This window comes from Microbulbifer sp. THAF38, assembly GCF_009363535.1.
GTDB lineage: Bacteria > Pseudomonadota > Gammaproteobacteria > Pseudomonadales > Cellvibrionaceae > Microbulbifer.
The window spans coordinates 288,063-345,733 of the sequence record NZ_CP045369.1; the positions used below are offsets into that span (position 1 = coordinate 288,063).

Here is a 57,671-nt window from a genome sequence, read left to right on the forward strand (position 1 = left end):
AGTGGCAGAGATGGAGAGCTGAAAAGATGGCCACCTCGCGCAGGCGAAAAAGCTTTACTGTAATAGAGCGGCTGCGTCGAGAGCCCTATCACTTCGATTTCTATCAGGCCGTTCGAATCTTGGAGCGGGCTGTGTCTATGGCTGATGGCGAATTTTGTGAAGAGCCTATAGCCAGTGCAGCCCCGCCAGCTAAAGAAATGGTTCGCTTCAGTGCCCAGTCTGGGTTGTCCTTTATTGGGTCTGATGTTTTACGCCTGGAAAAAAAATTAAGTAATAATGCCGAGATACAAGATAAAAAGATTAGCCAGTGGCATATGGAGGTTGGATTCACAGGTTTAATCGGTAGCCAGGGCGTTATGCCTTACTATCTTACAGAGCTAGTTCAAAAAGAACTTAAAGAGAATAATACCGCTTTACGGGATTTTCTTGACATATTCAATCATCGTCATACCTCTCTACTTTATAAGGCCTGGCATAAATACCAACTGCCTGTAAATTATGAGCGTCAGCGCTTGCGCAATGAAAGAGCCCCTGACATTTTTACCCAGGCAATTGCTTCTCTAGCGGGACTAGGCACTAGTGAGATGCGCTATCGAATGCCAATTCCCGATGAAGCACTTCTGGGTATGGCGGGGCACTTGGGGCAGGGGCGCTGCTCGGCAGTGGCACTGACCAGTATGATTCAACACTTCTTTGGTTTGAATGTTTCTATTGAGCAGTTCCAGGGACAATGGGATGAATTACCGGAAGATATTCTCTGTCGTCTGCCTTGTGAGGAAGCTCCTAGTGGAGTTAATAACTGCCTCGGAACTAATACAATTTTGGGTACACATTGTTTTCAGGCTCAGAACAAATTTCGGATAGTTATCGAGCCAATGGCCTATGATCAATTCATGACTATTGCTCCGGGGACTCAGAAATTGGAATCCCTAAAGGCATTTATCAAGCTTAGTGCTGGAATTGAACTGGATTTTGAGCTGTCAGTCTCGCTACCTGCCCAACAGGTTTCACCGGTGCAATTAAACCGCAAGTCTGATCACGACCCTCTGTTAGGGTGGAATACCCACATGGCCAGTGAGCAGGAGCCTGCAGAACTTATACAAATTACATTAAGTGCTGACAATATGTCGCCAGATGAAGCATTACCTGCGGCATGATTATTCGTTAACAATAATTTTTAAAAGGATCTTTTCACTGTGATAAATATCGATTTGAAGCGGCTCGTGGATACCATGACACCGCATATGCGCGACTCCCTAGAGGGTGCGGCCGGCCTCTGTCTATCACAAAATCAATATAACGTTGAGCTTGAGCACTGGTTGCTGAAGTTATTGGACCAATCAGATACCGACCTCTATCATCTGCTTGAAAAGCATGACTGTAATCCTGCAAATTTTGCAAAACAGCTTGCATCTGCTATTGCTGGATTTCGTTCGGGTAGCAGTCGTCCACCTGCGTTATCTCCGACCATTGTAGAAGCAGCTAAGAATGCCTGGATGTTGGCTTCTATAGATTATGGTCACCGTGCTATCAGCTCTGGGCATTTTCTCGCAGCTTTGTTATTAGAAGAAACGTCACGCCGCCAAATTCTGGAGTCTTGCCCAGAGCTCAAGAATATAGCTCCGGAATCCATTCGTGAAACAGCTAGAGCTATGTTCGGTCAAAGTGCCGAGTCTAGCCATATTGGAGCCGCAAGTGCTACGGATAATGGGGCCGCTGCAGTTGCAGCTGCTGCTAGCAAGGCTCCAGCTCTTGATAAGTACACGGTCAACCTCACCGAAAGAGCTAAGAAAGGGGAAATTGATCCTGTTCTTGGGCGAGATGAAGAGATCCGGCAGTGTATTGATATTCTGACCCGACGTAGGCAAAACAACCCGATTCTTACTGGCGAGGCGGGAGTGGGTAAAACTGCAGTAGTTGAGGGCTTTGCTTTACGTATTGCCAGTGGCGATGTGCCTGAACCCTTGCGTGGTGTTGCCGTGAGGACACTTGACCTGGGCTTACTTCAGGCGGGTGCCAGTGTAAAAGGGGAGTTTGAAAATCGTCTCAAATCTGTAATTGAAGAGGTTAAATCCTCGCCAACACCTATCATTTTATTCATTGATGAGGCCCACACCATGATTGGTGCTGGGGGTAAAGAAGGCCAGGGTGATGCAGCTAACTTGCTCAAGCCAGCTTTAGCACGGGGTGAGTTAAGGACCCTGGCTGCGACAACCTGGGCTGAGTATAAAAAGTATTTTGAGCGTGATCCTGCCCTTACCCGACGTTTCCAGGTTGTAAAGGTTGAAGAGCCCTCTGAGACAGATGCAATAGATATGATGCGCGGTATTGCTGCTACTCTTGAGGAGCACCACAAAGTGCGTATCCTGGATGAAGCAGTTATTGCCTCAGTTAAGCTATCTCATCGCTATATCCCTGGTCGCCAGTTACCCGATAAGTCTGTAAGTCTGCTGGATACAGCATGCGCACGTGTAGCACTTAGCCAATCCGCTACCCCTGGTGCAATTGAAGATGCTCGAATCAATATTGATCGAACGAATACTACGCTGGCCAAGTTAGAGCGTGAAAACGCAGCTATGGGTGAGCATGAAGAGCAGCTAACTGAATTGAGGGCCTTCAAGTTAGCCGAAGAACAGCGTATAGCTACTTTGGAACAACAGCTTGTTAAAGAAAATGAGTTAATTGAGCAGGTTCAAAAAATTCGCGATCAAATTGACTCCGAATTCATGAAAGGAAAGGGCGATCAACAGGAGCCCGATCCCGCTTTATTAGCTGATTATCAACAGCAGTTAAAAAGCCTCTCTGCAGAGCTTGAGTCCATACAGGGTGACACTCCATTAATGCAACCGGCCGTTGATGAACAGGCTATTGCTGCAGTGGTCGCCAACTGGACGGGCATACCTGTTGGAAAAATGGTAAGTGATGAAATCATTGCGGTTAAAACACTGGCGGAGCGACTCAATAAGCGCGTGATTGGGCAACCTCATGCAATTGAGGCTGTTGCCCAGGCAATTCGCACCTCGCGTGCTGGTCTAACCGACCCGCGTAAGCCCGTAGGTGTATTTATGTTCTGCGGAACCAGTGGTGTAGGTAAAACTGAAACGGCTTTGGCATTGGCCGATGAATTATTCGGTGGCGAACAAAATATCACCACGATCAATATGGCCGAATTTAAAGAAGAGCACAAAGTATCTATGCTGTTGGGATCCCCTCCTGGATATGTCGGCTATGGAGAGGGAGGTGTTCTTACAGAGGCTGCAAGGCGTAAACCATATTCTGTGATTCTGTTGGACGAAATGGAAAAGGCCCATCCCGGTGTTCAGGATATTTTCTATAACCTATTTGATAAGGGCTCCATTAAAGATGGTGAAGGGCGTGATATCGACTTCAAGAATACCGTTATCATTATGACCTCCAATGCCGGTGAGGATGCTATCAGAGCTATATTCAGCCAGGTAGAAGAAAAGCCGGAACCAGATGTACTCCTCGATAATATTCGTCCACACCTACTACAGAAATTCAAGCCGGCATTCCTTGGTCGCGCCAATGTAGTTGCTTACTATCCGCTGGATGATGAGAATCTGGTGGAAATCTGTAAGATCAATATGCGTAAGATAGAAAAGCGTGTACGAGAGCACTATGGTGCTTCTTTCTCGTATGATGAGGATGTGCTCATCAATATTGTGGCACGTTGTCACGAAGCCGATACTGGAGCTCGTAATATTGAAGTGATCTTAAATAAAACTCTATTGCCAGAATTGGCTAGTGAATGCTTGGATAAGATGGCGAAGGGTGAAGAGGTTAAAGCAATTAACGTCTCTGCGACTGAAGAGGGTGATTTTGCCTATAACGTAGAATAATTTGAAACTAGCCCAGTAGTGAGATTAACTGGATTTCATTACTGGGCTGGGTACCACTTAAAATCATGTGTAATCGTTACTTCTGTTGACTTTATTAGTGAATCATTCTTCCTGCTCTCATAACTAAGTCAGAGATAGCTCGATGCATCCGTAGGAATACCATACGGATAAATGAAACTGTTATATCAACTCCTTCCACAACAACCATCCCAATTAATTGCGCAAATCTACGTATAAGACGCATTACCCAGAAAGAAATATCTTTGCTGATTTGGTAAGCGTTGTGCAAGAAAATTGCCAGCCTATCTAAGATCGTAAATGTTGTACTTCCTGCCACAACAAGAGAAATTCCAGCCAGATGACCTATCTTTTTTAAGACCCAGAGTAGAGCTTCTCCCGCCATCCAGATTGTGTTCATAGATAAGGAAATAATACCTTCTGATCTTAACCAAGCCTCGATACTCTTGTCCAAATTGTCTTTTGGTCTTTTTTGTCTAACTGTATCCCAGTCCAGACTCGTTTCATTTGGGGCGACTGAGTCAATGTATGTTTCACTACTATGATTTGTCACAGGATTGTAACTTGGCGTCATTAATTCAAAATCTCCTATGCCACTGTCAGGCACATGGATAAATGGCCAGGTAGGTACCATGGGAACTACATCGGCACGGTGATAAACGCGATAAATATTTTGGGGTGTCAAGCGGCGTTTGCAACTCGCGGAGAAATGTTCAAGCCCAACTCTTGGGCTACCATAAGTGTATAATTTTATTGTTTTCCCTGTATTTGAGGATAGCCAGTCGGCAGCGAGTGTTGCTAGTGCCCCTCCAAGACTATGTCCGACGCAATGTATCGTATGTACATAAGGAGGAAGGTGGCGTGAAAAGTCCTCTAGTTGGGGAAAGAAGCTCTCAAAGGTATAATAAAAACCTTGATGTACAGACCCCCCAGTATGAAATCGTTTGATTCCAGCATTTAGATCTGTTAATAGATCATAACCACTGGCTGTTCCTTTTAGAGCTACAAATGCTTGTCCTTTGAAATTATCCTTGCCGCAGGTTGCAATTCCCATCGCGTGAGCACTCTTAATTAGAGTAAATGCTCCTGTTTTGCCTTTAATTTTATTGGGGAGGTCTTCTTTTAGGTCAAAGTCATCTTTGTATAAGTCGAAAAATATCTTCTGATCATTTGGCTTTTTTATTAGATATATATCTGCAGCGAGTTGCGCGCTATATTGTGGGGTGAGCATTGGTTTGGCCTTCTTGTTCTATAGAAATTTGCATGATGTTTTTAGGGCAGACTTGAATTTCCTTTCTGTTTTAGGTTCGTCAGTTAGTTCACAAGCTAAATTGATAGGGTTTCCATTCATTTCGAAGTTCTCAGCTGGATTTCTTTTTGCGTAAATCCATATTAAATAACTTCTATTTTCGTACTCTACATTTATACTTTGCGAGGAAATAAACTCAACTGGCAAAACCTGTGTTATTGAGCTTTCAAATTCAGCGGGAAGTAAAACGTTGCCTTCTTTATCTGAAGTGAAAATGTCAGTTTTTTCCTCCTTCCAGTCAATACTGCGAGTTATTTTTGCTCCTGCTGCTGGACTGCCATCTAGTGTAATTTTAATTTTCATTTCAGAAAATGTGCATGCTTTTAATGGGTTGAGAAAAGCCATGCCGTAAGCTCCCCCTGGTATTAATAGGATAGATAAAAGTGCGGTTTTTATTGCGAAATATATTGTTTTATTGCTCATGAGGTAAGAGTTATTTATGTTAATTCATGAATATAACATCCATGTTGTCTTAGATTTTAGTGAGTCTTATAGCTTTCCCGGTTGTTTGGATTGGTAATCTAGTTAGATGTTAAAAAGCTGATTTATCTTCTATAGTGGGATTGGTAGAAATATTTTTGAAATTAAAGATGCGTACTCCTTAGTTTGTGTTTAAAAGGTTAGTGCACATAAGTAACTTATAGAATTGATACAATATTTGCTTTTGTATACAGGGCGAAAAAAACAAACAGCAAGATGTATTGTTGGTCAGGCTGTATATTAATTTTTCTCACATATGAAAAATCTAAAAGACCACTTGAGGTAATTATTGTTAATGGCCAAGATTTTTTAATGAGTCGGCGGATATCTTTCTGTAAAAATTTTGGTTTTTGGGAGATATGTTTGTTTAACGTCACCCAATTTACTTTTATAAAGATCTCTTTGGGTAGAATATGAATTAGCCACCAATCAATACGGTAGGGCATCCAATAACAATCTTACCCCCATGACCAGTAGTATCTCCCATTCGGGCTGCAGGCTTTTTTTGCAGCATCACGGTAGTACTGCCCATAGCAACTGTATCCGGCGGTCCTACGCAGGTGCAGGTGCTACCCACGGTGGCAGATGGCATACCACCGATAATTACCGTCGGAGCACCAGGGCTGAGAATCGGGCCGCCTACATGCGGGACCGTCCCAGTCACCATTGGACAGACATGCATATCGGTAATACGTGAAGCTGGCTTGCCCATGATTTATTCCTTAATTCTTCCATTGCCGCCACGGGCCAAATCCAGCCCCTGCTTCATATAGCGGTCGAAGCGTTTTGCAGGGTCAACCGGGTCAGATAAGACCGCAGCCAATGTGATACTGCCGGCCACCGCGTGTGCATACAGGTGCTCGGGTGGTTCAACAACAGGCTCGCCTTCGGCAGCTAAGCTGCCGTGACACCAACTGGCTGCGGTAGCGGCCCAGCTTGCCGGCGTCTTGTGTTTGGTTTTATCGCCCAGAGCTTTGCACTTTAAGCGTGACTCTTCGTTAGGTTTTTTGGCCCAAGTCTCTGCAGCGATCAACGCACTGACATTATCTTCGTCAGTTTCAGGACTCTGTATATCACGTGCTGCAAGGCAGGCCCACCATACTGCTTCACGTTTAGGCAAGCCATGGGCTAGTAGTTTTATGGCATCCGGATAGAGACCAGCTCCCACAAGCTGATTAATACTCACCTCAGGTGCTGTATCAGGCACCAGGTGCTCTTCTGCCTCCTCGCTGACTTCAAAATTCTTTAGAAGCTCAGCTGCAGTGAGCGCTTGGACTTTGATCAGATCGGTCATCTATTGTTAAACCCCATCAATTGATCATGGTAACGCCACCTTTCAAGGTGAGCATACCACCGCCTTTAACTTCCGCAGTTGCGTCCCCTTTACAGGAAAGCATGGTTCCTTTGATGGTGATACCTGCTGGTGTTAGCTTGATGCTACTACCGCCAACCTTCAACTCGATAGATGCTTTAGAGGTTATCTTAATTGCCCCCATGGCATCAGTGGTTTGGCTACCCTTGCTGACTTTAAGGGTATGATTACCTGAACCGATGGTGACAACTTGGTTACCCTTATTGACATTGAGTTTTTGGTCACCCTTGGCAATAGTGACAATTTCACTGCCGTCAGTGACAGTAATGCTTCGATCCTGTTTGATTTCTAGAGTCTGCTGGTTTTCTATTTTACCGGTTTGGTCATTGTGGATCACAAAGTTATGATCCTTCCCGGCCTCCATATATATTTCTTCGTTGCCACCCTTGTCATCAAATCTGAGCTCATTGAAGGTGCTGCCTTCATACTCAGTTTTCCAGCCGCTTTGTGTGGCTGTGTAGTTGGGCCCCGGGTTGTCTCCGTTATAAACGGCTCCGGTAATCAAGGGTCGATCTGGATCACCATTGATATAGGTGACAACCACCTCCTGATTAACTCTGGGGACAAAATTAGCCCCCCAATTTTTGCCGGCAAAAGACTGCATAACTCTTACCCAGCAGCTGTTCTGTTGTGAGTTCCAGGGAAACTTAACTTTGAGCTGTGTGTAGGGGTCTTGAGAGCTGTCTGAAGCCGTTGCTTTAACTTCTAAAACCCGTGCTACCTGCGGTGAATGGATCTTCTTCGCGCACACATTGGGCTGAGGGCGAGGCATCACACTAGAAGGTATACAGCTAAAGGTGTTGTGGAAGTGGGTATCTATACCGTTTCCATCCGCTGCAGAGATATGCACGGAGGTAATAAGATACTTTCCTTTTTCGGAGGACAGCGAGTGATCGAAATTAAAGCGCCCGCCTGCGGTAAAGGATGGGCAGTCACTACGACCATGGCTCACATCGAAAAGCGCTTCTTGCGCTTCCATCGCCCGCTCGGCAAGTGCTTTGTGATAGCTGTCAGTAAATTTATGCTTGTGCTCACCGTCGGCCTGGAAATGGTTTAAGCCATAGAGGCCGCGCATGTAGTTTGCAACATCATTCAGCTGGCTGGTGGTTTTTACCTGCTGCTTGTTATCCTTGGTAGCGGTGTACTCGCTATAGTCTTTTAGCTCAAACCCACCGCCATGATAATTGAAGTTTCTTCTCCAACTACTCACAGTATTTTTGGTGGGGTGACTGCCTCCGCCATCGTATTCGATGTTTTCGCTCTCACAGTCATAGAAATCCTGGGAATCATCACATAGCACAAGCTCATGTTGTCCAGCAGAGTGCTTAAAATAATAAGAGATGCCTTCTTCAGCCATCAGGCGATTGACAAACTCAAAGTCACTCTCATCAAACTGAACACAATATTCACGAGTAATATATTCGGCGTTTAGCTTTAGAGTTAGCCTTATAACACGGCTGTACTCTCCGAGAACCTCTTCCAAAATTTGCTTGGCTGATTTGTTTTCAAATACCCTGTTGCTGCCAGCCAAGCTAGTAAACCACAGGCCTGGCTGTAAAATAGCGCTATAACTGCGTACACCCTCAGCATTGACATCATGCAGGGAGAACTGTGTGACGTAGCCATTAATATAACGTGGTGTTTCTGCGTGATGAATGGATACCGTTACTGGTTTGCCGACAATATCCTTTTGCTCGATAGCATGGTCATCAGAAAGCAATTGTACTTCATAGCGAAAAAGCTTAGATATGTGCTCTTCGCCTTGCAGGGTCGTAGCAATTAGCGCATCTGTGCCAACCGGGCTATCGACCGTAATCATTCTTTTATCTTGATTGAGTGTAGCCATGGGCAGCCCCAACTATCCCTACGGTGCCTGAAAGAAATGAGAAACTAGCAGATTTGCAGATCTTTAGCTGAAAGCTCAATAAGCACTCAGCTAAAGACCTGTTTAGATAGCCCGCAGAATTCTGCAGGCCATCTTTCTTCCAAAAAAGGAAGTAGACCTATTACAGCGGAGTAGCAGTAGTGAGGTCGTATCCAACACGCATGTTTTTGGGGTTCTTGTTGGATTTGTCTGCGTGGTTGAGGTCAGCCTCAATTTTGGCAAAGCTCAGGGAGATGGACTCCTGAGGAGCGCCACCAGCAGAAGCACCAATGCTGTAGGAGGAGATCAGTACGTTTTCCAGCTTGTAAACTGCATACTTTTCTACAGAGTTAGCGCCAGTCTGTACAACGTGGATTTCGACAGGTACACCTTCGTCACCGGTTACAGAAGCCTTGAACAGGCCGCCGGATGCAGCGTCGATGCGCTTGGTGAAGGTAACTTCACTCAGGCTTGGGCGAGAAGCTTCACGGTTGGAGGTAGCGCCGGCTTCCATGGTGATGCCGCGACCAACACCAAAGTTGAAGCTGTCAACTTCGATCCAGTCTTCATAACCCTGGGCGGTAACATTACCCTTGGTGGCCAATTTGTTGAAGTTCATGTAGATAGCCATGGGAAATCCCTCTTTGTTGGCTTGAGATGTAGGTGATTAATTCCTCACTACCACATTAGTGCGGCAGCTCAGGTGGTGTCGCAATGACAACTAAGGTGATTTAAACAGAGGAAAATGCAAAAAAAAACTTAATTTTCACCTTATTAAATCGACTCTGGCACTAATTATTGAAGAGAGAATCTTGATTGTTGAGGGGATGCAGGCTGTGCTTATTCGACTCTGACACTAATTAATTTGCTATCGCCCAGTAAGGATCATTGACCTAAAACAAACGATTGCCTGCTAAAAAAATTAAGAATTGTTAACGGCATTATCTTAGTGAAATACTTTGAAATAAAGTTTTTGGCCTACCATCCGCAGTTGTAAGGTAGTGTAATCACTTGTGCTGGTGATTGAGTTCTCCGCAGGCCCTGTAATTATCGAGAGGTTTGTTCAAAGCGGTTTATAGCCGAACTTATTTGCTTATCCCTTCATTGTTGCCTATGGGGCTGTTCGATATACTTTGCCCCTATTTAGCTTGACAACCGGGCTGTAGCATTTTGCTGTTACAGTCTTTGGGTGTGTCGAAAAGCTTTCCCATGGAGGCGGAATTGAACGATAAGACACGTGTTGTTCGGCCGAACGGCAATCTGCCCGGTCCGGACAAATCTAACCAGGGACTGACAGAAGATGGCGATGTAACCGTCGTTGTCCATCAGGACTCCACCGGGAAAAATGATCATCCACCAGTACGTGGAGCCCAAGCAATACTGCCGTCCGCAGCAGCTGACTTCAATGCGGACGCTACAGTCTTTAGTCCCACTCCGCGAAAGAATACTGGGCAAAAGAGAGAGCCAGGCAAACTCTCTGGCGGATTCCCTGCGAATCCCATTGATACTTCAGATTCATTCGAGCCATTGCCCTCTGGAGCTGTTACCAAAACGGTTATCAAAGGGCGCTTTGAGCTGGATAAGCTCCTCGGGGTTGGCGGGATGGGAGCGGTTTATAAGGCTCTTGATCGCCGTAAGCTGGAAGCCAATGACAGTGAGCCCTACGTGGCCATTAAACTGTTAAATGACGACTTTCAAAAACATCCTGATGCTTTTATTTCCCTGCAGCGTGAAGCACGCAAGTCACAGACACTGGCCCATCCCAATATCGTAACCGTCTACGATTTCGACCGCGATGGCGACCGGGTCTTTATGACAATGGAGTTCCTAGAGGGTGCTCCGCTTGACAAGCTCTTGAGAGAGCACGCTGATGTCGGACTGGGGCCGGAAAAGGCGCGATCCGTCTTTTCTGATATTTCCCAGGCCCTGATCTACGCCCATTCGCATAAGATCGTTCATTCAGACTTTAAGCCCGGCAATATCTTTGTCACCAGTAAGAAAGGCGCAAAGGTTTTTGACTTTGGTATTGCCAGGGCAGTCTCTGAAGGGGGGATCGCCAACAAAACCGGTGAAACTACGGTCTTTGATGCTGGAAGCCTGGGAGCACTGACCCCGGCTTATGCCAGTTATGAGATGCTCAAAGGGGCAGAGCCAGCCCCATCTGATGATGTCTATGCCCTGGGCTGTGTAGCCTATGAGTTGTTTTGCGGTCGGCATCCCTATGACAAGGTTCCCGCCGATAAGGCTTTGGAGAAGAAGCTCCGGCCCAAACGTATTAAGGGTTTAAATCGGCGGGAATGGCGTGCCCTCGAAGCCGCTTTGCAGCTTACACGGGAAGAGCGCACCGATTCCGTAGAGAAGTTTGTCCAGGCATTTTTTGTCAGCAATACCTGGAAATGGGTGCTGGGCGGTGCCTTTGCCATGGTACTTGTAGGGGCCGGTGTGGGTTATAGCCACTTGGAGCAGCAAAATACGGCTGAACAGGCAAAGGTAAAAGTCGAACTGGAGAAAAAGCTCCAGAAGGAACTTCTGCAGCGGCGAATTAGCGACAAAAAAGAAGCGATAAATCGCCTGGTGTCTCTGAGTATCCTCACTCCAGCCTGGGAAAAGGATCTCCGTATCGAGCTGCACGAGTACTCGGAGCTTAATCCTAGTGATGAAGAGTTTCTCGATAATAAACGTCGTGAGATTTCAGAGCTCTTCCTCGCTGCAGCTACGGGTCAGTTAAATCTAGGCAACCTAGATCAAGCGGACTCCATGTTGGAAAGCGCCGCGAATTGGTATGGCGTATCCAGTCAGGCTGTGGCGATTAAATCCCAGTTAGCGACCGATAGAGAGAATCTCCGAGCCCGCCTGGAGGCCGAACGTTTGGAAGCTGAACGCGAGGCAGAACGCATTCGTCTTGCGGAGGAGCGGGCCGAACGCCGTCGCTTGGCTGCCATAAAAAACAAGCAGATTGATACTGTATTGTCCAATATGGAAGCCGCTCTCACCTGTGGATTCGATATGAATGTCGTTGCCGTGGGAGCCCAGTTATCACAGCTAGCAAAGCTGGATAGTGTTAAAGCTAGACAGATTCGCCCGGTTGTCGGTGAAGAACTGAATAACTGTGCCACTAAGCTGGGTGCAGAAGACCCCCTAAGAACAGAGGCACTGGTCGATGAATTTAGGGCGCTTCTCCCGGGTTACCAGCCACTCAAAGAATTTAAGCTGGATTTTTGTGGTCACCTGGTGCCAGGTAGTGGCGGCAGAGGGGCGCGCTACAGCTGCCGTGATCGCCTTGCAGATGGTACCAAGGGACCGGCAATGGTGGTTGTCAGAGGGGTGAGTGGTCGACCCCTGGCTGTTAGTAAGTATGAAGTCAGCAATCGCGACCTGGGTCACTACTGCAGTGCAACCAAGCAGTGTGGAGCTTTAGATATCGCTGCAGGCGATTTGCCAGTTAATAACCTAACTCTTCAAGACGCAGAAGCCTATCTCAGCTGGTTATCCGAGGAGACCGGATACCATTATCGTCTTCCCACTGAGCAGGAATGGTTTGCCGCAGCCAGTGCCAATGGCCAGGAAGAGGTAGCAGATCGCAATTGCCACTTAAAGTACGGCGGTATCGAGAAAGGTGTAGAGTTGGTGCCCGCGCAGGACGGCTCGATAAACAGGTTTGGCCTGGTAAATGCTGTGGGTAATGTCCAGGAGTGGGCCAGAGGAACCGATGGGGAGTTACTCGCACTCGGCGGTAATCGACAAGACCCTATGAGCCGCTGTCTCGCTACAACCAAAAGGCTTCATGCAGGCCTCGCGGATGAATTAACTGGCTTTCGCATCGTCAGGGATGTGAACTAATAAGAAATACGTTGTTCCCTTCCCTTTAAGGACTGGGGGCGACTTTATAAAAATGAGTATTTTGGGGGAGTTATGCTTGGGCTTGGAAAAAGTAAGCTGGCACTGTTTGTGGGGGCAGGTTTTCTGTTATCGAATTTGCCAGTTTATGCTCAAGATGAAGGTTCCAGCTTCCGCAGTCGCGTAAGGCAGGCCTTCGATCAGGATACACCCACCGTCAATGAGGCGGATGTTACCAAGGATTTCCTGCAGCGCACCTACGAAGCCGAAGATCCAAATCTCAATACCGAGATCCCCGAGATATCCCAGCGTAATCAAGGCCCTAGAATTACGGTTAAGAAATTTAGATTCCATCGGTTGGAGGAGTATCCGGACTTTGGTATCGAACGTGAAGTTATCGAGGATATGGCAGAGAAGCTTCGCGTTAAATATATGAAAGAGGATAAAATCCTTGCCAGCGGTTATACCGTAGATAACCTCGAGGAGTTGGCAATTTTATTGGGCAATATGAAAGCCCAATTTAGTCCAGGTGGCTTGGGTCCGGCAGAACTCAAAAAACTTGTCAGTGTCATCGAGAAGCAGAATAAAGAGCGCGGATTAAGTTATGCCGACCTTGAAGAGATTGCTGCGGAGCTGACTAATTTCTATCGCCGCCGGGGACTTTTTCTCGCTCAGGTACAAATACCTGCTCAAGATGTTGAAGATGGTGTAGTAACGTTTACCGTACAAGAGGGCCTATTGGGTCAAGTCGTCGCCGAAGATAATGATAAATACGCTCTGGAACAACTGGCTAAGCCTTTTGAAGAACAAAAAGGCAAGCTGGTTAACCACGATAATATTGAAGAGGGGCTTTACCTTCTCAATGATCTACCTGGTTTAAATGTCACCGGATATTTTAGTGCCGGTGAAAACCCTGGTGAAACCAAGCTGAACCTAAAAGTACGCGATGCTAGCGGTTGGAAAACATCCTTTAGAATGGATAACCACGGATCAGCGTATACCGGAGATCAGAGATTTTATACAACGGTAGACTGGTTAAATCCTTTGGGTATAGGGGATGCTCTGACCATAGGCTACTTGAAATCAACCAATGTTACAGATTTTGATTCCGATTTTGGTTCTGATCTTGGACAGCTAAGATATAGTCTTCCTCTATTTGGGCCACGCACTAGGCTTCAGCTTTCTGCAGATTACAACGATTTTGTTTTGCGCGATGTTGAAGACCCAGATAATCCTGTGAATGTGCTGGATATTCATGGTGACAATACCAGCTACGCGCTCACCGTGGATCATAAATTCAGGCGCTCCAGAGATTTCAACTTAACAGGCTCATTTGGCCTTACTGAGAAAAAGTCGAATCTGCGGGCAATTACTAAATTTGATGAGCCTGGTGACCATGTATACGGCGGCGAATTGGGCTTCTATATGGACCACCTATCCAGTGGTTCTATTTCAATGCTTAATATATTGAGCAGTAGTATCCAATACGGTGAGCATCAAAGAGAGCTGGAAGATAAGCTGGAGGCAAAGCGTGGTGATCATTTTGCCAAGGTTGCTTTAAATAGTAGTTCACTACTGTTTTTACCTATGCCGTTTACCGACGACCAATCCCGCTTAATCATTAAAAGCCGTGCACAACACAGTGATTATCCCCTCCCGGCCTTTGAGCAGATGTCCTTGGGTGGTGCCAATGGTGTTAGAGCGTTTGATGTGCGAGATTTTTCCGCCGATAGCGCTGGACTTTTATCCGCTGAGTGGTATCCCAGCTTCCCCGAAGTCGTTAATCCCATCCTATTTGGTCAACGCCTCAATGATATGGTGCAGGTCGCACTATTTGCCGATGTGGGTTACGGCATTGTTAATAACTACAAAGAAGGGAAAGAAGATGACTGGGCGAGGCTTGCCGGAGGTGGCCTCCTGTTTAAGTTCAGTTGGAATGAATTCTTCTCCAGTAAAGTATCAGTGGGTTGGCCTATTGAAAAAGCCTCCTCAATAGAAGGTACTGGTGAAGATATAGATCAACCAATGGTCTATGCAGACTTTTCTATTTTTTATAACTAATAATTCAGAATTCATCGATAGCTGAAGCTGACCTGACCGCTCTATGCAAGGTACCGGTATGAAAGCCAAAAAAAATACTCTTGAACTGAAAAAACTGACTTCTGCAATCAAGGTATCCCGCTTAGCGTATGCTGGCATGTTTGCCGGGCTGTTAAGTCCCCTGGCTCACGCGGGTCCGGAAGGCGGTGTGGTAACCGGTGGTAGTGGCACAATAGATGTAAATGGCACTACCACTACAATCGATCAAAATACCGATTTGCTTTCTATCGACTGGGATTCCTTCAATTTAAGCGCTGAAGAATTGGTTAAGTTCCTTCAGCCAAATACCTCCTCGGTCGTACTCAACCGAATATTGGATCAGAGTGCCAGTACAATTCATGGTTCTATTGAGGCCAATGGCCACGTTATTCTGGTAAACCCACGCGGAGTGCTCTTTACCGAGAGTGCCACCATCAACGTCGGCGCTATTACCGCTTCCGGACTCGATATGAGTCCGGAGGATTTTATGAATGGCAACTTCACCTTTAAAGGGGAAGACGGTTCTGCTGGTTTTGTAGTTAACAGAGGTGTAATCAACGCCGCCAGTGCCGTATTGGTGGGCAAACAGGTTACTAACGCTTCATCGGGCCTGATCAGTGCAGAGCTGGTCAGCCTGGCTGCCGCAGATGAAGCAATACTTACCTTCGATGCCGATGGCATGATTGGTGTACAAGTCACTAAAGAGGTAATGGAAAACGACCTTGGTGTCGATAGCGCCGTTTTAAATGAGGGTAATATCGATGGTGCCCAGGTTCTCCTGGAAGCGAGCGTATCCGGTGACTTATTTACTGCTGCAGTAAATAACGAGGGCACGATTAAAGCCCAGGGAATCGATACCAGCGGAGGCAAAATCCGTTTATTTGGTTCCGGCTCCAGTGTAATCAATAGCGGCGAATTACAAGCCACAGGTACCACTGGTGGACAGGTGGTACTCGAAGGGGATACCGCAGAACATAGCGGTAAAATTGATGTCCGCGGCACCGCTGGGCGTGGCGGCGAGGCTATGGTTCTCGGCGATGAAGTTCTTGTCAGTGGTGCTATTGATGCGCGCGGTACTGTCGCGGGTGGTGAGGTCCTAATCGGTGGGGATTATCAAGGGAAAAATTCTCAGGTTCGCAATGCCGAAAAAACCACGGTTACTAAAGACGCCCATATTAATGCGAGTGGTATAGGGGAAGGCGATGGCGGTGAGGTTATTGTTTGGGCGGATCACACCACCGATTTTGCAGGAACTATTTTAGCCGAGTCTGGTGAGCAAGGTGGAGACGGTGGTTTTGTAGAAACCTCTGGTAAGGTTAATTTAAATCTTGGTGAAGATAGCTTGTTTGTTTCCACTCTAGGCTCAGTAGATGGCCAAGATGGGGAATGGTTGCTAGATCCCGGTTGGTTTTATATCGCTGCTGATGATGACTGTTCCAGTAACTGCATGACAACTGGAACCTTAGAGGGTTTGCTGGGAAATAATCACATAACGATTAGAGTCACAGCAGATTCTGCCAGCCAGCAGATAGGTAATAATTCATCAACGGACATCAATACGACTGGTTCAGATGCGGATCCATATAGCGAAGGTATTTGGATAGGAGACAGTATTGATTGGGGTAGCAGCTCTAAGAAACTAACTCTAATATCTGATAATAATGTTTATATTGATGAAGGGGTGAATCTTTACTCCAGTGAAGGAGTGAACGGAGGTAAGTTTTTTGTAGAGGCTGGCGGAGACTTTATTAATAAAGGCTCTATAGAAATGAAGCGTGTCGGTTTTGATATTGATGGATCATTTCAAAATTTTGGTTCAATTGAAGTTAATGGGCAAAGTACTAACGCTGATTTATATTTGAAGGTAGGGCTAGGGGGGGGAGGCTCTGATAATCGTCTAGGTACAATTACATATACTAACGCTGACAAGAGCCAGGATTTTGTTGTTACGGGTGGGGCTGGTATTGATAAGTTTTACTTTTTAGATGATGGTAATGATTCAATAACTGTTACAGGTGATAAGGCTTTTACTTTATCTAAATATGCATCCGATAACTCAAATTTTATATTTTCTGATATTGAGTCAATTGATACTGCTGGCGGTGAAGATACTGTAACTAGCACAGTTAATTCTGCCGAATGGACTCTAACCTCTCTGGATAATCAGGTTAACCATAGTGGAATTAACTTTTTAAATGCTGAAGTATTTAGTGGTGGTGCCACAACCCTTAAGGGTTATGTAAACGAAAGCGGTTCCGATAGTGGCGATAGCTATAAACTCGGCAGTAGTGGTGATATTACGGTAGATAATATGACTTTTTCTGGCATAAAAAAGGTGGTTGCCGCAGCGAGTGTGGACACTATTTTAGGCCAGGCCGATGCTGTCGATACTTTTGACATCCATTTAAGCGATGATGGTCTAAATACACTCGAAGTAGAGGTCGATGGTATAATCTTTACCGGGATTGAAAATATTACTGATGCAGGAACAGATTCCGATCCTAAAGATATTCTGTCCAGTCAACTTACTACTGATAGTTGGCTTCTGACTGCCACCAATAACCAGGTAGTACATGGTGGTATCATCATTACCGGTATCGAAAATATCAGTGGTGGCAAGGGAGTACTACAGGGTGCGTCCAATAGCAATGATAGCTACCAAATTGTAAAAAATGCTGATACCACAACGGCGATTCAAGTTGATGAGATGATCTTCAATGGGCTTACCCGAGTGGAAGCCGGAGCACATGCTGGTGTTAATACAACCGATATTCTGCTCGGTACCGACGGGGCCGATACGTTTGGTTTCCTTAGTGGTGAATTACATACTTACGGTATCAGCTTCACCGGCATTGAAGAAGTTAATGCTGGAGGCACAAGTAATGATGGAATTTCTGATCTACTGAATACAGAAACTGATGTAGATCTTACCGGAAATCAAGAAGAGCTGCGTAATGCCAATATCCTGTTCAAAGATATTGAACAGGTCGACTTTATTAACAACTCGAACGGCAAGATTGTCGGATCTGCTGTAGAAGACAGCTTTATCATTGCCAGTACCGCCGACAAAATCACAGCGAATAATATTGAATTTACTGGCTTCAATAAAACGATTGATACCGGCGAAGGCACCGATACTGTTAGCACACTTGTAGCAGACAGTACATGGAGTCTCTCTAACACAGATAGAAAAGCCACAAGCAGCGGAATCACCTTCACCAATATAGAAAAAGTCACCGCTTCAGATAATCAGGGCACACTGGAAAGTAAGAACGACGACAATGAATTTGCCCTGACCAATGATGGACGTATTGATGCTGATCGTATTCGCTTTACTGGATTTACCACAATTGAGGGTAACGGTACTGCCTCATTAGATGCCAGTGCCATTAGTGGTAATCTTCTTTTGCAAGATAGCAAAAAGGTAAAAGCAGATTTTACCGATGGTAACATTATCGATATTACGATCTCCGGTATTAATGAAGCGGTAGCGAGTAAGCTGCTGGGTACGGATATCGCTTATACAGTAAAAGATGCCAACAAAGTTTTCGCCAAAGCAATCACCTTCTCCGGTGTTGATCGTATTGAGGATGATGGCCCTAACGGCGCAGCCACCTCTGAAGTCAGTGACCAACAATGGCAGTTAGTATCCGCTGATAATGAAGTTGAGCACTCAGGCATTACCTTTGCAGGAATGCATAGTCTGACGGGTGGTAATAACACCCTGGCTGGTGCTGCTGATAAAGGAGACAGCTATGAGCTTTCCCTGACAGGCGATATCACCGTTGACTCCATGATCTTTAAAGGTATTCGCACAGTAAATGCGAATACTAATTATATGGATACGGTAGATGCAACCGGTGCAGTTACTCTTCAAGGTAATAATGCCTTTGGTGTAACCATCGACCCTAATGGCAGCAGTTATGATATTAACTTCAGTGGTATTGATGCGGTTACTAATACAGGAACCCTAACCGGCACCACGGGTGCAGATACCTTCACCGTAGAGGGTGATAAAAAGCTGAGCAGCAAAGGTATCCAGTTCTCGAATGTGAGCTCTGTATTAGCCGGCAACGATACTAATATTGCCGACACTGTAAATGCAAAGATTGGAGAAACGGTTGCACTCACCGGACTTGCAAAAGAACTCATTACCAGCAACATCGTATTTAAAGAGATTGAGGTAGCGGGTAGGGGTGGTGAAAACCTTGTCGGGTCAGACTTAGCCGATACGATCGAGATTACCGGAGACAGGGCCTTTAAAGCCAATGAAATAGCCTTTACCGGTATTGCAAGCCTAAACACGGGTGCGGGTACAGACAGTATTATTGACAGTACTGGGCAAACCGGCAGCCGGTGGATCTTGGGGGCCGGGAATAAAGAAATCACAGGTTACAACATTGCTTTCAGTGATGTAGAAACTATCCAGGCAGATATTGGTGAGCTGGTTGGCAGAAATGACCAAGATGAAACCTTTACGCTTTCTGCTTACACAGACAATGGACAGCAAAAGACCAAGATCGATACTAAAGGCATGGCCTTTACCGGCATTGGCATTTTAAGCGCTGGGGACTCAAACTCTTTTACAGACAAGATTGAAAGCAGTGTTAACAATAGTAATTGGGCGCTCACAGCAATTGATAATCAGGTAGAGCATGCCGGTGTCACCATTAATGATGCCGATATATTGAGTGGCGGCAAAGGAATACTGCAGGGTGCTTCCAATAGCAATGATAGCTACCAAATTGTAAAAAATGCTGATACCACAACGGCGATTCAAGTTGATGAGATGATCTTCAATGGGCTTACCCGAGTGGAAGCCGGAGCACATGCTGGTGTTAATACAACCGATATTCTGCTCGGTACCGACGGGGCCGATACGTTTGGTTTCCTTAGTGGTGAATTACATACTTACGGTATCAGCTTCACCGGCATTGAAGAAGTTAATGCTGGAGGCACAAGTAATGATGGAATTTCTGATCTACTGAATACAGAAACTGATGTAGATCTTACCGGAAATCAAGAAGAGCTGCGTAATGCCAATATCCTGTTCAAAGATATTGAACAGGTCGACTTTATTAACAACTCGAACGGCAAGATTGTCGGATCTGCTGTAGAAGACAGCTTTATCATTGCCAGTACCGCCGACAAAATCACAGCGAATAATATTGAATTTACTGGCTTCAATAAAACGATTGATACCGGCGAAGGCACCGATACTGTTAGCACACTTGTAGCAGACAGTACATGGAGTCTCTCTAACACAGATAGAAAAGCCACAAGCAGCGGAATCACCTTCACCAATATAGAAAAAGTCACCGCTTCAGATAATCAGGGCACACTGGAAAGTAAGAACGACGACAATGAATTTGCCCTGACCAATGATGGACGTATTGATGCTGATCGTATTCGCTTTACTGGATTTACCACAATTGAGGGTAACGGTACTGCCTCATTAGATGCCAGTGCCATTAGTGGTAATCTTCTTTTGCAAGATAGCAAAAAGGTAAAAGCAGATTTTACCGATGGTAACATTATCGATATTACGATCTCCGGTATTAATGAAGCGGTAGCGAGTAAGCTGCTGGGTACGGATATCGCTTATACAGTAAAAGATGCCAACAAAGTTTTCGCCAAAGCAATCACCTTCTCCGGTGTTGATCGTATTGAGGATGATGGCCCTAACGGCGCAGCCACCTCTGAAGTCAGTGACCAACAATGGCAGTTAGTATCCGCTGATAATGAAGTTGAGCACTCAGGCATTACCTTTGCAGGAATGCATAGTCTGACGGGTGGTAATAACACCCTGGCTGGTGCTGCTGATAAAGGAGACAGCTATGAGCTTTCCCTGACAGGCGATATCACCGTTGACTCCATGATCTTTAAAGGTATTCGCACAGTAAATGCGAATACTAATTATATGGATACGGTAGATGCAACCGGTGCAGTTACTCTTCAAGGTAATAATGCCTTTGGTGTAACCATCGACCCTAATGGCAGCAGTTATGATATTAACTTCAGTGGTATTGATGCGGTTACTAATACAGGAACCCTAACCGGCACCACGGGTGCAGATACCTTCACCGTAGAGGGTGATAAAAAGCTGAGCAGCAAAGGTATCCAGTTCTCGAATGTGAGCTCTGTATTAGCCGGCAACGATACTAATATTGCCGACACTGTAAATGCAAAGATTGGAGAAACGGTTGCACTCACCGGACTTGCAAAAGAACTCATTACCAGCAACATCGTATTTAAAGAGATTGAGGTAGCGGGTAGGGGTGGTGAAAACCTTGTCGGGTCAGACTTAGCCGATACGATCGAGATTACCGGAGACAGGGCCTTTAAAGCCAATGAAATAGCCTTTACCGGTATTGCAAGCCTAAACACGGGTGCGGGTACAGACAGTATTATTGACAGTACTGGGCAAACCGGCAGCCGGTGGATCTTGGGGGCCGGGAATAAAGAAATCACAGGTTACAACATTGCTTTCAGTGATGTAGAAACTATCCAGGCAGATATTGGTGAGCTGGTTGGCAGAAATGACCAAGATGAAACCTTTACGCTTTCTGCTTACACAGACAATGGACAGCAAAAGACCAAGATCGATACTAAAGGCATGGCCTTTACCGGCATTGGCATTTTAAGCGCTGGGGACTCAAACTCTTTTACAGACAAGATTGAAAGCAGTGTTAACAATAGTAATTGGGCGCTCACAGCAATTGATAATCAGGTAGAGCATGCCGGTGTCACCATTAATGATGCCGATATATTGAGTGGCGGCAAAGGAATACTGCAGGGTGCTTCCAATAGCAATGATAGCTACCAAATTGTAAAAAATGCTGATACCACAACGGCGATTCAAGTTGATGAGATGATCTTCAATGGGCTTACCCGAGTGGAAGCCGGAGCACATGCTGGTGTTAATACAACCGATATTCTGCTCGGTACCGACGGGGCCGATACGTTTGGTTTCCTTAGTGGTGAATTACATACTTACGGTATCAGCTTCACCGGCATTGAAGAAGTTAATGCTGGAGGCACAAGTAATGATGGAATTTCTGATCTACTGAATACAGAAACTGATGTAGATCTTACCGGAAATCAAGAAGAGCTGCGTAATGCCAATATCCTGTTCAAAGATATTGAACAGGTCGACTTTATTAACAACTCGAACGGCAAGATTGTCGGATCTGCTGTAGAAGACAGCTTTATCATTGCCAGTACCGCCGACAAAATCACAGCGAATAATATTGAATTTACTGGCTTCAATAAAACGATTGATACCGGCGAAGGCACCGATACTGTTAGCACACTTGTAGCAGACAGTACATGGAGTCTCTCTAACACAGATAGAAAAGCCACAAGCAGCGGAATCACCTTCACCAATATAGAAAAAGTCACCGCTTCAGATAATCAGGGCACACTGGAAAGTAAGAACGACGACAATGAATTTGCCCTGACCAATGATGGACGTATTGATGCTGATCGTATTCGCTTTACTGGATTTACCACAATTGAGGGTAACGGTACTGCCTCATTAGATGCCAGTGCCATTAGTGGTAATCTTCTTTTGCAAGATAGCAAAAAGGTAAAAGCAGATTTTACCGATGGTAACATTATCGATATTACGATCTCCGGTATTAATGAAGCGGTAGCGAGTAAGCTGCTGGGTACGGATATCGCTTATACAGTAAAAGATGCCAACAAAGTTTTCGCCAAAGCAATCACCTTCTCCGGTGTTGATCGTATTGAGGATGATGGCCCTAACGGCGCAGCCACCTCTGAAGTCAGTGACCAACAATGGCAGTTAGTATCCGCTGATAATGAAGTTGAGCACTCAGGCATTACCTTTGCAGGAATGCATAGTCTGACGGGTGGTAATAACACCCTGGCTGGTGCTGCTGATAAAGGAGACAGCTATGAGCTTTCCCTGACAGGCGATATCACCGTTGACTCCATGATCTTTAAAGGTATTCGCACAGTAAATGCGAATACTAATTATATGGATACGGTAGATGCAACCGGTGCAGTTACTCTTCAAGGTAATAATGCCTTTGGTGTAACCATCGACCCTAATGGCAGCAGTTATGATATTAACTTCAGTGGTATTGATGCGGTTACTAATACAGGAACCCTAACCGGCACCACGGGTGCAGATACCTTCACCGTAGAGGGTGATAAAAAGCTGAGCAGCAAAGGTATCCAGTTCTCGAATGTGAGCTCTGTATTAGCCGGCAACGATACTAATATTGCCGACACTGTAAATGCAAAGATTGGAGAAACGGTTGCACTCACCGGACTTGCAAAAGAACTCATTACCAGCAACATCGTATTTAAAGAGATTGAGGTAGCGGGTAGGGGTGGTGAAAACCTTGTCGGGTCAGACTTAGCCGATACGATCGAGATTACCGGAGACAGGGCCTTTAAAGCCAATGAAATAGCCTTTACCGGTATTGCAAGCCTAAACACGGGTGCGGGTACAGACAGTATTATTGACAGTACTGGGCAAACCGGCAGCCGGTGGATCTTGGGGGCCGGGAATAAAGAAATCACAGGTTACAACATTGCTTTCAGTGATGTAGAAACTATCCAGGCAGATATTGGTGAGCTGGTTGGCAGAAATGACCAAGATGAAACCTTTACGCTTTCTGCTTACACAGACAATGGACAGCAAAAGACCAAGATCGATACTAAAGGCATGGCCTTTACCGGCATTGGCATTTTAAGCGCTGGGGACTCAAACTCTTTTACAGACAAGATTGAAAGCAGTGTTAACAATAGTAATTGGGCGCTCACAGCAATTGATAATCAGGTAGAGCATGCCGGTGTCACCATTAATGATGCCGATATATTGAGTGGCGGCAAAGGAATACTGCAGGGTGCTTCCAATAGCAATGATAGCTACCAAATTGTAAAAAATGCTGATACCACAACGGCGATTCAAGTTGATGAGATGATCTTCAATGGGCTTACCCGAGTGGAAGCCGGAGCACATGCTGGTGTTAATACAACCGATATTCTGCTCGGTACCGACGGGGCCGATACGTTTGGTTTCCTTAGTGGTGAATTACATACTTACGGTATCAGCTTCACCGGCATTGAAGAAGTTAATGCTGGAGGCACAAGTAATGATGGAATTTCTGATCTACTGAATACAGAAACTGATGTAGATCTTACCGGAAATCAAGAAGAGCTGCGTAATGCCAATATCCTGTTCAAAGATATTGAACAGGTCGACTTTATTAACAACTCGAACGGCAAGATTGTCGGATCTGCTGTAGAAGACAGCTTTATCATTGCCAGTACCGCCGACAAAATCACAGCGAATAATATTGAATTTACTGGCTTCAATAAAACGATTGATACCGGCGAAGGCACCGATACTGTTAGCACACTTGTAGCAGACAGTACATGGAGTCTCTCTAACACAGATAGAAAAGCCACAAGCAGCGGAATCACCTTCACCAATATAGAAAAAGTCACCGCTTCAGATAATCAGGGCACACTGGAAAGTAAGAACGACGACAATGAATTTGCCCTGACCAATGATGGACGTATTGATGCTGATCGTATTCGCTTTACTGGATTTACCACAATTGAGGGTAACGGTACTGCCTCATTAGATGCCAGTGCCATTAGTGGTAATCTTCTTTTGCAAGATAGCAAAAAGGTAAAAGCAGATTTTACCGATGGTAACATTATCGATATTACGATCTCCGGTATTAATGAAGCGGTAGCGAGTAAGCTGCTGGGTACGGATATCGCTTATACAGTAAAAGATGCCAACAAAGTTTTCGCCAAAGCAATCACCTTCTCCGGTGTTGATCGTATTGAGGATGATGGCCCTAACGGCGCAGCCACCTCTGAAGTCAGTGACCAACAATGGCAGTTAGTATCCGCTGATAATGAAGTTGAGCACTCAGGCATTACCTTTGCAGGAATGCATAGTCTGACGGGTGGTAATAACACCCTGGCTGGTGCTGCTGATAAAGGAGACAGCTATGAGCTTTCCCTGACAGGCGATATCACCGTTGACTCCATGATCTTTAAAGGTATTCGCACAGTAAATGCGAATACTAATTATATGGATACGGTAGATGCAACCGGTGCAGTTACTCTTCAAGGTAATAATGCCTTTGGTGTAACCATCGACCCTAATGGCAGCAGTTATGATATTAACTTCAGTGGTATTGATGCGGTTACTAATACAGGAACCCTAACCGGCACCACGGGTGCAGATACCTTCACCGTAGAGGGTGATAAAAAGCTGAGCAGCAAAGGTATCCAGTTCTCGAATGTGAGCTCTGTATTAGCCGGCAACGATACTAATATTGCCGACACTGTAAATGCAAAGATTGGAGAAACGGTTGCACTCACCGGACTTGCAAAAGAACTCATTACCAGCAACATCGTATTTAAAGAGATTGAGGTAGCGGGTAGGGGTGGTGAAAACCTTGTCGGGTCAGACTTAGCCGATACGATCGAGATTACCGGAGACAGGGCCTTTAAAGCCAATGAAATAGCCTTTACCGGTATTGCAAGCCTAAACACGGGTGCGGGTACAGACAGTATTATTGACAGTACTGGGCAAACCGGCAGCCGGTGGATCTTGGGGGCCGGGAATAAAGAAATCACAGGTTACAACATTGCTTTCAGTGATGTAGAAACTATCCAGGCAGATATTGGTGAGCTGGTTGGCAGAAATGACCAAGATGAAACCTTTACGCTTTCTGCTTACACAGACAATGGACAGCAAAAGACCAAGATCGATACTAAAGGCATGGCCTTTACCGGCATTGGCATTTTAAGCGCTGGGGACTCAAACTCTTTTACAGACAAGATTGAAAGCAGTGTTAACAATAGTAATTGGGCGCTCACAGCAATTGATAATCAGGTAGAGCATGCCGGTGTCACCATTAATGATGCCGATATATTGAGTGGCGGCAAAGGAATACTGCAGGGTGCTTCCAATAGCAATGATAGCTACCAAATTGTAAAAAATGCTGATACCACAACGGCGATTCAAGTTGATGAGATGATCTTCAATGGGCTTACCCGAGTGGAAGCCGGAGCACATGCTGGTGTTAATACAACCGATATTCTGCTCGGTACCGACGGGGCCGATACGTTTGGTTTCCTTAGTGGTGAATTACATACTTACGGTATCAGCTTCACCGGCATTGAAGAAGTTAATGCTGGAGGCACAAGTAATGATGGAATTTCTGATCTACTGAATACAGAAACTGATGTAGATCTTACCGGAAATCAAGAAGAGCTGCGTAATGCCAATATCCTGTTCAAAGATATTGAACAGGTCGACTTTATTAACAACTCGAACGGCAAGATTGTCGGATCTGCTGTAGAAGACAGCTTTATCATTGCCAGTACCGCCGACAAAATCACAGCGAATAATATTGAATTTACTGGCTTCAATAAAACGATTGATACCGGCGAAGGCACCGATACTGTTAGCACACTTGTAGCAGACAGTACATGGAGTCTCTCTAACACAGATAGAAAAGCCACAAGCAGCGGAATCACCTTCACCAATATAGAAAAAGTCACCGCTTCAGATAATCAGGGCACACTGGAAAGTAAGAACGACGACAATGAATTTGCCCTGACCAATGATGGACGTATTGATGCTGATCGTATTCGCTTTACTGGATTTACCACAATTGAGGGTAACGGTACTGCCTCATTAGATGCCAGTGCCATTAGTGGTAATCTTCTTTTGCAAGATAGCAAAAAGGTAAAAGCAGATTTTACCGATGGTAACATTATCGATATTACGATCTCCGGTATTAATGAAGCGGTAGCGAGTAAGCTGCTGGGTACGGATATCGCTTATACAGTAAAAGATGCCAACAAAGTTTTCGCCAAAGCAATCACCTTCTCCGGTGTTGATCGTATTGAGGATGATGGCCCTAACGGCGCAGCCACCTCTGAAGTCAGTGACCAACAATGGCAGTTAGTATCCGCTGATAATGAAGTTGAGCACTCAGGCATTACCTTTGCAGGAATGCATAGTCTGACGGGTGGTAATAACACCCTGGCTGGTGCTGCTGATAAAGGAGACAGCTATGAGCTTTCCCTGACAGGCGATATCACCGTTGACTCCATGATCTTTAAAGGTATTCGCACAGTAAATGCGAATACTAATTATATGGATACGGTAGATGCAACCGGTGCAGTTACTCTTCAAGGTAATAATGCCTTTGGTGTAACCATCGACCCTAATGGCAGCAGTTATGATATTAACTTCAGTGGTATTGATGCGGTTACTAATACAGGAACCCTAACCGGCACCACGGGTGCAGATACCTTCACCGTAGAGGGTGATAAAAAGCTGAGCAGCAAAGGTATCCAGTTCTCGAATGTGAGCTCTGTATTAGCCGGCAACGATACTAATATTGCCGACACTGTAAATGCAAAGATTGGAGAAACGGTTGCACTCACCGGACTTGCAAAAGAACTCATTACCAGCAACATCGTATTTAAAGAGATTGAGGTAGCGGGTAGGGGTGGTGAAAACCTTGTCGGGTCAGACTTAGCCGATACGATCGAGATTACCGGAGACAGGGCCTTTAAAGCCAATGAAATAGCCTTTACCGGTATTGCAAGCCTAAACACGGGTGCGGGTACAGACAGTATTATTGACAGTACTGGGCAAACCGGCAGCCGGTGGATCTTGGGGGCCGGGAATAAAGAAATCACAGGTTACAACATTGCTTTCAGTGATGTAGAAACTATCCAGGCAGATATTGGTGAGCTGGTTGGCAGAAATGACCAAGATGAAACCTTTACGCTTTCTGCTTACACAGACAATGGACAGCAAAAGACCAAGATCGATACTAAAGGCATGGCCTTTACCGGCATTGGCATTTTAAGCGCTGGGGACTCAAACTCTTTTACAGACAAGATTGAAAGCAGTGTTAACAATAGTAATTGGGCGCTCACAGCAATTGATAATCAGGTAGAGCATGCCGGTGTCACCATTAATGATGCCGATATATTGAGTGGCGGCAAAGGAATACTGCAGGGTGCTTCCAATAGCAATGATAGCTACCAAATTGTAAAAAATGCTGATACCACAACGGCGATTCAAGTTGATGAGATGATCTTCAATGGGCTTACCCGAGTGGAAGCCGGAGCACATGCTGGTGTTAATACAACCGATATTCTGCTCGGTACCGACGGGGCCGATACGTTTGGTTTCCTTAGTGGTGAATTACATACTTACGGTATCAGCTTCACCGGCATTGAAGAAGTTAATGCTGGAGGCACAAGTAATGATGGAATTTCTGATCTACTGAATACAGAAACTGATGTAGATCTTACCGGAAATCAAGAAGAGCTGCGTAATGCCAATATCCTGTTCAAAGATATTGAACAGGTCGACTTTATTAACAACTCGAACGGCAAGATTGTCGGATCTGCTGTAGAAGACAGCTTTATCATTGCCAGTACCGCCGACAAAATCACAGCGAATAATATTGAATTTACTGGCTTCAATAAAACGATTGATACCGGCGAAGGCACCGATACTGTTAGCACACTTGTAGCAGACAGTACATGGAGTCTCTCTAACACAGATAGAAAAGCCACAAGCAGCGGAATCACCTTCACCAATATAGAAAAAGTCACCGCTTCAGATAATCAGGGCACACTGGAAAGTAAGAACGACGACAATGAATTTGCCCTGACCAATGATGGACGTATTGATGCTGATCGTATTCGCTTTACTGGATTTACCACAATTGAGGGTAACGGTACTGCCTCATTAGATGCCAGTGCCATTAGTGGTAATCTTCTTTTGCAAGATAGCAAAAAGGTAAAAGCAGATTTTACCGATGGTAACATTATCGATATTACGATCTCCGGTATTAATGAAGCGGTAGCGAGTAAGCTGCTGGGTACGGATATCGCTTATACAGTAAAAGATGCCAACAAAGTTTTCGCCAAAGCAATCACCTTCTCCGGTGTTGATCGTATTGAGGATGATGGCCCTAACGGCGCAGCCACCTCTGAAGTCAGTGACCAACAATGGCAGTTAGTATCCGCTGATAATGAAGTTGAGCACTCAGGCATTACCTTTGCAGGAATGCATAGTCTGACGGGTGGTAATAACACCCTGGCTGGTGCTGCTGATAAAGGAGACAGCTATGAGCTTTCCCTGACAGGCGATATCACCGTTGACTCCATGATCTTTAAAGGTATTCGCACAGTAAATGCGAATACTAATTATATGGATACGGTAGATGCAACCGGTGCAGTTACTCTTCAAGGTAATAATGCCTTTGGTGTAACCATCGACCCTAATGGCAGCAGTTATGATATTAACTTCAGTGGTATTGATGCGGTTACTAATACAGGAACCCTAACCGGCACCACGGGTGCAGATACCTTCACCGTAGAGGGTGATAAAAAGCTGAGCAGCAAAGGTATCCAGTTCTCGAATGTGAGCTCTGTATTAGCCGGCAACGATACTAATATTGCCGACACTGTAAATGCAAAGATTGGAGAAACGGTTGCACTCACCGGACTTGCAAAAGAACTCATTACCAGCAACATCGTATTTAAAGAGATTGAGGTAGCGGGTAGGGGTGGTGAAAACCTTGTCGGGTCAGACTTAGCCGATACGATCGAGATTACCGGAGACAGGGCCTTTAAAGCCAATGAAATAGCCTTTACCGGTATCTCAAGTCTCAATACCGGTGAGGGGACTGATACAGTTAGCACCAGTGTAGCTAATAGCTCATGGAGTCTCTCGAATACGGATAAAAAGGCCACAAGCAGCGGAATCACCTTCACCAATATAGAAAAAGTCACCGCTTCAGATAATCAGGGCACACTGGAAAGTAAGAACGACGACAATGAATTTGCCCTGACCAGTGATGGACGTATTGATGCTGATCGTATTCGCTTTACTGGATTTACCACAATTGAGGGTAACGGTACTGCCTCATTAGATGCCAGTGCCATTATTGGTAATCTTCTTTTACTAGATGACAACAAGGTAAAAGCAGATTTTACCGATGGTAACATTATCGATATTACGATCTCCGGTATTAATGAAGCGGTAGCGAGTAAGCTGCTGGGTACGGATATCGCTTATACAGTAAAAGATGCCAACAAAGTTTTCGCCAAAGCAATCACCTTCTCCGGTGTTGATCGTATTGAGGATGATGGCCCTAACGGCGCAGCCACCTCTGAAGTCAGTGACCAACAATGGCAGTTAGTATCCGCTGATAATGAAGTTGAGCACTCAGGCATTACCTTTGCAGGAATGCATAGTCTGACGGGTGGTAATAACACCCTGGCTGGTGCTGCTGATAAAGGAGACAGCTATGAGCTTTCCCTGACAGGCGATATCACCGTTGACTCCATGATCTTTAAAGGTATTCGCACAGTAAATGCGAATACTAATTATATGGATACGGTAGATGCAACCGGTGCAGTTACTCTTCAAGGTAATAATGCCTTTGGTGTAACCATCGACCCTAATGGCAGCAGTTATGATATTAACTTCAGTGGTATTGATGCGGTTACTAATACAGGAACCCTAACCGGCACCACGGGTGCAGATACCTTCACCGTAGAGGGTGATAAAAAGCTGAGCAGCAAAGGTATCCAGTTCTCGAATGTGAGCTCTGTATTAGCCGGCAACGATACTAATATTGCCGACACTGTAAATGCAAAGATTGGAGAAACGGTTGCACTCACCGGACTTGCAAAAGAACTCATTACCAGCAACATCGTATTTAAAGAGATTGAGGTAGCGGGTAGGGGTGGTGAAAACCTTGTCGGGTCAGACTTAGCCGATACGATCGAGATTACCGGAGACAGGGCCTTTAAAGCCAATGAAATAGCCTTTACCGGTATCTCAAGTCTCAATACCGGTGAGGGGACTGATACAGTTAGCACCAGTGTAGCTAATAGCTCATGGAGTCTCTCGAATACGGGTAAAAAGGCCACAAGCAGCGGAATCACCTTCACCAATATAGAAAAAGTCACCGCTTCAGATAATCAGGGCACACTGGAAAGTAAGAACGACGACAATGAATTTGCCCTGACCAATGATGGACGTATTGATGCTGATAGTATTCGCTTTACTGGATTTACCACAATTGAGGGTAACGGTACTGCCTCATTAGATGCCAGTGCCATTAGTGGTAATCTTCTTTTGCAAGATAGCAAAAAGGTAAAAGCAGATTTTACTGATGACAATATTATCGATATTACGATCTCCGGTATTAATGAAGCGGTAGCGAGTAAGCTGCTGGGTACGGATATCGCTTATACAGTAAAAGATGCCAACAAAGTTTTCGCCAAAGCAATCACCTTCTCCGGTGTTGATCGTATTGAGGATGATGGCTCTAACGGCGCAGCCACCTCTGAAGTCAGTGACCAACAATGGCAGTTAGTATCCGCTGATAATGAAGTTGAGCACTCAGGCATTACCTTTGCAGGAATGCATAGCCTGACAGGTGGTAATAACACCCTCGCTGGTGCTGCTGATAAAGGAGACAGTTATCAGCTTTCTCTGACAGGCGATATCACCGTTGACTCCATGATCTTTAAAGGTATTCACACAGTAAATGCGAATACTGCTAGTAGTAGTTATACGGATACAGTCGGTGCAACTGGTGCAGTTACTCTTCAAGGTAATAATGCCTTTGGCGTAACCATCGACCCTAATGGCAGCAGCTATGATATCAACTTCAGTGGTATTGATGCGGTTACTAATACAGGAATTCTGACCGGTACTGCTGGCGAAGATGCCTTCACTGTTGAGGGCGATAAGAAGCTGCGCAGCAAAGGCATTCAGTTCACAGATATTACTGCTGTGTTGGCTGGCGAAGGCACCGATGCTGTTAGCACACTTGTAGCAGACAGTACCTGGAGCCTCTCTAATACAAATAAAGAAGCCACAAGCAGCGGAATTACCTTCACCAATATAGAAAAGGTCACCGCTTCAGATAATCAGGGCACATTGGAAAGTAAGAACGATGACAATGAATTTGCCCTGACCAATGATGGACGTATTGATGCTGATAGTATTAGCTTTACTGGATTTACCACAATTGAGGGTAACGGTGCTGCGTCATTAAATGCCAGTACTATTAGTGGCAATCTTCTTTTGCTAGATGACAACAAGGTAAAAGCAGATTTTACTGATGACAATATTATCGATATTACGATCTCCGGTATTAATAAAGCGGTAGCGAGTAAGCTGCTGGGTACGGATATCGCTTATACAGTAAAAGATGCCAACAAAGTTTTCGCCAAATTAATCACCTTCTCCGGTGTTGATCGTATTGAGGATGATGGCCCTAACGGCGCAGCCACCTCTGAAGTCAGTGACCAACAATGGCAGTTAGTATCCGCTGATAATGAAGTTGAGCACTCAGGCATTACCTTTGCAGGAATGCATAGTCTGACGGGTGGTAATAACACCCTGGCTGGTGCTGCTGATAAAGGAGACAGCTATGAGCTTTCCCTGACAGGCGATATCACCGTTGACTCCATGATCTTTAAAGGTATTCGCACAGTAAATGCGAATACTAATTATATGGATACGGTAGATGCAACCGGTGCAGTTACTCTTCAAGGTAATAATGCCTTTGGTGTAACCATCGACCCTAATGGCAGCAGTTATGATATTAACTTCAGTGGTATTGATGCGGTTACTAATACAGGAACCCTAACCGGCACCACGGGTGCAGATACCTTCACCGTAGAGAGTGATAAAAAGCTGAGCAGCAAAGGTATCCAGTTCTCGAATGTGAGCTCTGTATTAGCCGGCAACGATACTAATATTGCCGACACTGTAAATGCAAAGATTGGAGAAACGGTTGCACTCACCGGACTTGCAAAAGAACTCATTACCAGCAACATCGTATTTAAAGAGATTGAGGTAGCGGGTACTGGTGGTGAAAACCTTGTCGGTTCAGACTTAGCCGATACGATCGAGATTACCGGAGATAGGGCCTTTAAAGCCAATGAAATAGCCTTTACCAAAATCTCAAGTCTCAATACCGGTGGGGGTACCGACAGTATTATTGACGGTACTGGGCAAACCGGTAGCCAGTGGACTTTGGGGGCAGGAAATGAAGAAATCACAGGCTACAACATTGCTTTCAGTGATGTAGAAGCTATCCAGGCAGATGTTGGTGAGTTGGTTGGCAGAAATGACCAAGATGAAACCTTTACGCTTTCTGCTTACACAGACAATGGACAGGAAAAGACCAAAATCAATACTAAAGGCATGGCCTTTACCGGTATTGGTATTTTAAGCGCTGGGGATTCCAACTCTTTTACAGACACGATTAACAGTAGTGTTAATAATAGTAACTGGGCGCTCACAGCAAGTGATAATCAGGTAGAGCATGCTGATGTCATCATCAACGATGCTGATATATTCCGTGGTGGCAAGGGAGTACTACAGGGTGCGTCCAATAGCAATGATAGCTACCAAATTGTAAAAAATGCTGATACCACAACGGCGATTCAAGTTGATGAGATGATCTTCAATGGGCTTACCCGGGTGGAAGCTGGAACTTATGCTGGAACAGATATTCTGCTCGGTACCAATGATTCAGAAATATTTACTTTTAATAGTAATGCTGAGCTATTGGTTAATGGCTTAACGTTTAGTGGTTTTGAGACTGTCAATGCCTTGGGTGGCAATGATTACGTAAATGCCGAAAACTACTCCTATGGCCTGGAGTTGACATCTAATGCTGGAGAATTACGGCTTTATTCTCAGGGATTACTTTTCCAAGACATTCAAGAAGCCTACACAACAACTCTCTATGGCACCGATAATGTTGATGCTTTCAGCATTATTGAAAACGGTACTGACAACCTTGTTGTTGCCTCAGCGATCGATTTTGCTGGGGTGACGCTTGTCGATGCACTAGGAGGACAAGACACTTTATCCGTGGGTGAGGCAAATCTAGAGAATGGGAAAATTAACGGTATCCAATTCGTTAATCTCAGTGACATTATTTCCAGTAGTATTTTTATTGGGGCGTCCCAAGAAGGAGATTTTTATGTTTTAGGAGATGGATTGGTTTCATCTGATGCTGATTCGCAAAATCCTGGATATGAATTTAATTTCAGCGGTGTAACAAGTGTTAAAACAAATGGATATGCAAGAACTGTAACTGGTTTAGCTGGCCATAATTGGATAATTAATAACGCTAATACTGCGACGAATAATGGCATAACATTTTTTGATGTTTCTTACTTAATTGCAAGTAACGCAGGGTTAGAAGGGTACTCAAATTTAGGCTGGGCGTTGACAACTAATGATAATGAAGTAAGCCATGCAGGGATTATTATAAAAAATGCGAATTTAATTAGTGGAGGCGCCAGCACGCTGACAGGTGGAGACTTCGCTGACACCTACATCTTCCTCGACGGCGGCAACCAAGGTCAGTTGGTGAAGGTGGACGATATGCAGTTCGCCGGCCTTAGCACGGTCGCCGCCGCCGGTGGTGATGACATCGTGATTGGCCAGACGGGCAAAGGCTGGGCCCTGACCGGCAATGCGGATGAAGTAGAGCACGGCACGATCACCATCCAGAACGCCGAGTTCATCAGCGGCGGCACCAGCACGCTGACAGGTGGAGACTTCGCTGACACCTACACCTTCCTCGACGGCGGCAACCAAGGTCAGTTGGTGAAAGTGGACGATATGCAGTTCGCCGGCCTCCGCACGGTCGCCGCCGCCGGTGGTGATGACATCGTGATTGGCCAGGCAGGCAAAGGCTGGGCCCTGACCGGCAATGCGGATGAAGTAAAGCACGGCACGATCACCATCCAGAACGCCGAGTTCATCAGCGGCGGCACCAGCACGCTGACAGGTGGAGACTTCGCTGACACCTACACCTTCCTCGACGGCGGCAACCAAGGTCAGTTGGTGAAGGTGGACGATATGCAGTTCGCCGGCCTCAGCACGGTCGCCGCCGCCGGTGGTGATGACATCGTGATTGGCCAGACGGGCAAAGGCTGGGCCCTGACCGGCAATGCAGATGAAGTAAAGCACGGCACGATCACCATCCAGAACGCCGAGTTCATCAGCGGCGGCACCAGCACGCTGACAGGTGGAGACTTCGCTGACACCTACACCTTCCTCGACGGCGGCAACCAAGGTCAGTTGGTGAAGGTGGACGATATGCAGTTCGCCGGCCTCAGCACGGTCGCCGCCGCCGGTGGTGATGACATCGTGATTGGCCAGACGGGCAAAGGCTGGGCCCTGACCGGCAATGCAGATGAAGTAAAGCACGGCACGATCACCATCCAGAACGCCGAGTTCATCAGCGGCGGCACCAGCACGCTGACGGGTGGAGACTTCGCTGACACCTACACCTTCCTCGACGGCGGCAACCAAGGTCAGTTGGTGAAGGTGGACGATATGCAGTTCGCCGGCCTCAGCACGGTCGCCGCCGCCGGTGGTGATGACATCGTGATTGGCCAGACGGGCAAAGGCTGGGCCCTGACCGGCAATGCAGATGAAGTAAAGCACGGCACGATCACCATCCAGAACGCCGAGTTCATCAGCGGCGGCACCAGCACGCTGACAGGTGGAGACTTCGCTGACACCTACACCTTCCTCGACGGCGGCAACCAAGGTCAGTTGGTGAAGGTGGACGATATGCAGTTCGCCGGCCTCAGCACGGTCGCCGCCGCCGGTGGTGATGACATCGTGATTGGCCAGACGGGCAAAGGCTGGGCCCTGACCGGCAATGCAGATGAAGTAAAGCACGGCACGATCACCATCCAGAACGCCGAGTTCATCAGCGGCGGCACCAGCACGCTGACGGGTGGAGACTTCGCTGACACCTACACCTTCCTCGACGGCGGCAACCAAGGCCAGTTGGTGAAGGTGGACAACATGCAGTTCGCCGGCCTCAGCACGGTCGCCGCCGCCGGTGGTGACGACACCGTGATCGGCCAGGCGGGACAGGGCTGGGCCCTGACCGGCACTGCGGATGAAGTGGTCCACGGCGCGATCACCATCCAGAACGCCGAGTTCATCAGCGGCGGCAGCAGCACGCTGACAGGTGGAGACTTCGCTGACACCTACACCTTCCTCGACGGCGGCAACCAAGGCCAGTTGGTGAAGGTGGACAACATGCAGTTCGCCGGCCTCAGCACGGTCGCCGCCGCCGGTGGTGACGACACCGTGATTGGCCAGGCGGGCAAAGGCTGGGCCCTGACCGGCACTGCGGATGAAGTGGTCCACGGCGCGATCACCATCCAGAACGCCGAGTTCATCAGCGGCGGCAGCAGCACGCTGACAGGTGGAGACTTCGCTGACACCTACACCTTCCTCGACGGCGGCAGCCAAGGCCAGTTGGTGAAGGTGGACAACATGCAGTTCGCCGGCCTCAGCACGGTCGCCGCCGCCGGTGGTGACGACACCGTGATTGGCCAGGCGGGCCAGGGCTGGGCCCTGACCGGCACTGCGGATGAAGTGGTCCACGGCGCGATCACCATCCAGAACGCCGAGTTCATCAGCGGCGGCAGCAGCAGGCTGACAGGTGGAGGATTTACGGACACTTTCACCTTAAGTAAGTCCGGAGCGGATGCCATAGTGCAAGTCGATAACATGATATTTGTGGAGCTTGATTCTGTGGACGCAGGCGACGGCTCAGACACTATTGTGGCTACAAGTGATATAGCTGGAGAAACCTGGGTATTGGGATTAGGCAGCGGTGCTCTTGCTGTTGCAGGTGTGAGCTTTGAGGGCGTTGAGCAGGTTGATGCGGATAATGTGACGCTGGACGCATCAACAAATAATCAGGCAGACACTTTCGAGCTGGCCGAAACTGGGAAATCGCTCAAAACGCGGGGTATTGAGTTCTCGTCTGTTGCCAGCGTTTCTGCGGGAAGTGGTAACGATGATAGCGATACGATTCAGAGCGATGCGGGAAGTTGGCAGTTAGCTGGTACTGGGAATGCCCTTGAGGTGAATGGTGTTCAATTTAGCGGTATTGATAGCGTAGCGACTAATAATGCTCAGTTATACGGTACTGATGGGGATGATGCCATAGCGCTAACTGAGTCTGGAATAGCCACTGCGGGAATAGCATTTACAGGCATCACTAAAGTCAGCAGTGCGGGAGGGACTGATCACTTAGTAGGTACCTCTGGCAAGGATACATTTGTTCTGGCTTCCAATGGTGATATTACCGCTGCGGGTATTCTCTTTAGCGGGCTTGAAAGCGTGGATACTGGTGAGGGTGAGGACACAGTTAATGCAGCCGGTAGTGGCGCTAGTTGGACATCTTCCAGTAGTGGCAGCTCCCTAGAAAACGGGGGAGCCCAGGCCAGGGTAAATGGCCTTACAGTTCTGTTTGATAACCTTGAGATGGTCCAGGGTGTAGGTACATATATTGGCCAGGACATCGGCAGTAACTATGTCTTCGATAGCCTCAACAGCATGACAGTTGCCGGAGTCACTTTTGCGGATCTGGAGAGCCTGAGTGCGGGTAGTGGAAACGATACTATCCAGGGGGCCAGTATCGATGCGGTTTGGGATATCAACGATGTACAGAGTACCGTAAGCGGTGATAACAGAAAGCTTGTGTTTAGCGGTATTGAAGCGATAAATGCGGGTAGTGGCCAGGATACTTTTAATTTAAATGGCGGTGAGCTTGCTTCAATAGATACCGGTGCTGGTAATGACACGGTCATACTCTCTGCAACCACTATCGATAGTATTTCCCTGGGCGAGGGGGATGACTACGTGGAAGTGAATGAGAATAGCTCTGACACAGTAGCACTCTCTGGTGGCAGCGGAAGTGATTCCTTCCAGTACAACCTTGCTGGTGATACCTGGCAGGTGAAATCCTCGGGTAACAAAGTAGGCAACTTTAGCTTCTCTGACTTTGAGTTCCTTGATAACACTTCCAGTAATCTCACTTTGGAAACAGACTTTGCTTTTGATTTTGAAAATGGCGGTGTTAATTCCGGCAGCTTCAACAAAAGCGGCGTAGGTTTGCGATTTGCGGGCAGTGGCATGCGTCTCGGTTACGATGGCAACGGCGATATTAACGTGCTCAGCAGTGCTACAGGTACTATTGGCGGTAGCCTCAAGGCCAAGCGTGCAGATTTGGTGGTTAGCGGTGATGTGAATATCGAATCTGATGTCGATGTCCTTGCTATCTCCACTTCCGGGCCGGATGTGAATATTACCGTTCTGGCGAAGGATGATTTATTGATTGATGAAATCAATGCGGGTCGAGGTAATGTCCAGCTGGCCAGTGCGGGCTTTGGCGCTCTCACCGCAGAGTCTTACGGTGACACTCATATCACAGCAGGTAATATCACTCTGGGTACCGATACTCAGCTCTGGACTGTTATCGGTAGCGAGCTGGTACCGCTGCGTATGGATGCGCTTACTAATGTGGAAATCGTTTCTGTTTCTTATTACGAGCCGGAATTTATTGGGCAGGTACCAAACTTCACCAGTAAAGGTGATGAACTACAGTCTATTGCTGGTGCCCAGGCTTCTCAGGGACTGCGCTCTGCGATCCAAAATGGTGTCGAGGATTTCACCCAGGTCGACCCAGCTATTTTCAGCGCCGTGAAGCCCTACAGCAGTGGGGTGGATGCTTTGAACTCCCCGGAAATGCGCCTCAGGTCTGGTGAATTACAGCCTGCGGCAGCTCTTTCCGGAACTGACGAGGAGGAAGATTCGGAATTCGATGCGAGGCTAGAGGAAAGTCAGGATGTTACTGCCGACTTTCGTGAGCAGGAGACCTTGGCTTCCAATAACGCAGGAGGCTGATAACCTCCAAAATGATCCAAACTGCTGAACCGGCCCATCTGGGCCGGTTTTTTTATAGATGTTTGCGTCGGAAAAATCGTGAGGAATTTTTTGTGTGGGATTTTTGTAGAGCCACAACGAAAAAAGGCCGACTCTTTCGAGTCAGCCTTTTTAGAATTGGTGCCCAGGAGAGGACTTGAACCTCCACGACCGTTAGGTCACTAGCACCTGAAGCTAGCGCGTCTACCAATTCCGCCACCTGGGCAAATCAACGTGTGCTCCGTTGAGGACGCGAACTATAGAGATCCGCAGAGGGGGTGTCAACGGTTTCTTTGCGTTTTTTTCAACATTCTCGCCGGAGGTCTGGAAATGTGTTGAAATCGCTTATAATGCGTTCAACAGCGGCGAAACATTGAACAAAAAACTCTCTACCCCCGCCGCCAGTCTATGACCGGATAACCTCCGGAAGCCGCCTTAATAGGCGGTTATCTCAACAACGGATGCTGTTTTGACACACAAAAATACTTCAGAGCCCCTCAACGCTGATCCCCATGCCCAGCGCGAGGCGGAAAAATATGAAAAGCCTATTCCCAGCCGAGAGTACCTGCTGCAACTGCTGGAACAGCAGGCGGAGCCTGTGCCCTGGGAGTTTGTCGCCGACCTGCTGGAACTAGAAGATGAGGATCGGCGTGAAGGGGTGCGCCGGCGCCTTATCGCTATGTCCCGCGATGGCCAGATCGCCAGTAATCGCGCTGGTGATTTTGGCGTGCTGGATAAGATGAGCCTGGTTCGCGGTCGAGTGATTGGCCACCGCGACGGTTTTGGTTTCGTTGTACCTACGGATGGCGGCAGTGATCTGTTTTTATCCCATCGACAAATGCGCAAGGTATTTGATGGTGATGAGGTGCTGGTACGGGAGACCCCCGGAGGCTTTCGCGGCAAGCGCGAAGGTGCTGTGGTACGGGTAATTAAGCACAATACCGAGCAGTTGGCTGGGCGCTTGTACAGAGAAAATGGCATCTGTTTTGTACGGCCAGATAACCCCCGCGTGAACCTCGATGTGATGGTCGCGGCGGAAGATGCCGCCGGTGCCGAACACGGCCAATATGTGGTGGTAAAAATTGTTACCCAACCTGGGCGCGACCGCGTACCCCAGGGGGAAGTGCTGGAGGTGCTTGGCGATCACCTGGCACCGGGTATGGAAATCGATGTCGCGATTCGCAATTATGGCATCCCTCATGTTTGGCCCTCAGCCCTACAGGCGGAGGTGGATGCCATTGCCGATGAAGTACTGGAAGAGGATAAAAAAGCGCGGGTAGATTTGCGCCAACTACCCCTGGTCACCATCGATGGTGAGGATGCCCGCGACTTTGATGATGCGGTCTATTGTGAGCTGTTGCCCGACAATAGCTGGAAGCTGTTGGTGGCCATTGCCGATGTGTCCCACTATGTACGCCCCGGTTCGGTTCTCGATGAAGAGGCCCACAGTCGCGGCAACTCGGTTTACTTTCCCGATTTTGTCGTGCCCATGCTGCCGGAAAAACTGTCCAATGGGCTCTGTTCATTAAATCCAGAAGTGGACCGGCTGTGTATGGTGTGCGAGATGCACATTGATCGTCGCGGTGAAATTGCCGATTACCGTTTCTTTGAAGGCTTGATGCGCAGTCATGCACGCCTGACTTATACCCAGGTAGGGCAGGTTTTAGAGGAGCGCGACATTCGCGACAGCGGCCTGCGCAAACAGTACGCGGCTCTGGTCCCCCACCTGGATAATCTGCACGACTTGTATTTGGCGCTACGCAGTGCCCGCGATCGGCGCGGGGCGATCGATTTCGAAACGACAGAAACCCGCATTTTATTTGACAGTGAGCGCAAGATTGAACGCATCGTGCCGGTCACCCGTAACGATGCGCACAAGCTGATTGAAGAGTGCATGCTGGCGGCCAATGTCTGCGCGGCCAGCCTGATGGAACTGTCGGAATTGCCGGCACTCTACCGTGTGCACGATGCGCCCAAAGAGGAAAAACTCAGTAACTTACGCGAATATCTTGGTGAATTGGGGTTGCGCCTGCCCGGTGGCTCGGAGCCCCAGCCCGCGGATTTCCAGGCGTTATTGGAGCAGGTAGAAGGGCGTGCCGATGCCCATATCATTCAGGTAATGTTGCTGCGCTCTATGAACCAGGCGGTATATCAGCCGGAAAATCGCGGTCATTTTGGTTTGGATTATCGCGCCTATGCGCATTTTACCTCACCAATTCGCCGCTATCCCGACTTGTTACTGCACCGCGCCTTGCGCTGGTTGATTCGCAATGGCAGTGCCAATGAGCCCGCAGTGGTGCAGAAGATTTATACCGTACCTGGCGCCAGGTCTATCGATCGCGAGCAGATACTGCCCTACGATATGCCGGCGATGCTGCAGCTAGGCGAGCAGTGTTCCATGACCGAGCGCCGTGCCGACGATGCCACCCGCGACGTAGTCAGCTGGCTCAAGTGTGAATACCTGCAGGACCATGTGGGTGAGGTCTACTCCGGTGTGATCAGTGCGGTGACAGGGTTCGGTCTATTTGTTGAACTCAACGACCTCTTCGTTGAGGGGTTGATTCATGTGACTGCGTTACCTAAAGACTACTACCGCTTTGAGCAGGCGCATCAGCGTTTGATCGGCGAACGCAGCGGCAAGCGTTACCACCTCGGTGACTCGGTTACCGTTCAGGTGGCGCGGGTAGACCTTGAAGAACGCAAGGTCGATTTTATTCTTGAGGAATTAGTACCGCGTCAGAAAGCTTCCCGTGCTAAGAAAGAGACGACCAAGGTCAGTGCTCGTGCCATGGAAATGGCGGTGGAGCATCAATTGGAGCGGGAGCGACTGGGCAAAGAGAAAAAAGAGAAAAAGGAAAGTAGCCGAAAGTCGACTGTCAGCCCATGGGGAAAACGTGCAGAAACGACAGCGGAGGTAGCACCAATCCGCAAACGCAAGGTCGGCTCCAAAGAGGCGGTACCTGTAGAGGAATCTGCAGAGGATAAACCCCTTACTGCCGAGAAAAGATCGAGCGAAGAAGCCGACAAACAAAAAAGTGATGAGCCAAAAAAGCGCCGAGGTAGCAAGCGCACCGCACCGCGCAAAGGCGGTAAACGCCCTGCAGTAGCTGCGCGCAAGGCTGCACAGAAAGCGGAAAAGGCCAAAACACGCAGTGGCAAAGTTAAAAAGAAGAAGAAAGTTTCTTCTACCAGTAAAAAGAAAAAGTGATCGAGGCATAAGTTGAGCCAAGAATTGGTATACGGCCTGCACGCAGTGCAGGCACTATTAAAGGGGTCCCCGCAAAATGTGCAGGAATTACTGTTATTGCGTGGGCGCAAAGACCAGCGCCTACAAAAAATTATTCAGCAGGCGGAAAAAAATGATATTGCCCTGCGCTTTGTCGACCGCCGCACCCTGGATGACAAGGTGGAAGAGGGAGCCAATCATCAGGGTGTTATCGCACTTTGTGCAGAGAAAACCCAGGTCCTGGACGAGAAATTCCTGTTGGGGATGCTTGAGCAACTCGATCAAAAAGGTGAGGCGCCTTTCCTGTTGGTGCTGGATGGTGTGACCGACCCGCACAATCTGGGGGCTTGTTTGCGCTCAGCAGAAGCCGCCGGTGTGCACGCGGTAATTGCGCCAAAGGATAAGTCTGCGGGCCTGACTCCCACTGCCCGCAAGGTGGCCTGTGGTGCGGCCGAAGTTTTACCCTTCGTTACTGTGACCAATCTCGCGCGAACCCTGCAGCAGTTGCAGCAGGCCGGCGTATGGATATTCGGCGCGGCGGGCGAGGCCACCCAGGATGTCTATCAATCTCAACTGACAGGCCCGTTGGCGCTGGTCATGGGGGCCGAGGGCAGTGGCCTGCGTCGATTAACGCGGGAGCACTGCGATCATTTAATTAAAATTCCCATGGCCGGTGAAGTCAGTAGCCTGAATGTCTCTGTCGCCACCGGCGTCTGTCTGTTTGAAGCGGTGCGTCAACGCAGCGCCTGATTATTTTATTTTTTTTACTGCCTATCCCGACGCTAACCAAATAGCGGGATAGGCAGTGTTTCGGCGTAGCGCTTCACACGCAAATTCCTTTCTTCGCTCTCTCTCCGCTAATCACTGCTAGATTTTTTCAACTATCACACTGTGATTTCAGTGTGCAGTTTTCCTTTTCACACCGCGGGTAACATGCTTGCGGAGGATTTTCCTTAAATATCCGGGAGTAGCGGTTTGTACGCCTGGCCAAAAAAATTATTGCGACGTCGATCGAGCAGTGCGCATTTCGCAGAGTTAGTTCACCCTCATATTCGTCAACTTTACCGCATGGCTTTTCGCTGGACAGGGAGCCGTGAGGAGGCCGAAGACCTGGTGCAGGATGTATTGGCCAGTCTGCTGGCGCGTTCTGTGGTGCTGGAAAATATTCAGCGCTTGGGTCCCTGGTTAATCAAGGTGCTTTATCACCGCTATGTAGATCTCTATCGCAGGCGCCGGAGTTCCCCAGTGGATGAAGATGTCGATTGGGAAACGGTAATTTGCAGCACCTCTGAAGAGGGAATCAGTTCCCAGGTGGGAATGCAGCGCGCCTTATTGCAGGCTCTGTCGAAACTCGATGCCGGTTGGCGCGATACGGTATTACTCCACGATGTCGAGGGCTATTCCCTACTGGAGGTGGCGGATATTTTGGACATCAGTGTGGGCACAGTGAAATCGCGCCTACACCGCGCACATAAAAAATTAAAAAAAATGCTCAGTGAGGGAACCTATAGCGAGAGCCATCCGTGTTAATAATCAGAGGACAAGCCAATGCTGAAATATGACTCTGAAGAATTTTCCAGTGATGAAAAGCTGCGCAGTCAACTCCGATCCCTGCCGATTGAGGAGCCTGGCGAGGATTTAGAAGAGCGCATATTGAAGTCTGTAGTCGCCGAGCAGGGAATCAGTAAATCCTACTCTCCGCTGAAATTGTACGTCAATGAATACCAGCGGGTCGGGCAGCTGGCAGTGGCCGCAGGCTTCTTAGTCGTCGTGACGCTGGTATTGATACTGGCCATCTCAAAAGATGCGCCTCTGGAAGCTTCGCCGGTTTACACGGAATTAGAAGTTGGACCAGTTGTTAGCCGGCCAGTACATCTTGTACTGCACAGTAGTCGCCAGATGCCGGGTGCACTAATCAGAGTCACTTTACCGGAAAATATGCGAATGGATGGTTATGCGAGCAGTCAGGTATTGCAGTGGCAAGCGGATATTGCCGCAGGGAGTAACCGCTTATCGCTGCCGGTACAAATTCTCGGCAAAAAAGGCGCCGGGGAAATATTGATTGAGGTGGAGTATGGCGGGGTGAGCAAGCGTCTGCGCCAGCGCTTAACGCACTTGTAAATCCTGCTGCTCAATGGAATTCGATAGCTTCTTTTGTCACAACCTAGAGGTAACCAAGCGATGTGGAAGAAAGGATTAATAGCAGCAGGTGTCGCTGCAGCCGTCATGTATACCAGCCCCTTAATGGCACAGGAGGCAGCGGAAGACCTGGATGTCACTCTCACCGTGGTTGAGGAGGGGCAGGATGCGCAAGATGTGGTGAACAATATAGAGTTGCCGCCGGATCTGCAGGAAGTTGCCGAGGAGACCATCGCTGCGGTGATGGAAGCCGTGGCGGCTTCTGGGCAAGGTGCCGAGCACAGTGAGGAAATTGAGGCGAGAATGCGGGAGGCCATCGCGCGCCAGCATGAAGTTATTACCAGTGCGCGACTCTCAGCGGAAGCTGCCAGGGAGGAGGCTCTGCGCACAGCCGAGGCGGCCAGGGAAAATATTGAAGAGGCCGTAAAAAGCGCAATGAATGGTGCAGACATTCAAGGTGTGATTGAACAAGTGATGCAGGACATCCTCAGTAGTTTGCCCGAAGACATTCGCGAGCAGATCACTATGGATCTCGATGGACTATTCGAACAGGTACAGGATGATCTACCCGATGGGCCGGATGCCTGATTAACGGTTGTAGTGAATCTTTTGACAGGGAACGTTTAGAGGTAATTCACAGTGCAAAATGGGCGGATCGGAATCGTGCTATTCACGCTACTGACATTGGTATCTTCGTTATCAGTGGCTGCGGGGTCCTTCAGTGAAGCTACGGAGGCTTTCAAACAGGGAAAATACCGTAAGGCCCTTAAGCACTTTGAAATTGAACGTGAGTCTGGCAACAACTCTGCGAAGCTCAGATACAACATTGGTGTTACCTTGATGAAGCTTGAGCGTTATTCGGAGGCTACGATTTATTTTCACGGTCTCTTGAATGACGCTCGCTGGCGGGATCTCGCTCGTTATAACTTGGCTGTTGCGGCGGAGCGGACCAATCGCGAATTGGTTGCGATCAAACACTACCGCATTGTGCGGGAGGGGGCGACCACGGAAAAATTGCGAGATATGGCCGCCCGCCGCCTGCGTTTACTCGCAGAAGATCATCGCGGTGAGCGTGAGAGACCCTGGTTGGCCACTGCCAGCTTAACGGTTGGTAATGATGACAACGCTTATGCGCTACAAAATGAATTGTTGGAAGAAGCTTCGATCGGGGCAGACAATTTTGCTGAGTTGTTTGCCTGGGGGCAATACCGCCTAAGAGGCACTCCGGAAAACGGGTGGCGGGTGCACGGTTATGGATTTGGTCGTAAATATAAAGACTATGAGAATCTCGATCTGGCCAGCGCCCGAGCTGCTTTTTCCCGTGATCGCCGTTGGTTTGGCTGGTCCACGGAGTTGGGGCTTGCTGTCGAGACGGTGACATTGGGAGGTGAGCCGGTTACACAGCAAGCGCGTCTTCTGGGTAAAATTTCAGGAAATTGGGGGCGCTCTATAATCGCTTTTTCCTATAGCCCCGGTTACTACTTCGGCGGTGATGAATATGCTTATCTGGATGGCTGGCGCCAGTTCTTTGACTTAAGTTGGCAGCGCTCACTTTTTTCAACCGAGGCGAAGTTATTTTATCGTTTCGATTACAACGATCGGGAAGGCCAGGTAAAAGCTGAAGGAGATTACTACAGCTATTCCCCTGCCCGTCACACCTTGGGGGGAACCCTGGTCTGGATACCCTCTCCGCGCTGGAATTTATCCACGGGGGTGGAGTATCGCAGTAGTCTTTATAACGAAAACAACCGTATTACCGATAGTGAAGGCAACGTGGACTCCTACTATAGGGAGTCTGATCGGCTGAGGTCCTGGTTGGGAGCGAAGTTTCGCGTTACTCCCAATTTCCACATTAATGGGAAATATCAGCTTATTGATAATGAGGAAAATCGGGATATCTACACTTACGACAAAAGTGAATACAGTTTAGGTATTGGTTATAGCTTCTGAGCCTTTCCTGTAATTGCTGGGGGGAGCCAAAACTGGCTCCCCCGAGTGCTGCCTACTATTTTGCAGTGAATATTGTATTTATACTCATTTCTGCAGTTGCCAATCCTTATTCATTCTATTCAGGATTGATGGCTAGGTTATTTAGATAGTGATAAGTTAGCTTGTGATCAAAAATGTCTGTCGGGTTTTGGTCTGACAGGAGATTAGTTACCCTGTTGCTAAAAAATGCATAACTCGATTGAAATAAAGCCGGTCCCCAGCTGAGTCTGCGAATGCCGGCCTTCCAGAGTTGTGCAGGCTTTTCCATGCCGGGTAAGAGCATTAAATTAAGTGGCATACTGATTTCTTTTGCTAGCTGTTGGGTATCTATTGGGGATATTAAGCCCGGTATAAATCCTCCGCTGGCACCGGCATTCTGGTAACGCGCTAGTCTTTGTATAACTTCCTTCAGAGCTTCTTTGCTGTTGTCCGCGTCGTTTAGGTAAACGTCGGTTCTCGCATTGATAAACAATGGCCGCGTCTTTCTCGCCGTTAAAGTGGAGCGGATAGCTAGAATTTTTTCTTCCAATAATTGTGGGCTTCCGCTGCCATCCTCGATATTGATACCGACTACACCCAGATCACACAAAGTCTCAACTAATTCGGCCACCCGCGCAGGGTCGGTGCTATAGCCATCCTCGATATCGATAGAAACCGGTACGTGCGAAACGCGCAAAATACGCTCAATAGCTCTTAGGTGCTCCAATATTGGCAAGTTACCGCCATCGGCATAGCCCAATGACCAGGCTACAGCGGCACTACTTGTGGCAATAGCGGGAGCGCCGGCCGCTTGAGCGAGTTGTGCACTGGCCGCATCCCAGATATTGGGAAGAATTAAGGGCCGGTCGCCCTGATGTAAAGCGTTGAATTGTTCGAAGTGGGTAATAGCCATCGAATTTCCCCTAGCGATGATTTTTTGGTTGATCCAGTGGAATGGAAATTACTTCGAATTTTTCCTTGGTTTTCGGCTTGGTTCCGGCCAGATTCGGAAGCGAACAACCGGAAGTGAGTAAAAAGAGCAGCGGTAGGGAGGGGGAGCACTGAAATAGCAAAGAGTGAAATATTAATGAAAAGAGCGGGTGTTGGGCGTTTGGGAATAGTTGATAGCTTGGCGCCAGTGCTCATCAACCAGCGCCAAGAGGTACATCTCCTTAGTGGGAGCCTGTCGGCTGCTGGGTCAGCCAACTGTCCACTTCGGCGATAATTGGACGTGGATTTTTGATCCAGCTCAGGTGGGGGTTGCCTTTCGGATAGGTGGCGGCCATCTCGCGGGTTTCGCCATCCACAATAGCTGCCAGCTTGCGTGCAGCCTTTACTGGTGCAAAGGGGTCGCCGGCCAGGGCGATATGCAGGGTGGGCTGGCCGCTGGGCTTGTGTTCCCCGAAGTGTTTTTCCGGGGCAAAGCGGCCGCTGAAAATAGAGCGGGCCCAGTCTTTCATTAACTTGCGCGCTTCGCGCCAACCAAAGCCCATTTTCGCGCCGGGAAAATAGCCGAGCAGACTTGAGGTAACACTCACAATTGAGGCAAAAAGCAAAATGGCATACCGGTGTAGCCCGCTCCAGCTGCGGTGGTCCACATGCCCGGAGGCGATGGTGACAACTCTGGCGTTGCCGGTCAGGCCGGCGCGTGCTGCCAGGGTGCTGGTTTGTCCGCCGATACTGTGGCCGAGGATCAGGGCCGGCCCACCGGGGAAGGATTCTTCCAGCAGTGCCAACAGTTGCGGGATAAAGGCAAATACCAGATCGTCATAGCCGTAGTCGGCACCGCGGTTGGGCCTCGGCAGGCTATCGCCGGTGCCCGGTAGCTCAGTGATAGCGGTGCTGTAACCGAGCCGCTGCAGCTCCTGCAACAAGAGCTGATAGCGATTGGCGGGAACGCCCATGGCGGGAATCACCAGGGCAAGGGGGCCTTCGCCGTTGCGAACGGTGTTGACGGGCACCTGGAAGGCGCCAAAAGTAAGGTTGTGGGTTTCTTGGGGCATGGTACTTCTCCCTACAGAGGGAGGCACTATATGCCAGCTCGCCGCCACAAACCCATGACCAGAACGCGCAGTTCAGTGGCTGAATCTACACAAAGACAGGGTTTCGCTGGGCTGAGGCCCAGTGTGGCAAGGGTGGTCTCTGAGGAGGCGGTTGGGTTAATTGCTCAACTTGCTCCCGAGTTGGAGAAGATACTGCCCTAGAGTAATTGGTTAACTTGCAACCAATCCCGCAACTGCCTAGAATACGCCGCCCGCAATGGGCTCGGTTTATCCGCACCCGTTGTACTCCTTGCCTTACCGGACTGTCCGGAAGGCTGATTAACCCGTAAGGAGCTAAAATGCGTCATTACGAAATTGTATTCCTGGTTCACCCGGACCAGAGCGAGCAGGTACCTGGCATGGTGGAGCGTTACACCGCTGCCATCAAGGACACTGGCGGTGAAGTACACCGTCTGGAAGACTGGGGCCGTCGCCGTCTGGCTTACCCGATCAACAAGATCCACAAAGCCCACTACATTCTGATGAATGTTGAGTGCACCGAAGAAGCTCTGGAAGAGCTGACCACCAACTTCCGTTACAACGATGCGGTTATCCGTAATCTGGTAATCCGTGAAGACGAGGCGATCACCGACGAGAGCCCGATCATGAAAGCGGAAAAAGAGAGCCGTGAGCGCAAGGCTGCCCGTGCAGAGCGCACCGAGCGTCGCGAGCGCGCTGAAGAAGAGCAATCTTCTTCTGACGACGCGGAAGTATCTTCCGATAACGCTGAAAGCGAAGAATAAGGGGATTATCAGATGGCACGTTTTTTCCGTCGTCGCAAGTTCTGCCGTTTCACCGCTGAAGGTGTTAAGCGTATCGACTACAAAGATCTCGATACCCTGAAAGCCTACATCTCTGAGACTGGCAAGATTGTTCCAAGCCGTATCACCGGTACCAAAGCCAAGTATCAGCGTCAGCTGGCCTCCGCGGTCAAGCGCGCGCGCTACCTGGCCCTGCTGCCGTACACGGACAGCCACGAAGCCTAAGCCGCAGTTTGCTTAGACTCATTAATAGAGAAGCTATCTAACTATGCGCGCCGTAGCTGAGTTTATTATGCGCGGGCGCGTGCGGGCGGTGATCCTCACCATGGTGGGGATACCGCTGATAAGCCCGGCAATCCTCGCTCTAGTGAGTTTGCGCCGCGGCAGCAGTGAAGGCCTGATGGTTTTGGCCTGGGCACTGTTGCCGATCGTTGTTATGGGCATGAGCGGCAATGTGCCACCACTAGTGACTGGCATTTCCGCCGGCCACTTCGCTGCAGTATTCTGCGGCGCCATGGCACTGCGCAGTAGCCGCTCATGGGTCGCTGCACTGTTCACAGTAACGGCGGCCTCGGCGGTGGGCATATTGCTCACTTCCGCCTTCGGCGGCGGCTTGTTGCAGGGCTTTATGCAGGCGCTCGAAAGAGCGGCGGAGCAGCCCAATACGGTTCCGATGGAAGAGCTGAAGCAGGTGTTCTCAGGCGAATTGCAGATCACTGGATATCTGAGCCTGATATCGGCAATGAGTGCCACACTGGCTTTGGTTCTGGGGCGCTACTGGCAGGCGCTGCTGTACAACCCCGGCGGTTTCCGCCAGGAGTTTCACCAGTTGCGTATGCCGGTATGGCTGGCGGCACTGAGTATGCTGCTGTGGGTGGTGAGCCTGGTGACACCGGGTTACGCCTTCTGGGGCGCGGTGATCGCCTTCCCCATGGTGGTTGCAGGCATCGCCCTGATTCACTGGCTGGTCGCCAGTCGCGGTTGGGGGATTGGTCCCCTAGTGGCGATGTACGTGATGCTGGTGATTGGTGGCCTACCCCTGGCTGGATTCCTGTGTGGTTTGGCTCTGGTAGATAGCTGGATAGATATTCGCGGGCGCTCCGCAAAGTAGGCGCGCTTCGCACAATACAGAAATTGAGGAAACCGAGATGGAAGTTATTCTGCTCGATAAAGTAGGCAAACTGGGCAACGTGGGTGATCGCGTTGAAGTTAAAGCCGGTTTCGGCCGCAACTTCCTGTTGCCGACTGGTAAGGCAATTCCGGCTACCGCAGCCAACGTTGCTGAGTTCGAAGCCAAGCGCGCTGAACTGGAAGCCGCAGCAGCTGCCAAAATGGCAGAAGCTGAGAGCCGCGCTACCAAGCTGGCCGACCTGGTTGTAACCATCGCTGCCAACGCTGGTGACGAAGGCAAACTGTTCGGTTCTATCGGCACTCGCGATATCGCCGACGCAATCACCGCTGGTGGTGTTGAAGTCGCCAAGGCTGAAGTGAAGCTGCCGGAAGGCGCTCTGCGCGAAGTGGGCGAGTACGAAGTAGACGTACAGCTGCACTCCGACGTGACTGCTGTAGTTAAAGTCGTTATCGAAGCCGAGTAAGGTTTTGCCGACAAGCAGTTGGTGCCACAGGCGCCAGCCGCGCTACAATCGGGCGCTGTACCCTACCGGGTCAGCGCCTGTTTTGTTTCTGGTATCCAGTAAAGCCCCATGATCGACGAATACGCTACCCCCGAAGAAGATATCCACAGTGAGGAGAGCTCACCGCTGCCGCATTCGGTAGAGGCGGAGCAGTCTGTGCTGGGGGGCCTGATGCTGGACCCGGGCCGCATCGATGCGGTTGCCGAACAGCTGAGTGAAGAAGACTTCTTTACCGCCAGCCACCGCAAGATCTTTGCGGTCATGCGCGAGCTGAGTGATGGCGAGCAGCCGCTGGATATCGTTACCCTCGCCGAAGGCCTCGCCAGTCGCGACCTCCTCGGTGAGGTGGGCGGCCCCGCCTATCTGGCAGAGCTGGCCGAGAATACCCCCTCCGCAGCGAATATCGTCGCCTATGCCAAGATCGTGCGCGAGCGCTCTATGCTGCGTCAGCTGATCGCCGCCGCCGGCGAGATCAGCCGCACCAGTTTTAATCCCGGTGGCCTGGCCTCTGCAGATCTGTTGCAAATGGCCGAGCGCCGTGTGGCAGAGATTGCCGAGGGGCGCGCCAAAGAGGGCGGTTTCGTCGGCGTGGATACCCTGCTGAAGAAAACCGTCGAGCGCATCGATGAACTGTTCAAAACTGAAGGCGATATCACCGGTATCAGTACCGGACTCACCGAACTGGACCAGCGCACTTCCGGCTGGCAACCGGGCGAGCTGGTAATCCTCGCCGCGCGTCCTTCCATGGGCAAAACCGCGCTGGCACTGAATTTTATTGAGAGCGCCATGCTCAGCCAGGAGCGCCCGACCCTGGTCTTCAGCATGGAGATGCCATCTGACAGCCTGGTAATGCGGATGCTTTCTTCTATCGGCCGCATCGACCAGGGCCGTATCCGCAACGGCAAGCTGCAGGAAGAAGATTGGCCCAAGCTCTCCAGCGCCGTGCAGAAAATGAAGGGCAAGGCTCTGTACATCGATGACACCCCGGCGCTCAGCCCCAGTGAAGTGCGCGCGCGTACCAAGCGCACGGTGCGGGATCATATCAACAAGCTGATGCGGGAGAATCCGCGTTTGAGCCGCGAGGATGCCGAGGCCAAGAGCCTACCGGCGATGATTATGGTGGACTACCTGCAGCTGATGCAGGTGAAGGGCTCTACCGAGGGCCGCACCCAGGAAATCTCCGAGATTTCGCGCTCTCTCAAGGCGCTGGCGAAAGAGTACGACTGCCCGGTAGTCGCCCTGTCGCAGCTTAACCGCGGTGTAGAGCAGCGCCCCAATAAGCGGCCGATGAACTCGGATCTGCGGGAATCCGGGGCGATTGAGCAGGATGCGGATGTGATTCTGTTTATCTACCGCGATGAGTACTACAACGAGGACAGCCCGGATAAGGGCTTGGCCGAGTTGATTATCGGCAAGCAGCGTAACGGTGAGATTGCTACCTGCCGCGCGGCATTTATCGGTAAATATACGCGCTTCGATAACCTGGCACCGGAATACTATCAGGGCGAGTAGGCTTCCCCGCCTCTGCACCTAAAACCTGTGCCGGCAAGCGTGGCTCACCGAACTCAAGGAGAGTGATACCTTGCTGACAGAGCAACAGATCCGCGCACTGGTGCTGGAGCGCCAGTTTATCCACAGCCCCTGGAGTGAGGGGCTCTCCGCCTTAATAGCGCATCTCGGCGCTCTGCAACTGGATGCCATTCAGCGCATTACCCGCGCGCACCACCATCAGCTGTACAACCGCTTGCCCCGCTACCGCGAGTCACACTTGGCAGAAGCGGAACAACGCCGCGAAGTTTTCGAATACTGGTCCCACGCCGCCGCTTACCTGTCGATGGAGCACTATCCCTATGCTCGGGTGCGTATGGATCGTATCCGTGCCGGGCAGCGCCACTGGTTTGAGAAAAATGCCAAGCTGTGCCGCTATGTGTTGGACCGGGTACGCGCCGAGGGGCCCTTGAAAGCCAGTGACTTTGTGCGCACCAAAAGCGGCTGGTGGGAGTGGTCTGAGGAAAAGAAAGCGCTGGAGCAGTTATTTCACGAGGGTGAGCTGATGGTCAGCCACCGCGAGGGTTTTCAAAAAGTCTTCGATCTCCCGGAGCGGGTATTGCCGGCAAATACCTCGACCAGCGCCGCTACCGAAATGGTGTATGGCCGACACCTGGTGCGCACTTTTCTCGGCTGTCAGGGCATTGGCCGCCCTGAGGAAATCGCCTATCTGCGCCGAGAAGACAAGCCCCTGATTCAACGGGCCATCGAAAATATGCTTGCCACTGGTGAGCTGACCCCTCATGGCAAGGAGTTGATGCTCACAGAGCAGCTGGAGCAGAGTCCGGCACGGCCAGGGCGCAAGGTGCGGCTGTTATCGCCTTTTGATCCGCTCATATTGCAGCGCAAGCGTCTGCGCCGCCTGTTTGGGTTCGATTACCAGCTGGAGTGCTATGTCCCTGCAGCCAAGCGCCGCTATGGCTACTTTTGTCTGCCGATTTTATGCGGTGATCGTTTTGCGGGGTTGGTGGACCTGAAGGCGGATCGGGAATCGGGAGTTCTGCGAATCGAGGCCCTGCACTGGCAGGAAAAGCCCGGTGTCTCGCTGGAGGCGAGCTTTCACCGGGCCTTGGGTCAGTTCGCCCGCTTTCACGGGCTGGAAAGCGCGGCGGCGCTTACAGCTTGACCACCACATAGACTTCCTGGCCATCGCGCTGGGTCGGCATAAAGTAGTTACCGCCATAGCGGTAGTATTGAATGCCATTGATCACTTCAGCCGCGTAGCCTTTGGGCAGCGTCTCCACCACCTGACCGGGCTGGAAACCTTCTGGGCCTGGATCTGGTGTCGCGGGGACCGTCGCCGGCGCAGGAGTTGCAGCGACAGGTGCTGGAACTGTAACCACTGGTGCGGGGGCAGGGACGACCGCCACCGGTGCGGGAGGTGCGACTACCACATAAGTACGGGTGGCTGGCACCCACTGGTAATAGGCATCGGCGTACTGGTAGTAGGTCACGCCACCCACTTGTACCGGCACGGCTCTGCTTGGCAGTGTTACTACTGAAGCGCCCAGTGGCGCACTAACCACTACATAACCCCTTGGGCCATGACGGTAGAAGTGTCCGCCGTGGTAGTAATAGGGGCGCCCACCGACGGCAACCCGCACATGATTGGTGGGTAGTACCGGGGCGACAAAGCCAATGGATATGCGGGTGCCGCCATGGTAGTGACCGTGGCGATGATGATGGCGGTGCTCTCCCCAGCGATCGTAGCCACGGGCGTCCGCAGATGGACTAAAGGCAAAAGCCGCCAGTGCAATAAAGGCACTGGCGCCAAGAACTAGATTCAGCTTATTCACAGTCTCTCCAGCGAAGTGATTACTCACATCGACATACTAACCCTTAATCTGACAGCAATGACAGGTTAATTGGTTAAGAATTGTCAAAGCGCTGAAGAGTGAAATCTCGCTCAGCGGTTGCGCTGGATAATGCCCATCAGCTTGTACATCAGCTGGGCCGCGGCGAAATCATAGGCGTGGAAGCCTTCGATGGGCGCGAATTCCAACACGTCGAAGCCGATAATCTGGCGTTGGCGCGCCACGGATTCAAACAGGTTGAGGGTTTGGTACCAGCCCAGACCGCCGGGTACCGGAGTGCCGGTAGAGGGGAACACAGAAGGGTCCATGCCATCCACATCCAGGGTGAAGAAGACCTTCTTGGGGAAGTTTTCCGGCAGCTGGAATTCCTGCACGTTGTTGGGTACCAGCTGGTGGGCGTCCAGATAGCCGACGTTGTAATCCTTGCGCGCCTGCATCTCTTCCTCACAGTAGGCGCGAATACCCAGCTGGAACAGGGGCACACCGGCCTCTACCACCAGGCGCATGACGCTGGCGTGGCTGTGCTTGTGACCTTCATAGCGATCACGCAGGTCCGCATGGGCGTCGATCTGCACCACACCGAAGTCGGTTTCACCGGCATCCAGCAGGCCTTTGATAATGCCCCAGGTTACCGAGTGCTCGCCGCCGATGCCCACGGGCATCTTACCCAGTGCCAGCACCTCTTTGGTGGCTGCGGCGATATTGTCCATTACCTGTTCCGCGGCGCCACCCATTTCAACCGGCGGGCGGGTGTAGATACCCAGCTCGCAGGGCGAGGAGAAGTTGTCGAACGTCTCTAGCTGCCAGGAGGCCTCTAAAATGGAGGCCGGGCCCTTGCCGGTGCCACCGCCGTAGGAGACGGTCTCCTCGTAGGGAATGGGGATAATGTGGAAAAAGGCATTTTCGGGCTTGGGTTGCTCGATTTCCGAGCCCAGGAAGATGGGGTAGTCGTTTTCTGGCTGCATCTGCATATCCTCTGATGGCAGGCTTTGGTACTGCCTGCCGATCACTATCTTGATTGGGGGGTACGCTCAGGAGAGGCGTCCCTTGAAGTCCTCGTAACCGAAGCTTTTGATCATCTTCAGGTCGTCGGTCTCCGAATTCCACAGGGCGATGGATGGCAGGGGAATACCGTTGAAGGTATTGGTTTTCACCATGGTGTAGTAGGCCATCTCCTCGAACACCAGGCGTTCTCCCACCCTGAGAGGGTTGTGGAAGCTGTACTCGCCGATGCTGTCGCCGGCCAGGCAGCTCTGCCCGCCCAGGCGGTAGGTGTGGGGCAGCTCTCCGGGGCGCGCGGCGCCGGTGATTTCCGGACGGTAGGGCATCTCCAGAACATCCGGCATATGGCAGGTGGCGGAGGCGTCGAGAATGGCCTGGTTCTGGCCGTTCCAGGCGGTATCCACCACTTCTGTCACCAGAATGCCAGCGAACAGGGAAATGGCCTCACCGGGTTCCAGGTAGACTTGCACATCGTATTTTTCGGAGAAGTTGCGCACGGCGGCAATCAGCTCATCCACCTGGTAATCGCGCCGGGTAATGTGGTGGCCGCCGCCGAAATTGATCCACTCCATTTGTGGGATCAGGTCGCCAAATTTCTCCTCCACGGCGACGATAGTGCGCTCCAGAGGTTTGAAGTCCTGTTCACACAGGGTGTGAAAGTGCAGACCGCTGATGCCCTCCAGAGACTCGTTCTCAAATAGTGAACGCACTATGCCCAGGCGCGAGCAGGGCGCGCAGGGATCGTAGAGATCGGTGTGGCCTTCGGAATGCTCTGGGTTAATACGCAGGCCAAAGCGCAGTTCGGGGCGCTGCTTCTGCATATCCAGGCACAGTTCTCGATAGCGCTTCCACTGGGAAAAGGAGTTGAAGATCACGTGGTGAGCGAACTGCAGTATTTCGCGCAGTTCTTCGTCTTTATAGCCGGCGCTGAATACGTGTACTTCCTTGCCCTGATCGCGGCCGCCGTATTCCTCAAAACCGAGCTTGGCCTCAAACAGGCCACTGGCACAGGTACCGGATAGGTACTCAGCGACGATAGGCCCGGTGCTGAACATGGAAAAGGCTTTAAGCGCCGCCAATACTTTGGCGCCACTGCGCTTCTGTACGTCGGCGAGGAGTGCCAGGTTGTCGCGCAAGGCGATTTCATCGACCACGAAACAGGGAGAGGGTACGCGGTAGGGGTCAAAGTGTCCGAAGTAGTCTACGCGGGGAGTGAGATCCATGGGGAGCTTATTATCCTGCTGCGCGGGATGGGCGCCGGGGCCCATCCCGAGGGGTGTGGAAAAGTGCGGAATTACCGGAAGGGTTTATCCAGCCAGGTTTCCTGCCAGGGCAGGCCGTATTTGTTCAGATCATCCATAAAGGGATCCGGGTCCATCTGTTCCATGTTCCATACGCCGGGCTTCATCCACTTGCCCTCCAGCATCATTTTGGCGCCGATCATCGCCGGTACACCGGTGGTGTAAGAGATGGCCTGGGACTGCACTTCTTGGTAGCAGTCCTGGTGATCACAGGTGTTGTAGACGTAGTAGATCTTCTCTTCGCCGTCTTTGGTGCCGCGGATAATGTTGCCGATACAGGTCTTGCCTTTGGTCAGCGGGCCCAGGCTGGCGGGGTCCGGCAGCATGGCCTTGAGGAACTGGATGGGCACAATTTCCTGGCCCTGGAACTGCACCGGCTCAATGCTGGTCATGCCGACGTTTTGCAGGACTTCCAGGTGCTTCAGATAGCTCTCGCCAAAGGTCATCCAGAAACGCGCGCGCTCAATTTCCGGAAAGTGCTTGGACAGGGACTCCAGCTCTTCGTGGTACAGCAGGTAGATGTCTTTATCGCCAATGCCTTCGGGGAAGTTGAATACGCGTTTCTCTTCCATCGGCTTGGTGGTTACCCACTGGCCATTTTCCCAGTAGCGACCGTTGGCGGTGATCTCGCGGATATTGATTTCCGGGTTGAAGTTGGTGGCGAACGGTAGGCCGTGGTCACCGGCATTACAGTCGAGGATATCCAGGGTGTGGATACGATCGAAGTGGTGCTTCTTTGCGTAGGCGGTAAATACGCTGGTCACGCCGGGGTCGAAACCGCTGCCCAGCAGTGCCATCAGACCCGCTTTCTCGAATTTTTCCTGATAGGCCCACTGCCACTTGTACTCGAACTTGGCCTCTTCCGGCGGCTCGTAGTTGGCGGTGTCCAGGTAATGTACGCCGGTCTCCAGGCAGGCATCCATGATGTGCAGGTCCTGGTAGGGCAGGGCCACATTGATGACCATGTCTGGCTTCACTTTTTCGATCAGCTTGACCAGCTCGGGAACATTGTCCGCATCGACTTCGGCGGTATCGATTTTGCGCGGCAGCATGTCCGCAATCTTGTCGCACTTGCTCTTGGTACGGCTGGCGAGGGTGATGTTTTCAAACACTTCCTCTACTTGGGCGCACTTGTGTGCGACCACTTGGCCGACGCCGCCGGCGCCGATGATCAGTACGTTGGCCATAAAGATCTCCTTAGTCTGCGGCATTGGCCGCCGCTATCTTCTCAAAGGCGCTGGCGCCTTATTTTTTAAACTTACTTTTCGAAGTAGGTGTAGCCGCTCATGCTGGCGGTGTAGGTGTGCAGTATCTGCTTGCGCTGGGCGGCGGTGATCAGCCCCTGTTTTACCGCGCGCTCAGCCAGGCGGCGGAAACGCTCGAACAGCGCTTTGGGTTGATATTCTACGTAACTCAGCACGTCGGAAATACTGTCGCCGTGAATTTCGCGGCTGAAGTCGATACTGCCGTCTTCCTGGATGCGTACACTCACTACGTTGGTGTCGCCGAACAGGTTGTGCAAGTCGCCCAAGGTTTCCTGGTAGGCGCCCACCAGGAAGGTGCCGAGGATATAGTCCTCGCCATCTTTCAGCT

31 protein-coding genes and 1 tRNA gene (2 of these 32 cut by a window edge) are annotated in these 57,671 nt (G+C 49.4%); 18 read left to right on the forward strand and 14 right to left on the reverse strand.

Annotation, left to right across the window (positions count from 1 at the left end):
* The 3 genes in view from tssF to tssH are tightly spaced (at most 39 nt apart) and all read left to right on the forward strand, a layout consistent with a single transcriptional unit that may run on beyond the window.
* A protein-coding gene (gene tssF, locus FIU95_RS01285) for a type VI secretion system baseplate subunit TssF (RefSeq protein WP_152450764.1) crosses the window boundary here: on the forward strand, window positions 1–63 show its end. It extends 1,767 nt beyond the left edge of the window; only the last 63 of its 1,830 coding nucleotides appear in the window; its start codon lies beyond the left edge, outside the window; it ends in the stop codon at window positions 61–63.
* The gene (tssG, locus tag FIU95_RS01290) at window positions 27–1,157 is read left to right on the forward strand and encodes a type VI secretion system baseplate subunit TssG (protein WP_152450766.1); all 1,131 of its coding nucleotides are present in this window, start codon (window positions 27–29) and stop codon (window positions 1,155–1,157) included. The genes tssF and tssG overlap by 37 nt, the downstream gene beginning before the upstream one ends.
* Window positions 1,158–1,196: 39 nt before the next feature.
* Window positions 1,197–3,860 carry a type VI secretion system ATPase TssH gene (gene tssH / locus FIU95_RS01295; protein WP_172975293.1) on the forward strand — a complete coding sequence of 888 codons (2,664 nt, stop codon included), beginning with the start codon at window positions 1,197–1,199 and terminating at the stop codon, window positions 3,858–3,860.
* Window positions 3,861–3,954: 94 nt separating this feature from the next.
* On the opposite strand, the gene FIU95_RS01300 is transcribed toward tssH, so the two are convergent.
* From FIU95_RS01300 to FIU95_RS01325, 6 genes are all read right to left on the reverse strand, one after another.
* A complete protein-coding gene (locus FIU95_RS01300) occupies window positions 3,955–5,109 on the reverse strand; it encodes a lipase family protein (RefSeq protein WP_152450768.1) in 1,155 nt (384 codons plus the stop codon).
* 18 nt (window positions 5,110–5,127) lie between these two features.
* Complete coding sequence (locus tag FIU95_RS01305) at window positions 5,128–5,610, reverse strand: DUF6795 domain-containing protein (RefSeq protein WP_152450770.1); 483 nt, start codon at window positions 5,608–5,610, stop codon at window positions 5,128–5,130.
* A 475-nt stretch (window positions 5,611–6,085) separates the two neighbouring features.
* Complete coding sequence (locus FIU95_RS01310; RefSeq protein ID WP_152450772.1) at window positions 6,086–6,379, reverse strand: PAAR domain-containing protein; 294 nt, start codon at window positions 6,377–6,379, stop codon at window positions 6,086–6,088.
* Between the two features lie 3 nt (window positions 6,380–6,382).
* Window positions 6,383–6,961, reverse strand: a complete 579-nt coding sequence (locus FIU95_RS01315) for a hypothetical protein (protein ID WP_152450775.1) — start codon at window positions 6,959–6,961, stop codon at window positions 6,383–6,385.
* Window positions 6,962–6,977: 16 nt separating this feature from the next.
* Window positions 6,978–8,885, reverse strand: coding sequence for a type VI secretion system Vgr family protein (locus FIU95_RS01320; RefSeq protein WP_152450777.1), 1,908 nt, complete (start codon window positions 8,883–8,885; stop codon window positions 6,978–6,980).
* Between the two features lie 160 nt (window positions 8,886–9,045).
* Window positions 9,046–9,534, reverse strand: a complete 489-nt coding sequence (locus FIU95_RS01325; RefSeq protein ID WP_152450779.1) for a type VI secretion system tube protein Hcp — start codon at window positions 9,532–9,534, stop codon at window positions 9,046–9,048.
* Between the two features lie 590 nt (window positions 9,535–10,124).
* On the opposite strand from FIU95_RS01325, the gene FIU95_RS01330 reads away from it, so the two are divergent.
* From FIU95_RS01330 to FIU95_RS01340, 3 genes are all read left to right on the forward strand, one after another.
* Complete coding sequence (locus FIU95_RS01330) at window positions 10,125–12,743, forward strand: bifunctional serine/threonine-protein kinase/formylglycine-generating enzyme family protein (RefSeq protein WP_172975294.1); 2,619 nt, start codon at window positions 10,125–10,127, stop codon at window positions 12,741–12,743.
* Between the two features lie 72 nt (window positions 12,744–12,815).
* Entirely contained in the window at window positions 12,816–14,801 is a 1,986-nt protein-coding gene (locus FIU95_RS01335; RefSeq protein ID WP_152450783.1) for a ShlB/FhaC/HecB family hemolysin secretion/activation protein, read from the forward strand.
* A gap of 58 nt (window positions 14,802–14,859) precedes the next feature.
* On the forward strand, window positions 14,860–38,625 hold the full coding sequence (locus FIU95_RS01340) for a filamentous hemagglutinin N-terminal domain-containing protein (RefSeq protein ID WP_172975295.1): 23,766 nt from the start codon (window positions 14,860–14,862) through the stop codon (window positions 38,623–38,625).
* Between the two features lie 157 nt (window positions 38,626–38,782).
* Here FIU95_RS01340 and FIU95_RS01345 read toward each other — a convergent pair.
* A tRNA-Leu gene (locus FIU95_RS01345) sits at window positions 38,783–38,869 on the reverse strand.
* A 243-nt stretch (window positions 38,870–39,112) separates the two neighbouring features.
* Between FIU95_RS01345 and rnr the strand changes: the two genes are divergently transcribed.
* The 6 genes from rnr (at window position 39,113) to FIU95_RS01375 (ending at window position 45,958) form a co-directional block, all read left to right on the forward strand.
* Window positions 39,113–41,851: a ribonuclease R gene (gene rnr, locus FIU95_RS01350; RefSeq protein ID WP_152450787.1), complete on the forward strand. Its 2,739-nt coding sequence runs from the start codon at window positions 39,113–39,115 to the stop codon at window positions 41,849–41,851.
* Window positions 41,852–41,863: 12 nt separating this feature from the next.
* Window positions 41,864–42,619 (forward strand): 23S rRNA (guanosine(2251)-2'-O)-methyltransferase RlmB, encoded by a 756-nt coding sequence (rlmB, locus tag FIU95_RS01355; RefSeq protein WP_152450789.1) that lies wholly within the window; start codon window positions 41,864–41,866, stop codon window positions 42,617–42,619.
* 225 nt (window positions 42,620–42,844) lie between these two features.
* Window positions 42,845–43,399: an RNA polymerase sigma factor gene (locus FIU95_RS01360; protein ID WP_152450791.1), complete on the forward strand. Its 555-nt coding sequence runs from the start codon at window positions 42,845–42,847 to the stop codon at window positions 43,397–43,399.
* An 18-nt stretch (window positions 43,400–43,417) separates the two neighbouring features.
* Window positions 43,418–43,990, forward strand: coding sequence for a hypothetical protein (locus tag FIU95_RS01365; protein ID WP_152450793.1), 573 nt, complete (start codon window positions 43,418–43,420; stop codon window positions 43,988–43,990).
* A gap of 60 nt (window positions 43,991–44,050) precedes the next feature.
* On the forward strand, window positions 44,051–44,596 hold the full coding sequence (locus FIU95_RS01370; RefSeq protein ID WP_152450795.1) for a hypothetical protein: 546 nt from the start codon (window positions 44,051–44,053) through the stop codon (window positions 44,594–44,596).
* Window positions 44,597–44,671: 75 nt separating this feature from the next.
* Window positions 44,672–45,958 (forward strand): hypothetical protein, encoded by a 1,287-nt coding sequence (locus tag FIU95_RS01375; protein ID WP_152450797.1) that lies wholly within the window; start codon window positions 44,672–44,674, stop codon window positions 45,956–45,958.
* A 115-nt stretch (window positions 45,959–46,073) separates the two neighbouring features.
* Here the strand turns inward: FIU95_RS01375 and FIU95_RS01380 are convergent, their stop codons facing one another.
* Window positions 46,074–46,889: an isocitrate lyase/phosphoenolpyruvate mutase family protein gene (locus tag FIU95_RS01380; protein ID WP_152450799.1), complete on the reverse strand. Its 816-nt coding sequence runs from the start codon at window positions 46,887–46,889 to the stop codon at window positions 46,074–46,076.
* 259 nt (window positions 46,890–47,148) lie between these two features.
* Window positions 47,149–47,979 carry an alpha/beta fold hydrolase gene (locus FIU95_RS01385; RefSeq protein ID WP_152450801.1) on the reverse strand — a complete coding sequence of 277 codons (831 nt, stop codon included), beginning with the start codon at window positions 47,977–47,979 and terminating at the stop codon, window positions 47,149–47,151.
* Between the two features lie 338 nt (window positions 47,980–48,317).
* Between FIU95_RS01385 and rpsF the strand changes: the two genes are divergently transcribed.
* The 6 genes from rpsF to FIU95_RS01415 all read left to right on the forward strand — a co-directional run bounded on the left by rpsF (window position 48,318) and on the right by FIU95_RS01415 (window position 53,087).
* Window positions 48,318–48,761, forward strand: a complete 444-nt coding sequence (gene rpsF, locus FIU95_RS01390; RefSeq protein ID WP_152450803.1) for a 30S ribosomal protein S6 — start codon at window positions 48,318–48,320, stop codon at window positions 48,759–48,761.
* A 12-nt stretch (window positions 48,762–48,773) separates the two neighbouring features.
* Window positions 48,774–49,004 (forward strand): 30S ribosomal protein S18, encoded by a 231-nt coding sequence (rpsR, locus tag FIU95_RS01395; RefSeq protein ID WP_108731487.1) that lies wholly within the window; start codon window positions 48,774–48,776, stop codon window positions 49,002–49,004.
* A gap of 43 nt (window positions 49,005–49,047) precedes the next feature.
* Window positions 49,048–49,890: a hypothetical protein gene (locus FIU95_RS01400; protein ID WP_152450805.1), complete on the forward strand. Its 843-nt coding sequence runs from the start codon at window positions 49,048–49,050 to the stop codon at window positions 49,888–49,890.
* Window positions 49,891–49,927: 37 nt separating this feature from the next.
* Window positions 49,928–50,374: a 50S ribosomal protein L9 gene (gene rplI / locus FIU95_RS01405; protein ID WP_152450807.1), complete on the forward strand. Its 447-nt coding sequence runs from the start codon at window positions 49,928–49,930 to the stop codon at window positions 50,372–50,374.
* A gap of 108 nt (window positions 50,375–50,482) precedes the next feature.
* A complete protein-coding gene (dnaB, locus tag FIU95_RS01410) occupies window positions 50,483–51,925 on the forward strand; it encodes a replicative DNA helicase (RefSeq protein ID WP_152450809.1) in 1,443 nt (480 codons plus the stop codon).
* Window positions 51,926–51,995: 70 nt separating this feature from the next.
* Window positions 51,996–53,087: a winged helix-turn-helix domain-containing protein gene (locus FIU95_RS01415; RefSeq protein ID WP_152450811.1), complete on the forward strand. Its 1,092-nt coding sequence runs from the start codon at window positions 51,996–51,998 to the stop codon at window positions 53,085–53,087.
* Here FIU95_RS01415 and FIU95_RS01420 read toward each other — a convergent pair.
* The 5 genes from FIU95_RS01420 to speA form a co-directional block, all read right to left on the reverse strand.
* Window positions 53,077–53,757 carry a DUF6515 family protein gene (locus tag FIU95_RS01420; RefSeq protein WP_152450813.1) on the reverse strand — a complete coding sequence of 227 codons (681 nt, stop codon included), beginning with the start codon at window positions 53,755–53,757 and terminating at the stop codon, window positions 53,077–53,079. The two genes, FIU95_RS01415 and FIU95_RS01420, sit on opposite strands and share 11 nt — an antisense overlap.
* Before the next feature lie 110 nt (window positions 53,758–53,867).
* The gene (speB, locus tag FIU95_RS01425) at window positions 53,868–54,740 is read right to left on the reverse strand and encodes an agmatinase (protein ID WP_152450815.1); all 873 of its coding nucleotides are present in this window, start codon (window positions 54,738–54,740) and stop codon (window positions 53,868–53,870) included.
* A 66-nt stretch (window positions 54,741–54,806) separates the two neighbouring features.
* Window positions 54,807–56,000, reverse strand: coding sequence for a carboxynorspermidine decarboxylase (nspC, locus tag FIU95_RS01430; RefSeq protein WP_152450817.1), 1,194 nt, complete (start codon window positions 55,998–56,000; stop codon window positions 54,807–54,809).
* 71 nt (window positions 56,001–56,071) lie between these two features.
* Window positions 56,072–57,265, reverse strand: coding sequence for a saccharopine dehydrogenase family protein (locus tag FIU95_RS01435; RefSeq protein ID WP_152450819.1), 1,194 nt, complete (start codon window positions 57,263–57,265; stop codon window positions 56,072–56,074).
* A 71-nt stretch (window positions 57,266–57,336) separates the two neighbouring features.
* Window positions 57,337–57,671 carry the end of a biosynthetic arginine decarboxylase gene (gene speA / locus FIU95_RS01440; protein ID WP_152450821.1) on the reverse strand. Its footprint extends 1,588 nt past the window's final position, so the window shows 335 of its 1,923 coding nt (coding positions 1,589–1,923); its start codon lies beyond the right edge, outside the window; its stop codon occupies window positions 57,337–57,339.

Coding starts and splice junctions, on each gene's coding strand:
- tssG (WP_152450766.1), top strand. CDS start 27: ATGGCCACCTCGCGCAGGCGAAAAAGCTTTACTGTAATAGAGCGGCTG.
- FIU95_RS01300 (WP_152450768.1), bottom strand. CDS start 5,109: ATGCTCACCCCACAATATAGCGCGCAACTCGCTGCAGATATATATCTA.
- FIU95_RS01305 (WP_152450770.1), bottom strand. CDS start 5,610: ATGAGCAATAAAACAATATATTTCGCAATAAAAACCGCACTTTTATCT.
- FIU95_RS01310 (WP_152450772.1), bottom strand. CDS start 6,379: ATGGGCAAGCCAGCTTCACGTATTACCGATATGCATGTCTGTCCAATG.
- FIU95_RS01315 (WP_152450775.1), bottom strand. CDS start 6,961: ATGACCGATCTGATCAAAGTCCAAGCGCTCACTGCAGCTGAGCTTCTA.
- FIU95_RS01320 (WP_152450777.1), bottom strand. CDS start 8,885: ATGGCTACACTCAATCAAGATAAAAGAATGATTACGGTCGATAGCCCG.
- FIU95_RS01325 (WP_152450779.1), bottom strand. CDS start 9,534: ATGGCTATCTACATGAACTTCAACAAATTGGCCACCAAGGGTAATGTT.
- FIU95_RS01335 (WP_152450783.1), top strand. CDS start 12,816: ATGCTTGGGCTTGGAAAAAGTAAGCTGGCACTGTTTGTGGGGGCAGGT.
- FIU95_RS01340 (WP_172975295.1), top strand. CDS start 14,860: ATGAAAGCCAAAAAAAATACTCTTGAACTGAAAAAACTGACTTCTGCA.
- FIU95_RS01365 (WP_152450793.1), top strand. CDS start 43,418: ATGCTGAAATATGACTCTGAAGAATTTTCCAGTGATGAAAAGCTGCGC.
- FIU95_RS01370 (WP_152450795.1), top strand. CDS start 44,051: ATGTGGAAGAAAGGATTAATAGCAGCAGGTGTCGCTGCAGCCGTCATG.
- FIU95_RS01380 (WP_152450799.1), bottom strand. CDS start 46,889: ATGGCTATTACCCACTTCGAACAATTCAACGCTTTACATCAGGGCGAC.
- FIU95_RS01385 (WP_152450801.1), bottom strand. CDS start 47,979: ATGCCCCAAGAAACCCACAACCTTACTTTTGGCGCCTTCCAGGTGCCC.
- rpsF (WP_152450803.1), top strand. CDS start 48,318: ATGCGTCATTACGAAATTGTATTCCTGGTTCACCCGGACCAGAGCGAG.
- rpsR (WP_108731487.1), top strand. CDS start 48,774: ATGGCACGTTTTTTCCGTCGTCGCAAGTTCTGCCGTTTCACCGCTGAA.
- FIU95_RS01400 (WP_152450805.1), top strand. CDS start 49,048: ATGCGCGCCGTAGCTGAGTTTATTATGCGCGGGCGCGTGCGGGCGGTG.
- rplI (WP_152450807.1), top strand. CDS start 49,928: ATGGAAGTTATTCTGCTCGATAAAGTAGGCAAACTGGGCAACGTGGGT.
- dnaB (WP_152450809.1), top strand. CDS start 50,483: ATGATCGACGAATACGCTACCCCCGAAGAAGATATCCACAGTGAGGAG.
- speB (WP_152450815.1), bottom strand. CDS start 54,740: ATGCAGCCAGAAAACGACTACCCCATCTTCCTGGGCTCGGAAATCGAG.
- nspC (WP_152450817.1), bottom strand. CDS start 56,000: ATGGATCTCACTCCCCGCGTAGACTACTTCGGACACTTTGACCCCTAC.
- FIU95_RS01435 (WP_152450819.1), bottom strand. CDS start 57,265: ATGGCCAACGTACTGATCATCGGCGCCGGCGGCGTCGGCCAAGTGGTC.